This is a genomic window from Hafnia alvei (assembly GCF_900095695.1).
GTDB lineage: Bacteria > Pseudomonadota > Gammaproteobacteria > Enterobacterales > Enterobacteriaceae > Hafnia > Hafnia alvei_B.
Genome location: NZ_FMIQ01000055.1, coordinates 115,343 through 173,013 on the forward strand (window position 1 = coordinate 115,343; position 57,671 = coordinate 173,013).

Genomic DNA, 57,671 nt, shown 5'->3' on the forward strand with positions numbered 1-57,671 from the left:
GAAGCTTTCCCGTAGGCGTATTATCACATGGTGAAAATTCAGCCCCTGTCAGGCAGTTAGCTAAATCAAATAGGGTCAAATAGGTTATTTCTGATTCATGTGAACGTAGCGTCAGTTGGCTAATATGCTGAGTGTTAGGGTTATCCGGCGCACTGCTGGCAATGAGCAAATTTCGTTCTGAAGGTTGTTCTGTCATTAACTGAGACATTATTTGAGTATAGATAGCTACCGTTGAGCTGGTTGTCCTTGCTAATGTTTTTTGCATACCGGTACCCGGTTTTATCCAGATTGGGTTTATATGACATAACATCTTTTCATTTTGCACATCATCGTGTTGCTCGGGAGCTGGCAGGCTGCCATTGATCATCCAGTTTAAATCAGCGCATTGTCTACGTGGGTTTTTAATTGTTGAAATATCAATAACAAGGTTATCGATAAGCATCACTCGACGTCTAAAGCTAACCTGCTGGTAAGCCTGTTCATCCCAATTGATAATGTAAAAACTATCGGGCTTGTCAGCCTTTTTTGCCCAATCCGCCATCACGTCAATATAGTGATACATATTCGTCTTTAGACAGGAATTAACTACCGGACTCACCGGTGGCTGGTTAGCCAGATTGATCGTAAGCGTGCTATGTGAAGCGGTTTTCTTATAATAATCGCGGTGTAAACTGGTGCTATAACCGGTCGTCCCTAAGTCTTTCACCAGTTCTTTGCCTTGATGAAAAATAATAATGCCAAGGCTATCGCTGTGATCGTGTTCTCCACCGTAGGGCAGATGTTTTATCAGTATTGTGCTTTGTGTCTCTGGCCGTTGAAATAACGTTAAGCCAGGCGGGATTTCGTTAGGGGTACTTTGGCTAGGGAGGTTTTTTTCCCGTGGTGTACGATCGTTGCCATACAATATAAAATCGGTGTTGATATCACTTTTTCGGCTGTAAATAATATCTAATGCTTCTAAATAGCACGGGTCGGCATAATAGCCGTAGGCAAATTCATACAGATCGGAATGGATAAGTTTCTCCTGACCAAATACGCAATCGTTGAGGCGAGGGAAACAGCCATTTGGCATCAGCAATGACAATGGTACACGGAGCATGCGAGGATAATAGGGGAGATCTAATAGGCTGTATTTGGTTCCTTTAGCAACTTTCTCGAAGGCAAAAATCCTTGTAATGCATACAGATGATAATGCAATGAGCCTTCAAACCATAGCTGACCATTAATTAACGAATGCTCTAGCTGATAGCGCAATCCATAGCGTGTATTTAAGGCAAAATTTAGATAAGGCTCTTTTTCTAGAATGAGTCCAATGACGGCAATCGCACTGTTAATTTTCACCTCATGATTATGAATTTGGTCGTGTCGCTGTTGCATCAAGAATTCAGCGCCGGGCTGTAATAATTGTTGCCGGATAACGTTTTTTTCGTCAGTGGATAAATTATCGCAAATCAAGTCGTAGCCGCGTGCGAAATCAAGCAGGCAATTGGCTTCACACAATGCCTGCGCATTCATTTTTCCGTTAGCGTTATAAGGGATACCGCCATGCTCCTGATAGTCTGGATAATAGGCGGCATAAGTCAGCAATAGATCGCGAACGCGCTGGAAATACTCCTTGTTTGCGGTAACTTGCCATAATAAACCAACCTCGTAGCAGGCTTTGGCATTCAAGCCATTCATCCAGCGCCACCATGCGCCATCGTAGGGTTCACCGCTAAAAATTTTATTATCTACTGGGCAGCGATGCTGGTGTTCATGATGATAATCCCAATTGAGCCGCACCCCGTGATCGGGGCAATAATAGTAATGGTTCCAAGTTGCAATTCCAGACGTGGGCACTTTTAACGGATGATTTAACACCGTAGCGTTATCGGCAATGAGTGTGTCAATCCACTCAGGCCAGCGCTGTGCGCGCTGGCGAATAATGGCGATTTCACGGGGATTGAATTGTTTCATTCTTACCGCTTCCTTTTAGGGTACCAGTGACGCACTTACGGTGAGTAAATTGATATTTTTCGGATCTCTCTTTTCGAGATAAGCCGCTTTTTCTTTGAAGATTGCGTCAGGGTAGGCTCTTTCAGCGGCTAAAATATTGCCTACGGCCTCGTTTTCATCGAATTTTAATTCAGGGAACGGCCACGGTGCAGGATTGTCGATTTGTTGAGCCACGACGAGTAATGCTTGTTTAAGATTGTGATCGTCTAAATCGAAATGCCACATATCTATACCCGTTAGTTCGCCATAGCGCGCTAGGCGCATAAAAGCCGAAAGAGAGAAATTGGTGTAGTGCCATGAACGCGTTCTCTCTATTTCTTCGGTGAGCAATCCTTTGTTATCTATTTGAGCCGCTAAATGACGCAGTTGGGCAATTTTTAATTGGCGGCGAGCGACTTCAGGCTGATCGGTAAATAACGAAAAAGCAACGACCTGAGTATCAAAAAATGTGCCGTGGTTATTGTGCCAGTTGCTTTCTTCAAATCCATTTTCACTGGTCAATAACCATTGGTTAAACTGCTTATACCAGTGCTTAATGGCTCGATAATTTTTCTCGCTCAGCGTATTTGCTGGACGAATCAGCTCAATACTGTCCATGACGTCGATTAAGGCTCGGCTATCGATAATACCTATTCCACGTCCATCAACAATTCCCGGAATCGCCTGAGCATAAGCCAAACTCGGGTTCATCTTTGTTTTAGGTGTCACAAACCACGCGCTGGCGAGCTCTGCTGCCTTTTGGGCATAAACAGCTTTGCCCGTGAAGTAATAAGCCAGCCCTAGCCTTTTCATATCTTTGGCGAAATGCGCCATGCGTTCACTGTCTGTAGCGTCAGTTTTGGTATCTGGATTGGTTTTTCCATCTTGGCGAATATAGGGGAGGTGATTGGGTGTATTGGGATTTGGCCACCAATAAGTACCAAAACTATAGTAGTCATGTTTATTATTCGATGCGGGAGAAAGGCTTTTATCGACCACGCTGTAATTGGCGTGTTTAAGCGCGATGTTTGCCTCGGTGATGAGTTGCTCGAAAGCCGGCTGCAACGCAGATGCTGGCTGTGTCAGTTGTTGTTTACTCGCGGCTAATGCTTCTGGCGAGTAAGTAAAATAGCGAGACTCGGCCGCATGGCTTAATGCTATAGAGCTGAATAACACGCATGAAATAACGCTGACGAGTAATTTAATCTTCATCATTTTTCCTATTCAAATTTGTTTTTTGGGTTACAAGGTAAATGTCATGCCAATACGATAGCGTGATTCAGGAATATTTCCTTCGCCGTCGTAATATCCTTGTTTATCTAAATAATCATATTCGATGTATGGGCTAAACCAATCGTTCCACTTATAGCGCAGTGTGAAAGCATTTTCCGTAGACCAGGTTTTCCCATTTTTATATTCATACTGATCGCTCGCATGTTTATAGACCGTGCCTTGATATAATACGCTCCACTGTTTATTTATTTTATAACCAAGATATAAATCTAAGCGATTAACGCTATCGCGATGATATTCGCCATTATCATTTGTCGTTTCATAATCATTGTAATCATAACGATAGCGTAGGCTGGTGCTTAGTTGGGGTGTTATTTTATAGTTGATCCTGAAATAAGGCCGAATCTGTGTGCCTTTACTGCTCCAGTGTAAAATGCCACCGGGCTGAAGACTCCATTTATCGGTTAATGTGTAGGTATAGTTGGTCTCGATTTCGTTATAGTCCGAAGTAATGTCTCCCAACGAATGGGCACTATCGCTTTGATCGGCGCCGTTAGGCCCTTTACCATTGTTTTTGTTGTTCTTATTATCGGTCTCCATACTGGCCCACCAGCCATTTTTCCAGCTTTCGCTGACTTTAAAGCGGGACTCATAGCTGTGGCTTCCTGCTCGATATCCGCCACGTACGTCGAAGGTAAGCGCATGAGAGATGAGGGGGGTCGCTGCAATCAGTAAACTGATTACAGAAATAATCTGTTTTTTCATGTTATTCCCTTATATGAAAGCAGTTTGCTGCGTGGTGTTATGCGTTTTTTTCTCTTTGACCAAGGTCCATAAGAAGGCGGCACCAATAAGATCAAAGAACCCTAAGCCGACAAAGAAGAAGTTGTAACCAATCACGGCGACGGACGCGCCTAAGAACATTGAGAAAAGAAAGTTTCCCGTTCCCCCGCTGAGCGCGGCGAAACCGGTCGCCGTTGCCACTTCGGATTTATTAAATAAATCTGACGACATGGTGATAACGGTAATAGAGAGACATTGATGTGCAAAACCAGCAATGCAAAATAGTGCGACAGCCAAATAGATATTTTCGACGTGGCAGATAAACGCCATGCTGACCATGAGACAGGCCGCAAAGGTGTAGGTAATACGGCGTGAATTAATAATGGTGATGCCGCGATTATTTAAATAGCGCGCCATTATTCCTGAGAAAATACAGCCTAAATCTGAGGTTAAAAAAGGGAGCCAGGTAAACATAGCCACATGAGCCATATCGAGATGACGTTCGGTGACTAAATAAAGAGGCATCCAATAATGCAACGTTCCCCATGCGGGATCGGCCATAAAACGCGGCAGGGAAATGCCCCATAAATTGCGATTAGTGAGCATATCCTTGAGTTTAACTCGCTGGACGTTCTCCGTAGATTTCACCTGCCCATCGGCGATCAAAATACGCTCTTCATCTGATAACGCCGGATTTTTTTCTGGTGACTGATAAAAAAATAGCCATAGAACCACCCAGATGAGACCAACCGCACCGGTGATAATAAAGGACATTTCCCAGTTATATTCGAGTATTGCCCAAACTACCAAGGGAGGCGCCAGCATTGCGCCGAGGGACGTTCCCATACTGTAGATCCCGCAGGCCAAGCCGCGCTCTTTAGCGGGAAACCATTCAGCCACTACTTTCATACCGGCAGGATTTGCCGAAGATTCAGTAACGCCCATGGTACCTCGCCAAAATGCGAGAGACTGCCAGCCGCCAGCCGTGCCATGCGCCATATTGGCAACAGACCAACCGATAGCAAAAATGGCAATTCCCCTCTTAACACCGATGATATCGATGACGTATCCCACCACCGGCGCAGCCAGCGCGTAGGTTGCTTGAAATGCACTGACGACGTATGAATATTGTTGCTGTGTGATGCCAAGTTCTTTAATTAAGGTTGGCGCGGCAATTCCTAATGCGCTGCGAGATAAATAGTTGGTGATTGTCCCTACGGTAACGAGCGCAATTATCCACCAACGTAATCCTTTAACTTTCATCCGTTATCCACCTTTTCTATTTTGTGAAACGATGTTTTATTAAAACAGATTTAATGTTTTGTTTATTGTGATCGATGATCAATATATTGATATTGTTGCATTTTTTTCATGAATGATTTTTTGGGACATATTATTGCTATCGATCATTTAATTTTATAATCGTGAGAAGAAGTATTTTTGTTTGAAATAAACGGGAAGGAACTCAATAGATTGGTGTTTTTTAGCCGGAGCTAATAAATAAGTTATTACTACAAATAGCGGCTTATTTAATTTGTGGCGAATGGAAAACGTCGCGGAGAGTGGGGAACGCCACCCAAAAAGTCGCGGATGGCGTTAAATAAGAAGAGGATAAATTCAGCGGCTATTTCTCATGCCGTTGGCGTAAATTATTAATCACCGCGCTGAGGTCCAGATCTTGATCCTGTAGCAATACCATCAGGTGATACATCAGGTCTGAGGCTTCATTCACCAGTTCGTCGCGGTCGTGCACCGTGGCGGCTAGCGCGGTTTCCACGCCTTCTTCTCCCACTTTCTGCGCGATACGCTTGGTGCCGCTGGCGTATAGGCTCGCGGTATAAGAGCTTTTCGGATCGGCATTTTTACGCTCTGCCAGCAACTGTTCTAACTGGAACAAAAATGCCCAGTCGGAGGCGGCAGGAGAGAAACAGCTGCTAGTCCCTTTGTGGCAGGTTGGGCCCTGAGGCTCCGCCAGAACCAGCAACGTATCGTTATCGCAGTCAGGCGTGATGCTGACAACGCTGAGGAAGTGGCCTGAGCTTTCGCCTTTGGTCCACAGGCGCTGCTTAGTACGCGAGTAAAACGTTACGTGGCGGCTACGATTGGTTTCATCGAGTGCTTCAGGTGTCATATAGCCCAGCATGAGCACTTCGCCGGATACCGCATGTTGAACGATCGCAGGCATCAGGTTATCGACTTTGTTCCAATCTAATTGTTCTTTCTGCTGTTCAGATAAAAAGGATTCTTTTAACACAAGCGGATCTCCACACCTTGTTGCGACAGATAACGTTTCAAATTGCCAATATTGATAATTTGTTTGTGGAACACCGAGGCCGCCAGCGCGCCATCAACGTCGGCGTCGCGGAATGCTTTAAGAAAGTGCTCTGGTGTACCGGCACCGCCGGAGGCGATTAGCGGAACATGGCATACGTCGCGGATCAGTTTTAGCTGGCGCAGATCGTAGCCGTTGCGCACGCCGTCTTGGTTCATCATGTTTAACACGATCTCACCGGCACCACGCTTTTGCACTTCTTTAACCCAATCAACCGTTTGCCACGTGGTGGCTTTGGTACGCTGCTCGTCACCGGTGAATTGATACACCTGATAGCTGTCGCTTTCGGCATCAAACCATGTGTCGATCCCCACCACGATGCACTGCACGCCGAATCGGTCGGCGAGGCGAGAAATGAGATCAGGATCCGCCAGCGCAGGGGAGTTGATGGAAATTTTATCGGCGCCAAAGGTTAATATTTGTGAAGCATCTTCAATGCTTTTGATCCCGCCAGCGACGCAGAAGGGAATATCAATCACTTCCGCCACGCGTGATACCCAACTTTTATCCACCACGCGTCCATCGGATGACGCGGTGATGTCATAAAACACCAACTCATCGGCACCTTCCTGCGCATAACGTTGAGCCAGCGGTACGATATCGCCGATAATTTCGTGATTACGAAACTGAACGCCTTTGACCACTTGGCCATCGCGTACATCCAGACAAGGAATTATGCGTTTTGCCAGCATGCGATAGCCTCCTTCACGGTGAATTTTCCTTCGAGCAGGGCGCGCCCCACAATAACGCCTTGAACGCCGCTGCCGCGTAGGGCGGCAATATCGTCTAGGCTACCAATGCCGCCGGATGACTGAAACGCCACCTGCGGATAACGCGCGCACACTTCTTGATACAGCGCCACGTTGGAGCCGCTGAGCGTGCCATCGCGCGAAATATCGGTGCAGAGCACATGCTTGAGGCCATAAGGCAGAAACTGATCTACGATTTGTTCAAGCGTGACGCCGGAATCTTCCTGCCAGCCGCTAACCGCAATATTTTTGCTGCCGTCAGCCGCGATGCGCACGTCGAGCGCCAGAACCAGCGCATCGGCACCAAAACGGGTAAACCACTGTTTCACGACATCAGGCTGGCGTACCGCGGTTGAACCGATGACAACGCGTGCAGCGCCCGCTTCAAGCAGAGCCGCTACGTCTTCTTCACTGCGAATGCCACCACCGACCTGCACGGGAACGGAAACACCGGCCAGTAGTTTGCGCAGCAATGGGATCTGGCGCGCGGCCGGATCTTTGGCTCCGGTTAAATCAACCAAATGCAGAACTTCACCGCCTTGTTGCTGATAATCTTGCAGACGCGGTAACGGGTCATTGCCATAATCGCGTTGCTGACCGTAATCGCCCTGATGCAGACGCACTACTTTTCCGTCGATAAGATCTAATGCGGGAATAATCATTGGCGTGCTGCTCCTTAAAGTGACAATTCCAGAAAGTTTTTTAATAGCTGAGCACCGGCTGCGCCGGAGCGCTCAGGGTGGAACTGCACACCGAAGAAATTGTCTTTTTGCACCGCAGCGCTAAAGGGCGCGCCGTAGTTCGCTTGTGCGATGGTGTTTTCGCACACGGGATAGGCATAACCGTGCACAAAATAGAAATAGGCACCGTCTTCCAGCCCTTGGAAAAGGCGATGACCGGCGAGGGCGGACACTTGGTTCCAGCCCATGTGCGGTAATGGCAGCCCATAATCTTTCATGGTTTCGACGGGAGTATCGATAATGCCTAATGTATCGGTATTACCTTCATCGCTGCGGCTAGCCAGCAGTTGCATGCCGAGGCAGATCCCCAAAACGGGCTGAGTACAGGCTTTAATCAGCTCAATCAGATTACGCTCGCGCAACTGTTGCATCGCGGCTTGTGACGTTCCCACACCGGGAAGGAATAACTTATCAGCAGTGAGGACCACATCGGGTTCACGGCTGATTTTTGGCTCATAGCCCAACCGCTGAATCGCATATTTCACCGAGGATAAGTTGGCACAGCCGGTATCCAGAATCACAACGTTAGTGTCGGCCATCATAAAACCCCTTTCGAGCTTGGCAGAGTATCGCCCTCAACGCGAATGGCCTGACGCAGCGTGCGGCCAAAGACCTTAAATAAGCTCTCTACGCGGTGGTGATCGTTTTTCCCTTTGGTTTTCAAGTGCAAGGTGATCCCCATGGCATAGGCCAGAGATTGGAAAAAGTGCTCAACCATTTCGGTGCTGAGATCGCCCACCCGCTGGTGGGTAAACTCGGCCTTATAAACCAGATAAGGGCGGCCAGAGATATCCAACGCGCAGCGCGCCAAGCATTCATCCATCGGCAGCACAAAGCCAAAACGAGAAATGCCGCGTTTATCGCCCAGCGCTTTTTTCAACGCTTCGCCCAATGCCAGCGCGGTATCTTCCACGGTGTGGTGATCGTCGATATACAGATCGCCCTTAACCTCGATGTTCATGCGGAAACCGCCGTGGGTGGCAATTTGATCGAGCATGTGATCAAAGAAGCCGACGCCGGTGCGAATGTGGCTTTCACCTTCACGGTCGAGCCACACGTCAACGTTGATTGCGGTTTCACGCGTAACGCGGTTCACCTGCGCGTGGCGGTCGCGTTTAGTCAGCTCTTCGGCGATGTGTGCCCAACCGCGATTTTCGGCGTTGTAGCGAATGCCGGCGATGCCCATGTTTTCTGCCAGCTGAACGTCTGTTTCACGGTCACCGATGACGCGTGAGGCGGCATAGTCCATCACTTCAGGGTTCAGGTATGCCTGCACCAGCTCGGTTTTTGGCTTACGGCAGGTGCAGTTGTCGGCGGGCAGGTGCGGACAGATCAGCACGTCATCGAAGACCACGCCTTGCGACGTAAAAATCTGCATCATCAAGTTATGCGGGCCGTCAAAATCGGTCTGCGGAAAGCTGGCTGTGCCTAAGCCGTCTTGATTGGTGATCATCACCAGACGATAACCCGCCTGCTGTAGCTTCAGCAGCGCAGGGATAACGGCAGGTTCAAACGCCAATTTGTCCAAGCGGTCGACCTGAAAATCAACCGGTGGTTCGCTAATTAGGGTTCCATCACGGTCGATAAAAAGAAACTTCTGGCTCACACGGCCTCCTTGCTGAATTCTTTAGCGGCTACGGCATTAGGGAACGCGCGCAGGGCTGCAATCACTTGGTTGTTTTCTGCCTGTGTGCCTATGGTGATCCTTAAGCAGTTCGACAGACTGGGTTGTTTGCTTTGATCTCGTAAGATAATGCCTTGATCCCAGAGCGATTTAAACACCGCAGCGGCGGCTGAACAGCGGAAGACTAAATAGTTGCCTTCGCCGGGATAAACGGCCTCTACGCAGTCACATTCGGTTAAGGCTTTCACCAACAGCGCGCGGTTTTCTAGAATGGTTTGCACGCGTTGGCGCATCGCTGCCACACCGTCTGGCGAGAGCGCCTGTGCGGCGATATCGGCAACCGGCGTTGAAAGTGGATAAGGTGCAATGACTTTCAATAGCAAAGTGATCATTTCAGGACTGCCGAGCGTGAAGCCACAGCGCAAACCTGCCAAAGCGAATGCTTTAGACAGGGTACGCAATACGACCATGTGCGGAAACTCAGCCAGCCAAGGCACCAGCGTAGCGTGCGGTGCGAACTCGATATAGGCCTCATCAACGGCCACGATGGCTTTTCCTGCGGTCAGCTCTAACAGCTGGCGTAAATCAGTTGGGCTAAGCAAGTTGCCGGTTGGGTTATTAGGGCTACAGACGTAAATCAGCTTCACGCCAGCCAGATTTTGTTCAATGGCCGGTAAATCCAACTGCCAGTCTTCACGTAATGCTACCGTGCGGCGTTCAACGCCAAAGGTTTCAGCGCTTACGCCGTACATACCGTATGTCGGTGGGCAATACAGCACCGCATCTTGGCCCGGCTCACAGAATGCGCGGATCAGAAGCTCAATGCCTTCATCGGCGCCACGGCTGACTAAAACCTGGTCGGCGTTGACGCCCGCGTAGGACGCATAGTTATTAATTACGGCCTGTGGCTGACATTCTGGATAACGGTTAAAAGTATCGGCGCTGAGTTGATAGGCCGTGCCAATCGGATATTCGTTGGCGTTTAACCACACGTCGCCCTTACCGCCCAGACGGCGAGCAGATTGATAAGGGACTAATTTGCGCACGTTGGCGCGGGCCAATTCTTCAATGCTGGAGCTCATTAGTTTTTCTCCTTCTGCTGAGACTGGAGCGCAGCAACGCGCAGGGTGACGGCATTTTTGTGGGCGGTCAGCAGCTCTGCCGCCGCCATCGCTTCAATCACCGGCGCTAAGCCGAGTAGGCCATCGGCGCTAATTTGTTGAACGGTCATGCGTTTTTGAAAATCCGCTAAACCGAGGCTGGAGTGGGTTGCGGTGTAGCCGTAGGTTGGCAGCACGTGGTTAGTGCCAGACGCGTAGTCGCCCGCAGATTCGGGCGACCAGTCGCCAAGAAACACCGAACCTGCGCTAGTGATTTTGTCAATCCATTGGCGTGGTTCGCGGGTCTGGATAATCAGGTGCTCAGGACCATAACGGTTGCTGATATCGATGCACTCCGCTAATGACGAAGTGACAATCAAACGGCTTGAGTCCAGCGCCTGACGGGCGATGTCGGCACGTGACAGGGTTGCGAGCTGTGCTTCCACTTCAACGGCGACGCGTTTGGCTATTTCGGCATCGGGCGTGAGCAAAATGACCTGTGAATCAGGACCGTGTTCGGCCTGAGAGAGCAAATCGGCGGCGATAAATGCCGGCGTGGCTTTTTCATCGGCAATCACCAGAACTTCAGACGGGCCAGCAGGCATGTCGATGGCTGCGCCGTCGATGCTTTGGCTTACCTGACGTTTGGCTTCGGTGACGTAAGCATTGCCCGGCCCAAAAATTTTATCCACTTTAGGGATCGATTCACTGCCAAAGGCAAGTGCCGCAATAGCCTGTGCACCGCCGACCTGAAACACCTCTGTGATGCCACACAGCGAGGCGGCATAGAGGATTTCGTTGGCAATCGGCGGGGGCGAACACAACACGACTCGCTGACAGCCAGCGACGCGCGCCGGAATACCGAGCATTAATACGGTGGATAGCAGCGGCGCAGTACCGCCGGGAATGTATAAACCGACCGATGCAAGTGGGCGGGTAACCTGCTGGCAACGTACGCCGGGCTGGGTTTCGATATCCACCACAGGCAAAATCTGGGCGACGTGGAATTTTTCGATATTTTGGGCGGCCTGCTGCATAGCCGCTTTGATTTCTGCGTCTAAGCGAGAGGCTGCCTGATCGATGTCGCTCACGCTGACGCGCAAAGTAGCAATATCGACTTTATCGAATTTGGCGCTCAGCTCGCGCAGTGCCGCATCGCCGCCGGATTTAACCTGCCGTAAAATATCTGCCACGCTGGCGCTTATGGAGTCAGACGCGGCGACTGCAGGACGTTGCAACAGCGCTTGTTGCTGCTGCGCATCGCATTCGTTCCAGAAAGTGATGTTGTTAAAGCTCGTTTTCTTATCAGCAGCAATCATCGCCATTACTCCATCATTTTTTCGATTGGCAGAACCAGAATCGAGCTAGCACCCAGAGACTTCAGTTTTTCCATGGTTTCCCAGAACAGGGTTTCGCTGCTCACCATGTGCATGGCGACACGGTTTTGGTCGCCGGCCAGCGGCAGTAATGTTGGACGTTCAGCCCCCGGCAACAGCTGAATAATTTGTTCTAGCTTGTCGCTTGGCGCGTGCAGCATGATGTATTTGGATTCGCGAGCTTGAATCACGCCTTGAATACGGGTCATCAGCTTGTCGATCAGCTCTTGCTTAGCCGCTGGCATTTCGCCATCGCGCTGGATCAGACAGGCTTTGGAGCGATAAATCACCTCAACTTCACGCAGGCCGTTAGCTTCTAACGTTGCGCCGGTAGACACCAAATCGCAGATCGCATCGGAAAGGCCCGCGCGTGGCGCAACTTCCACCGAGCCGTTCAGCAGGCACGATTTAAAGCGGATATTTTGTTTATCGAGGTATTGCTTTAGCAGGTGTGGGTAGGAGGTCGCGATGCGGGAATCTTGCAAACACTGCGGGCCGTCGTAAGGAACGTCTAGCGGCATCGCCAGTGATAAACGACAGCTGCCGAAATCCAAGCGGCGCAGGGTGAAGTAGCGCGGATCTTCGCCCTGAGCGCGACGGCTCAGCAGCTCTTCTTCCAAAACGTTCTCGCCAATGATGCCTAAATCGACAACGCCATCCATCACCAATCCGGGGATATCGTCATCGCGAACGCGCAGAATATCGATAGGCATGTTTTCAGCGAAGGCGATCAAGCGTTGCTGCTGTAGATTAATTTTAATACCGCAGCGTGCCAGAAGCTCCTGAGAGTCTTCGCTCAGGCGACCGGATTTTTGCATGGCGATACGTAAACGAGTTTTGTCTAACATGTGGCTTCCCTTAATATTTTTTAAATTCTGTGGTGTCATTTAGCGATCTTTGGGCAACAAAAAAGCCCTCGGAAGATAATCTTCCGAGGGCTCTCTTTTGCGTTCTGCGCCACTGGAAGATTGTTAACCGTCTTCCAGCACTCATCGGCCTGTCAGACTAGTCAGGATGATGGTGATGATGGTGGCTGAACTGAACGCGAGTAAGCATTTTTGTAATCCAATAATTTGGCAGACACTATTGTCTGCGTTAACTGTAAATTAACCTAAACCAAATACAGGGGGGATGGCAACCCCTTTTTTGTGGTCATTTTTTATTTTATCTATTGCCGCATCATGGCGAGAAAAGTTTAATATTTCGTTTTTGTTTCATTTACCCAGCATGATTGATTATTACTGACAATACTTTACTGCACGATATAGCGTGGAAATTGTATAAACAGAGAGAGTGGCGTAGCCTGATTTATATGAATAAATTGTTTTCCATGCATAATTCATTGAAATAAATAGTGCGACTAGGTCGCAGGTCATGCGTATTGAGAGGGCCGCAATGAAAAAAATATCAATAGTAGGACTTGGTTGGGTTGGTATGCCGTTGGCCCTATCTCTGCTGGGGCATGGCTATCAGGTGGTTGGCAGTAAAACCACCTCCGACGGCGTTGAAGCTGCACGTATGAGCGGGATCGAATGTTATCCGTTGGTGATGACGCCCGAGCTCGAGTGTGAGCAAGACGATCTAGAGCAGCTGCTTGATGCCGATGCTTTAGTGATTACGCTGCCAGCCAGCCGCAAGCCAGAAGAGGGCGAGCGCTATTTGCATGCGGTTCAGCTTTTGGTGGATAGCGCTTTGGCGCACAACGTTCCACGGATTATCTTCCTAAGCTCTACCTCGGTTTATGGCGACGCCGTTGGCACCGTCAATGAGCGCTCTGAGCTGCAGCCTAATACCAGTGCTGGCCGCACCTTAGCTGAGTTAGAAACGTGGCTGCACGATTTGCCAAATACCTCGGTTGATATTTTGCGCTTGGCAGGATTGGTTGGCGCAGGGCGTAATCCGGGACGTTTTCTCGCGGGAAAAACAGGTATTTCTGGTGCCAACAGCGGCGTGAATCTGGTGCATCAGGACGACGTGATTGCGGCTATTCAGATGCTGCTCAAACTGCCGCAGGGTGGGCATGTGTATAACCTGTGTGCGCCGATCCATCCGACTAAAGCCGATTTTTATCCGCCTCTAGCGCGGGCTTTAGGACTGGAGCCACCGCAGTTTGCCGATGAAGATAAGCCTTCGCAGGGAAAACTGGTGGATGGTAGCTTAATCAGCAAAGAATTAGGCTTCGAGTATCAGTATTCGAATCCGACGTTGATGCCATTGAATTGATATGCGGTTAACGTAAAAAGCCAGTCATTCGACTAATGCTGGCCACTTAAGCGTGATTTTAGGGGAAGTACACCGATGGGGTCGTAGCAGCTTTAGCTGCCGGAGCGCCCCGCGGTGTGCTAGCCCCGTGTATCTCGATCTCTTAAACGATCAGCATCAGTCATCTAACAGGCTTTTTGTTGCAGAAATCAGCGCCGCTTTTAGGCGCTAACGCTGCCCCACATATCGTATTCATCAACGTTTTCGATGGTGACGTTAACCACGTCGCCAATCTTCAGCGCGGTTGCGCCGTTGAGATAAACTGCGCCGTCGATTTCAGGTGCATCAGCCATGCTGCGGCCAATAGCGCCTTCTTCATCCACTTCATCAATGATAACGGGAAGTGTCAGGCCAATTTTGTCTTTCAGACGCTGGGCTGAAATTTGCTGCTGCAGCTGCATAAAGCGGTGGAAACGTTCTTCCTTCACCTCTTCCGGCACTTGGTCAGCCAACTCATTGGCGGTGGCACCTTCAACCGGGCTGAATTTGAAACAGCCAACGCGGTCGAGTTTCGCTTCACTCAGAAAATCGAGCAACATCTGGAAGTCTTCTTCGGTCTCGCCAGGGAATCCAACGATGAACGTCGAGCGCAACGTGAGCTGCGGGCAGATTTCGCGCCAGCGCTTGATGCGCTCAAGGGTGCGTTCAACTGCGCCAGGGCGCTTCATCAGTTTAAGGATTTTTGGACTGGCGTGCTGAAGCGGAATATCCAGATACGGCAATACTTTGCCTTCCGCCATCAATGGAATGACGTCATCCACGTGCGGATAGGGGTAAACGTAATGCAGGCGGATCCAAACACCCAGTGAGGAGAGCTGTTCACACAGGCCGATCATGCTGGTTTTCACCGGCTGACCGTTCCAGAATCCGGTGCGGTGTTTGACGTCAACGCCGTAGGCCGAGGTATCCTGCGAAATAACCAGCAGCTCTTTTACGCCCGCATCAACCAAACGTTTTGCCTCATCCAATACGGAACCAATCGGGCGGCTATCCAGATCGCCACGCATGGATGGAATGATGCAGAACGTACAGCGATGATTACAGCCTTCGGATATCTTCAGGTAAGCGTAATGTTTGGGCGTGAGTTTGACACCCTGTTCCGGCACCAAGCTGGTAAACGGATTATGCGTTGGTTTCGGCACATACTGGTGTACGTGCTCGAGTACGGCTTCGTAGCTGTGTGGCCCAGTGATTTCCAAAACTTTAGGGTGAACCTCGCGGATCTGGTTCTCTTTTGCCCCTAAACAGCCGGTAACAATCACTTTTCCATTTTCGTTGAGCGCTTCACCGATAGCCTCTAACGATTCTTGCACGGCGCTGTCGATAAAACCGCAGGTGTTCACGATAACGAGTTCGGCGTCGTCGTAGCGGGGGACTACATCATAACCTTCGGTGCGCAGTTCGGTCAGAATACGTTCGGAGTCCACTAGGTTTTTCGGGCAACCCAAAGACACAAAACCAATACGCGGTTGGTGCATATATTACGCTCACAAAATGTTCAAAGAATAAAAACGGCTGCGATTTTACACGGGAATTTATTCCGCCTCTAGTTTTTATCATGGCGGGTGCCTAGGCTAGGTCAATTCGTAGTGATATTGTCAGAAATATGGCTGCGGAGTGAACGATTTTTAAGGATGCATAGGTGGTGATACTAGAAACTCAAAGACTAATCATGCGGCAAATAAATGAATCAGACTGGGCATTTTTCAGCGATCTTTACCGTGATGAGCAAGCTATGGCGCTGATTGCCGATACGCAAACAGAGCAGCAAATTTTGGCTGCTTTCGATTGCCGCTTACCTGAATGGCGTAAAGAACTGCCCCAATGGTTGTGCTTAGTCATGATTGATAGAGACTCTGGCCAGCGAGTGGGATTGACCGGTTTTGTTTCTGAATGGCTGCCACATCGTATGGCGGAAGTTGGTTTCATCATTCCCCCTAAATTTCAACGCAAAGGCTATGGCAAAGAATCTCTCGCTGCGCTGATTGATTTTGCGTTTTCACAATGTGGCTATCACAAGCTAAAGGCGGTGGTGACTTCAGGCAATGAGGCATCGCGGGGATTATTATTGCACGGCGGTTTTCAGCAGGAAGGTTGCTTGCGGCAGAATTATTTTCTACAGGGAAAATGGCATGATGACTGGGTTTTCGGCTTGTTGGCCGAAGAATATAGCAGGGGCGAACCCCTGCTATGATTCGATTTATTATTCAGCTAATTTCCTCTTCACAAAGAGCTGAGCACAAAGAAGAAGCACCAATACTCCGGCGATAACCAGTAAATGCTCGATGCGAAAATGATCGGCAAGTGGGCCGAATAGCACCATACCCAGCGGCAAAGCACAGCAGTTGGCGACCTGTACCAAGCTGAAAATTCTACCGTGCATTTCCGGTATCACTTTCTCCTGCAGAAGAGAAGTCACCGGTGCGTTAAAGCACGGCATGGTGATCCCTATCAGGAAATTAAAAACCAGATAAATGCTGAATAGGGGCGCGCAGCCAAGTGCAATCATGAAAAAGCCATAGGCTCCGCCAGCGAATAAGGTCGTGCGTAGGCGGCTGGTAAATCCTCCCCACATCGCAATCAATATTCCGCCTGCAATGGCCCCGCTGCTAAAGGCCATTTCATTGATGGCTAAACGCCATGCCTCTGGGCCAAACGAACGACTGACCATCAGGGGCGTCATAAATGCCGCAGGGCTTATTAAGATCATCATGGCAATCAAGAACATAATCAGATAGCGGATAAACGGATTTTGTCGAAGGTAGTGGAAGCCTTCACCGATAGCCTTGATAGTCGATTTACCGTCAAGATTGCCGTTTGTGAGTTTGGTGATCTTTAACATCGACATAAACACTAAGCCAATCGCGGCGGTAATGACGTCGGCGAAGAAGATTTTCTCGATGGAGAAATAAGCATACAGAACGCCGCTGGCCGCCGGAGCAATCAGCATATTTAGCGAACTTAATGTGCTGTTGATTCCATTTATCTTTATCAAATGATCTTTCGGCACCAGTTGAGGAATGATCGCATTCACCGTTGGTGTTTGAATCCCCGAGCCAAAAGAACGAACGGCTAACACGGCAAAGATCAACCATAGCGGCTTGTATCCTAAGATAAATGCAATAGCCAATAGCAGCGTCACCAGCGCGATAGCCGCGTCCGAAATCATACTGACATACTTGCGGTTATAGCGATCTACCCATACACCGGCAAACAGCGAAATAACGAGCTGAGGCAAAAAACCGCACAGCGTCGAAATGGTGATCATCAACCCTGAAGACGTCGTCAGCGTGATGTACCAAATAATGGCGTATTGCACGATGGATGAACCAAGCAGGGTCACTGTTTGGGCTGAGAGGAAAAGGGCGATGTCCTTTTTCCAATGAAGTTGTTGCGTCATGGTATTGATACTCAAGTTTTTTCAATAAAAAAGCCGGTTCGCACTGCTGGCGGCCCGGCTTAAAGATTGTCTATTTCAACAATCCGTCACGGATGTTTTGCAACATCAAGGCCACAGATAAAGCGTGGCGAGAGACTCAAACCCGTCATACTTCAAGCTGCTTACGCGTTGGCTACTCCCGCTCACCCCAGTCACTTACTTGAGTAAGCTCCTGAGGATTCACGGGCTTGCCGCCTTCAAGCAACTTGAATTATTTTGGGTACAACCCTTAATTTCAGCTAGCCGAAAACGACGTAATTAAACGACCGATAACGAGCTGGCTGATGAAGAGTTTAAGCAGCGGGTGGCTGCTGATTAGGCTCCGAACAACGCTTCATCTTTCGATTGCGCGGAGCTGCGTCTGGTGACGGATTTTTTGAAATAGCTGCAAACCATGAAATACACTCGATACCAAGAGATAAATTCTCTTTAGATTAGGTGCGGATTATATCTGTGGGATATGAATTGGGCAAATCGTGATCTTTTGATAGCTACTCTAGATTAAGAATATCGCCGGTATTAAACGGCTGAGCATTTAACCATAAGCGACCCCAACTTCCGGTACAGTGGCAACCGTAAATAAGATTGATATTTTGCTGTTGGAAATAGCGTCGGGTGCGGAGCATCTCTGGCAGACCTGCGCTACGCAAATGCAGACCGCCGATAACGGCGCTGACTTTATCTATTCCAGTGATCTGTTTGGCGTAGTCAATAATATCGCAGATGCCTGAATGCGAGCAGCCAACAATGACCACTAAGCCTTGGTTCCCACGCCAGATCAAACAGCTATCGTCTCTGACGTAGTCAGTTTCATAGCCCATATTATTTTCAATTAAGCCGAAGCGTTTATTGGGATTGCTGCGGGGGATTTCTCCGGCAAAAATAAAGCGCTTACCGATGTTCACCGGTTGGCGTGAAAGCTGAAAAGGGAAATGGGTTTGTAACTGAGCTTTGTTATTTTCAGGGGATATTTTTTTAATTTTAATGGCGCGCGAGCCAATAAATCCCCCCGCGTAGCGTGTGAGAAACACATCGGGGTGACAAATGACCTCAGGCTTGTGCGGCGTGTAAGGAATCAGATAGGGAAGTCCACCAAAGTGATCGTAATGCCCGTGTGAAAGCACCACGCAAGAGATGGTGCTTAAATCTATTCCTAAGCGTTGAGCATTATGACAAAAGCGCTGATCCTGCCCCGTATCAAATAAAATCCGCTGTTCGCCATCATCCAGCCATAAACTTAATCCTACACCGCTGTTTAAATCAGCGTGACGGGTATCATTTTCTAGCAGAACCGTAATCTTAAGCGACATTTGTTATTTGTCCGAACAGTTGATAATGACTAGCCAAACTAGATATGAATCAGACAGCCATTTTCTTCAAGCTGAGCTAGCTGTGCCGGATATTGGCTAAATGAATTCCAACGCAGATCGAGCCGTTTAAGATTCTTGAGGGTGTAGATACTGTCTGGCAATGAAGTGAGGTTATTTGCCCGCAAATCCAGCGTTTGTAACCCAGTCAGTGCGGCGATGCTTTCTGGTAATTCAGACAGATTATTGAATCTAAAATTAAGATCCTGCAGGTGGCTTAATTGCGTTAAGGCATCGGGTATCGATTTAATGCGATTACCCGATATATCTAGCACGCGCAGCAGAGTTAGCTGATTGATTTCGGCCGGGAACTGGCTGAGATGATTATTCATTAAATGCAGCTCTTTGAGGTTTTTAAGCTCACCAATCTTTTCAGCAAACGACGATATCTTATTATTGTATAAGCGCAGCTCTTCTAAGCCGCGCATGGCAAAAACGGTTTCAGGGATGTTTGTAAGATGGTTATCCGTAATATTCAGATAACGCAGCTTATGTAACGCTGACAACGTTGATGGAATATCGCTGAGCTGGTTATTGCTCAAATAGAGATAGACCAATTCAGTTAGCTGACCAAGCGTGTTGGGTAATTCGGATAATTTATTATGCCCAAGATCGAGCATTTCCAGCGCGCGAAGCTGCCCAATAGAATCGGGAATATGTGCGATCTGATTACAGGAAATATTGAGCACCTGTAGCTTGGTTAAGCTATCAATCTGCTCGGGATAGTCGCTAAGTTGGTTGTTATAAGCGCTAAACCCAGTCAGCCCTTCATCCAGTTTAATGTTATCAAGATGCTCCAACTGTTGATTATCAAGATTTAGAAACGGTGCATTATGCTGTTCTGTTGATGTTATTGAGCGTTGGTGTAATAGCATAGGGATGAATCCAGTGAGTGAGGCTGACAGCGAGGAGATCACTTTAGCCAGTTTGCCTAGAGATGGGAAGAAAAGGGGAGCAAAACTGAGGGCTCACAAGGATAAAATAAATCCTATGGCGTGTTGTTTATAAACAGTGAGTTGGCGCACGTTGTTACGCTAAATAGCTTCTCATAATGCCCCTAACCATCATGTTACTAACGTTGACGAACTCGGGAAGAATAATGGAACCATTACATGCGGTTTGGGTGACCGTTGGGCTGTTTGTGCTCACCTTTTTTAATCCGGGGGCGAACCTCTTTGTGGTGGTTCAAACTAGCTTATCTTCCGGGCGCCGCGCCGGTGTGCATACGGGATTAGGCGTGGCGCTAGGCGATGCGATTTATTCCGGTCTTGGCCTATTCGGTATGGTGGCCTTGATGACCCAGTTTGAAAGCCTGTTCTCAATCATCAAAATCGCAGGCGGTCTCTATTTGCTTTGGTACGCCTACGGCGTAGTGAAAAATCAAAATGATATACAAATTGGCGCGTTGCATACGCTGGTGCCCGGTGAAGGTGCGGTTTTTTTCCGTCGTGGACTGATTACCGATCTCTCTAATCCGCAAACCGTACTGTTTTTTATCAGTATTTTTTCGGTGACGCTGAGTGCTGATACGCCGACTTGGGCCAAATTATTGACATGGTTTGGCATTGTGATGAGTTCAGTTATTTGGCGCATTTTCCTGAGTCAGGCTTTTTCCCTATCAGTAGTACGCCGTGGTTATTCGCGTATTCAACGCGTAATCAGTAAGGTGATCGGTGCCGTGGTAGGAGCATTTGCGTTACGGCTCATTTACGAAGGTAGCCGCGAGCTCAGCCGCTGACCCACATCGTAGGGATAAGCCGCAGCACTAATCGATATTTCAACTATGCTGTTATGGGGTGAAAAACAGATGTGTTGCGGTCTTATAAGTATGATTAATTCAATCTGGGCCTGAGAGCGTTGCTTGTTCATATCGGTAGCATTTTAGCCAACAAGGACGATCGTTTTTTTGAGTTGTATGCAAAATTGTTAGATTTATGGTGGATTATTTAACCAAATAATCAACATTTTGTGCGATCCGTCACACTTACTCAGTCACAATAGTCTATCGCTCGTTTTCCTCCCTAATCAGTAAGTTACCCGTAACAATTCGGTTTATTCACGCCAAATCTGTCATTTCCAAACGTAGCGTAACGTAAGCAAATATTTCATAACAACACATTCAGCAAGGAAATGGTGTTAAATAACTGATAACATTTTGTAGATGGGCAATGTCATGGCAAAAGAAAAATCTGGAAGCTCAAGAAGAGATTTCCTTCTAAAAACAATAACATTAGTACCCGCAGTGGCTATCGGTGGAACAGGTATTGGTTCACTGGCTGCTCCAATAGTTGCTCATGCAACTGAACCTAAAGCGCCAGAAAAGCATACGGCGCGTGATTACAACCCTACCTTTTTTACTCCTGAAGAATATGCGTTTGTGCAAGCGGCCGCTGCACGCTTGATCCCGAATGACGATCGTGGTCCTGGCGCGTTAGAAGCGGGCGTACCCGAGTTCATCGATCGCCAAATGAATACCCCGTATGCCACAGGTTCACAGTGGTATATGCAAGGGCCATTTAATCCTGATGCAGAACATGATTTTGGCTATCAGCTGCCGTTAACGCCGCAGCAGATTTATCGTTTAGGCGTGGCCGAAGCCAATGACTACGCAAAAAAGCAGGCAGGCAAAATCTTTGCTGAATTACCGCAGGACAAGCAGGACGATCTGTTAAGCCAAATGGAAGGCGGGAAAGCGGAGTTTACTCAGGTACCGGCCAAGGTCTTCTTCTCTTTCTTACTGCAAAACACCCGTGAAGGTTTCTTTAGCGATCCCATCCATGGTGGCAACCAAGGCATGGTGGGCTGGACGCTAATCAATTTCCCAGGCGCACGTGCAGATTTTATGGACTGGGTAGAGCGCGGTGAACGTTATCCGTTCCCTCCGGTGTCTATTCGCGGAGAAAGAGGATAAATCATGGCGAATACAATGAAGAAAGTTGATGCGGTTGTGGTGGGATTCGGTTGGGCGGGTTCCATTATGGCGAAAGAACTCACCGAAGCCGGTTTAAATGTGGTGGTGCTAGAGCGTGGTCCGCATCGCGATACCTATCCTGATGGTGCCTATCCGCAGGTGATTGATGAATTAACCTATAACACCCGACGTAAGCTGTTTCAGGACTTATCCAAAAGCACCGTGACTATCCGCCATAACGTCTCTCAAACCGCGCTGCCTTATCGTCAGCTAGCGGCATTTTTACCGGGAACCGGTACCGGTGGCGCAGGCTTGCACTGGTCTGGGGTGCATTTCCGTATCGACCCGATGGAGTTGCGCATGCGCAGCCATTATGAAGAACGCTATGGCAAAAATTTTATTCCTGAAGGGATGACGATTCAGGATTTCGGCGTGACCTATGAAGAGCTTGAGCCGTATTTTGATAAGGCTGAGAAAGTCTTTGGTACTTCAGGGACTCCGTGGAGCGTGAAGGGGAAAGTGATTGGTCAGGGCAAAGGGGGAAATCCGTTTGCGCCAGATCGTTCTGACAATTTCCCGTTACCGGCTCAGAAACGCACCTTCTCTGCACAGATGTTTGCTCAAGCAGCGGAGTCTGTGGGCTATCATCCTTATGATTTACCTTCGGCAAACACCTCAGGCCCGTACACTAATACCTATGGTGCTCAGATGGGGCCATGTAACTTCTGCGGATTCTGCAGTGGTTACGCCTGCTATATGTATTCTAAAGCCTCGCCAAACGTTAACGTGTGGCCAGCTTTACGCCAAGAGCCTAAATTCGAGCTGCGTACCAACTCACATGTACTGCGCGTTAATCTGACCGATGATAAAAAGCGCGCCACCGGTGTGACCTATGTGGATGCGCAGGGGCGTCAGGTTGAGCAACCTGCTGATTTAGTTATTTTGGCCGCATTCCAATTCCATAACGTGCATCTGATGCTGTTGTCTGGCATTGGCCAGCCTTACAACCCGATAACGAATGAAGGGGTGGTCGGGCGTAACTTTGCTTACCAGAACATTTCGACGATTAAGGCCTTCTTCAATAAAGATATCTTCACTAATACCTTCATTGGTGCCGGTGGTGCTGGTGTGGGCGTGGATGACTTTAACGCTGATAACTTTGATCACGCCAAATATGGCTTCGTCGGTGGATCGCCGTTCTGGGTGAACCAAGCGGGGACTAAACCAATTTCTGGTTTACCAACGCGCCCAGGAACTCCAGCGTGGGGAAGCAAGTGGAAGGCCGAAGTGGCTGATGTTTATCCGCATCATGTCTCTATGGATGCGCACGGTGCGCACCAGTCTTATCGTGCCAACTATCTGGACTTAGACCCTAATTATAAAGATGTTTATGGTCAGCCATTGCTGCGCATGACGTTCGACTGGCAGGAAAATGACATCAAAATGTCGCAGTTTATGCATGGGCGTATGCATAAAATCGCCGAGGCGATGAACCCAACGGTGATTAGCGGTTCGCCTAAAAGTGAAGGGACGCATTTCGATACCACCGTCTACCAAACCACGCATATGAACGGCGGGGCGATTATGGGCGACGATCCGAAAACCAGCGCCATCAATCGCTATCTACAAAGCTGGGATGTGCCAAACGTGTTTGTACCGGGAGCATCAGCATTCCCGCAGGGCTTGGGCTACAATCCGACTGGAACCTTGGCGGCTCTGACTTACTGGTCTGCTCGTGCAATTCGCGAACAGTATTTGAAAAATCCAGGACCGTTGGTGCAGGCTTAAGGAAACCAGAACATGAAAAAAATACTCTCAGTGCTGGTATTTGGCGCGTTTAGCATGAGCGCACTGGCTCAGGAAACGAGCGGCGTAGATTTGATCAAGCGCGGCGAATATCTGGCCCGTGCCGGAGACTGCGTGGCCTGTCATACCAGTAAAGGTGGAACCCCATTCGCGGGTGGATTACCGATGGCAACGCCAATCGGCACTATTTACAGTACCAATATCACGCCTGATAAGAAGCACGGCATTGGCGAATACTCTTTTGAGGATTTTGATCAAGCGGTGCGACACGGCGTGGCTAAGAACGGCAGTACGCTATATCCCGCGATGCCATATCCTTCCTATGCCGTTGTAACCGAACCGGATATGCGCGCGCTTTATGCCTATTTCATGCAGGGCGTAAAACCGGTCGATCAGGCAAATAAAGACAGTGATATTCCTTGGCCGTTGTCGATGCGTTGGCCGTTGTCTATCTGGCGCGGGATGTTTGCGCCGGACGTGCAGGATTTCAAACCCACACAGGGTGAAGACCCGGTGCTGGCACGTGGCCGCTATCTGGTGGAAGGTTTAGGGCACTGCGGTGCTTGCCATACACCGCGCAGTATTACCATGCAGGAAAAAGCGCTGAATAATGCGCAAGGTGATGTTTACCTTTCCGGCAGCGCGCCAATTGATGGCTGGATTGCTTCAAATCTGCGCGGTGATAACAAAGACGGTTTAGGTAGTTGGAGTGAAAAAGATCTGACTGAGTTCCTGCGAACGGGGCGAAACGATCGTACTGCCGTGTTTGGTGGCATGACCGATGTGGTTGAGCATAGTTTGCAGTACTTAACGCCAGAGGATGCCACGGCAATTGCGCGGTATCTGAAGTCACTGCCGGCAAAAGATAAAGATCAGCAGGCCTTTAAAGAAGATAAAACCGTCGCTAATGCGCTGTGGAAGGGCGATGACAGCAAGAAAGGCGCAGCGGTATACGTTGATAACTGTGCGGCTTGTCACCGAACTGACGGTAGTGGTTACACGCGTTTCTTCCCTGAACTGCGTGGTAATCCGGTGGTGATGACCGATGATGCTACTTCGCTTATCCATGTAGTATTAACCGGGAATACGCTACCGGGCGTGAAAGGGGCTCCATCCTCGATCACCATGCCTGCATTTGGCTGGCGCTTGAACGATCAGCAGGTAGCTGATGTAGTTAACTTTATTCGCACTAGCTGGGGGAACAAAGCCCCAGAAATTACGGCGAAAGACGTTGCCAAAGTGCGCGAGAATAAGGACATTATTCCCGATCCGAAATTGTTAGGCAGTCCTGAAATTGAAAAATTACAGGCCACACAGCAATAGCACAAATCTGCATGCCGTTCGTTTAAGCGAGCGGCATGTTCTCTAAAGCCGAATGAGATGTTCTTGTGGAGCCTGCCGTTGATGCAAGACGGCGGCAATCACTAAACGTTCATCGCTGATGATGTAATAAATCACATGGCTCTTGTAGGGGAAATAGAATGACTCTCCGGCCATGTTGTTACAACGGATGCCCATCCGTGGCGTTCTAGCCAGAAGCTGTAGCTGCTTCCTGAGCCCGGAGAGATAATTATCCGCCTGCTCGATACCCCAATGTTCAACGCTGAAGGCTCGGATCGTGAGCAGATGCTGCTTTGCCGCCAGCGATAAATAATAAGCCATCATTTCTTATCGTGTTTACCTGCAAGAAGATCCTGCATAAAAACTTCGCCATCAATGGTTTGCCCGTTAACGATATCGCTTTGTGCCTGTTCAAAACAGTGCTGCAGATGGGCTGCTTTAATCTCTTCCACGGCCAGATAGTTTTCATAAGACATGACTACGGCTACGGTTTTGCCGTTTTTGCTGATTTGAATCGGTTCTGCCTGAACGCTCATTAATAACTCTCCAAACTGGGTTTTTGCTTGGTTGGCGGTATAGGTTTTCATGGCTTCGCTTCGGTGGTGAGAATGTATGCAAAAAATAACACGAATCGAACGATTTGCGCGATACGCTTTGGCTTAAAATTGTTTTGCATAAACCAATATAAAAATGCCCACGGGCGTTGCCGTGGGCAGTATCAATAAAATCGATAGGGACTGCTGAGGTTTTTAGCTGTCTGATGCAGAATTTGCGAGCGATTTCATCCCTATGGCTGTATTTACCCGGGTTTGCAAATCGCAAACTGTATAGTCGTTCGCATTATTTTTTACGCATCAACTAAAGGGCTTAGACGCTGGAATAGGGGATCAAGATATTGGTTCGCCTGACGGTAAACCTGCTGATTTAACGCGTTATACAGGTTATGGTTTTTTGGGTTAGGCATAAATGTATCGCCCATTCGCACCATTTTCTGTGTCGCTTGTTCATAGTTATCAAAAGCGCCCACGGCCATGCCTGCGTTAATGGCGCACCCAATGGCGGCCGATCCTTTCATGATGTTTCGGCTAGTGGGAATACCAAATATATCGGCGAATATCTGCATGAAGACATCGCTGTTAGCACCGCCGCCAGAGATGATTAGGCTTTTGAACGGGGTCTTTAGCTCGGTCGCCATCTTATCCATATGATTTTTCATGGTGAATGCGATGCCTTCCAGCACGGAGCGATACATGTGGCCACGGGTGTGGCGGCCATCAAAGCCAATCATTGCCCCTTTTCGGAATTCAGCCTCTGATGGGGGAGCCCAGTCATGAATGGTGAGTAACCCTTCACATCCCGCCGGTATTTTTTCAGCTTCACGATTGAGCAATTCCTCAATACTTTCACCTTGGTCACATGCTTCTGCTAAAGCCGCTGCGCCAAACTGATCGCGAAACCAGCTGATAGTCCACATTCCGCGGCGAACACCCATGCATTCATAGAGATAATGATTTGGAATTGACGCTTGGAATGGCCAGAAATTTTTAGCCTCTTTGACATTTTCGTGCCCGTGAACCATCGCGCCAATGTAAGTGCCCAACGAAATCAGAGCAACGCCCTCGTCGAGAGAGCCTGCGCCCAAGGCTTCAACGGCTTTATCATGAGCGGTAGCAATAACCGGAATACCGGCGGGAATGCCAAGTTTTTTTGCCACGCTATCGGTAATTTGGCCCAGAATTTCTCCCGGACGCACAACATCAAACACCTGCTCGCGAGTGAGATTACAGCTCTGCCAGGTAGTGGGATCGGTGCTCCAATCCAACGTATCGTTGTCCATTGGCCACCAGCCAATGTAATTTGCGCAGGTATCTTTAAACTCCCCCGTCAGCCGATGGGTAATATAACCGGAAGTTGTCGTGACATAGCGAACGCCTTGGTAGGCGTCTATATATTCATAAGGTTTATTTAAACGCTTATCCATCCAGTTAATCACGGGGTAAGCCAGTTCTCCATTGGCTTTGAGCAGCACACGGCAACAGCGAATGATACACACGCCCATAGCCAGAATATCGTCTGCACGGCGCCCTTGCTGATGGAATTTTTGCATTGCAGCGCGGAAGGCAATTTGTAGGGCATCCCACAGATCGTCATCAGGATGTTCGGCCAAGAGCGGCGCGGGAATATCCATTTTCCGTAATGCTTGTTTCCCTTCACAAATAACTTGCCCATCCACGTCAAAAATAACCACTTTTGCACTTTGGGTACCCACATCCACACCCATAAGATATTGATTTTTCATCTGTAAGGCCTCGCTCTAGAACTTAGGATTAATGATTGGTTTGTGATTCGGCGGATGACTGAACCGTATCTCAGTTACGATGCGTTGCTCGTCGCATGTTTTGAGCCAGCAGGTAGGTAAACACGATAACCAGGCCGGTTGCGGCAAGCCCCATTAGCCACATATTTCGATAGGCCTGCGCCGCAGGCAACGTGTCTTGCCAATGACCGATAATGGGATAGACAAAGACATCAGGGAGAAAGCCAATCACCGAGCAAATACCAACGGTGGTTCCCATTATGTAGGCGGGGGTTCGTGCCTCGCCAATGCAGGCAAAATAGAGTCCACGAGAGGCGTAACACACAAAGGCAAGCAACAGGATTAAACCTATCCCGATCGCAACAGAGCGTGGATTTTGGTTAGTAATGAGCAGCGCAACTAATGTGATAACGCTGATGACGGCTAAAAACTGTATGACGCGGGTGGGGGATTTGAAACGACTATAGGTCGTGATTAAACCGCCCAAAGGCCCACACATGGCACGGAAGATCTTGTTGATCACGATCCCCATGTAGCTGGCCGCAACGAGATCCATGGCATACATTTCGGTGAGATAATTAGTCGAGTAGCTGAGAATGGCGTAGATGGTATACACGCCAAAAATAATCATGCTGCAATACCAAGTGGTACTAATTTTGAGTACAGAGAGGATATCGCTGAGGTGGAATGCTGGAGAGGTTGTTTCGCCGCGTTGGCTGAAGCCGTCTTTAACAAAAAACCAGCAAAGAATACCTAGCAGAATGTAGACACCGCTATAAATCAAAATAACAGCTTTTAAGCTATTGGGATCGTTGGGAGAGAATAGTGAGAACACCCACATGGTGAATACGGCGAGGGCCATAACGCCAACGCCGCGTAAGCCTTCCATCCAGCCCATGATTTTTCCCTGTTCATCATGTGAGCCCAACAACGAAGCGGCTTTAATTGAAACAGACCAGAGCAAAAGGATCGTGGTAATAGCAAATGCAACCTGAATGAAGATCATGACCCAAAAAGGCGGATAAATCATCATCAGCAGACCAAGGAGTCCGGTGGCAATCATAGAAAATGACATCATTTTCTTATGTGAAAACTTATCGGCAATAACGCCGCTTGGGGCATAAAGAATAATAGCCGTAATACCAAAAGTACTCATAATGAGCCCAATTTCGGTATTTGAAAAACCCATGAACTTTGCCATGGGGATTTGATAAATATAGCGTAGGTAGGCAAGGTCAAAACTCACGCCACCACTAATGCTTATTATTGCAAGTGTTACCCAACGACGGAAATTATCTTTATCCATAATAGTTTCTCAGTAAGCACATGGCAAAAAAAAAAGAGAAAAGTAAACTCCCCGCAAGGGAAGTTACTTTTCTCTTAGTCTCCAGTAACGACTGAGATTAATAGCATGCTGGTTGAATTAATTTCGTGAGAATTGTCACAATTCTAATTTTGGTTAATAAACAATAGCTAAATATAAAGTCCTTTAAATAAGATAGTTAATAGTTTTATGCAGAAAAATAAAGTCATGTTTTTTATAAGGGGATTTTTAATCTGTCTTAGTTATATTTATGTGATTGTGGTCACGGAAGTTGCCAAGGTAATCATGATACTAATCTTATCAGTTACTCGAGATAAAGAGAAAAGTAACTTCCTGCTAAGCGGGGAGTTTGCTTTTCTCTTTTTTTTTGCTCTTTTATTATGAACAAAGGATATATCATGTCATTAAGCGCATTAAATGAATTTAATCTCGACTTTTTCTCGTTAAAAGGAAAAAACGCGATCGTCACCGGTGGGAATAGCGGGCTAGGGCAGGCTTTTGCGGTGGCTTTAGCCAAAGCAGGCGCAAATCTATTTATTCCCAGCTTCATTATGGATAAGGGTGAAACCCGCGAACTTATTGAACAGCAAGGTGTACAGGTTGAGTTTTTACAGATTGATATCACCGAAAAAGGTGCGCCGGCCAAGGTTATTGCTCAGTGCGTAGAGCGGTTTGGCTCTGTGGATATTTTAGTTAACAATGCCGGCATCTGTAAGCTTAATAAAGTGCTCGATTTTGGCCGTAAAGATTGGGACCCGATGATTGATATCAATCTTACTGCGGCATTTGAACTTAGCTATGAAGCAGCAAAATTTATGATCCCACAGAAAAGTGGGAAAATAATTAATATATGCTCGTTATTCTCTTATTTGGGTGGGCAATGGTCACCGGCTTATTCTGCAACAAAACACGCGCTGGCTGGATTTACCAAGGCCTACTGTGATGAGTTGGGGCAATATAATATTCAGGTTAATGGTATTGCACCTGGATACTATGCAACCGAAATTACGACAGAGACACGTAAAAACCCAGAAACTAATCAACGTGTATTAGACCATATTCCCGCCAATCGTTGGGGTGAGACTCAGGATTTAATGGGGGCAATGGTTTATTTAGCGAGTAGAGCGTCAAATTATGTTAACGGTCACTTGTTGGTTGTCGATGGGGGTTATTTAGTGAGATAGGTAAATATAAAATAAATCTTCAATCATAAAGGGTGGTTCCTTTTTTATTTTATGTTGTTTTAGCACGGGTTTATTTGCTGAAAGCTAAATTTTAATTATCAAAAATGATAAGGATTGACTATGCCGTTAACACGAGAAGAAATTGTTGAAAATTTGAAAGAAATTGTTGGCCCAGCTCGCGTGATTACCGACAAAGCTGTATTACAGAAAAATAGTATCGATCGCTTCAGAAAATATGCCGATATTCATGGCGTATTTACGTTACCGCTGCCAGCTGCAGTCGTGATGTTAGAAAATACCCAGCAGGTTTCAGATGTTCTAGCATTTTTAAATAAACACAAAGTTAATTGTGTGCCGCGTACTGGCGCATCAGCGACCGAAGGTGGTCTGGAAACCGTGGTTGAAAACTCGGTGGTGTTAGATGGCTCGGGATTAAATAAAGTTATCAAGATTGATATTGAAAACATGCAGGCAACGGCACAGTGTGGTGTCCCATTAGAAGTGCTAGAAAACCAACTGCGTAGCAAAGGTTATACCACTGGTCATTCGCCACAGTCTAAGCCTCTTGCGCAGATGGGGGGATTGGTGGCAACGCGCAGCATTGGCCAATTTTCAACGCTGTATGGCGCCATTGAAGATATGGTCGTGGGGTTAGAAGCTGTTTTCCCGAATGGCACTATCACCCGAATTAAAAACGTACCGCGCAGAGCCGCTGGGCCTGATATTCGCCACGTGATTATCGGTAACGAAGGCGCGTTGTGCTATATCACTGAAGTTACAGTTAAAATCTTTAAATATCAGCCAGAGAATAATCTGTTCTATGGCTATATCCTCGATAATATGCAGACCGGGTTTAAGGTTTTGCGTGATGTCATGGTGGAAGGATATCGTCCTTCGATTGCTCGCCTTTATGATGCGGAAGATGGCACTCAGCACTTTACCCATTTTGCCGATGGAAAATGTGTGCTGATTTTCATGGCGGAAGGAAGCCAAAAAATGGCACAGGCGATTGGCTCTGGCATTGAAGAAATCGTTGCTCACTATCCTGAATGTCGCCGTGTTGATAGCAAACTGATCGAAACATGGTTTAACCATCTGAACTGGGGGCCAGATAAAGTGGCCGCTGAGCGTGTTCAGATAATGAAAACTAACAATATGGGCTTCACTACGGAAGTATCGGGAGACTGGGGAAGCATTAATAAAATATATGAAAATGTTATTCACCGTATTCGCAATGAATTTCCACACGCCGACGATATCACCATGCTGGGAGGTCATTCGTCGCATAGCTATATCAACGGTACCAATATGTATTTCGTCTATGACTATAACGTTGTGGACTGCAAGCCAGAGGAAGAAATCAACAAGTACCATAACCCGCTGAATAAAATCATAGTGGAAGAAACGATTAAGCAGGGCGGCTCAATGGTGCATCACCACGGCATTGGTAAACACCGCGTGCACTGGACAAAAGACGAGCATGGTTCGGCTTATTATATCCTCAAAGCGTTAAAAGACGTGTATGACCCCAACGGCATCATGAATATGGGAACCATTTATCCGATTGAAAAATAGAAACTATTTTTTAGCGGTAGGGTTTCTGTTTAAAAGCACGATGAAGCATACTCAGGTCTATTGATCTGAGTATGCGCATTGAGACAAGTGACTGCGCATGAGGATCAGAATGTTACAACAACGCCCTCAGCAGGTACGGATGGATGATATTCCGTTAAGCCGTTTTCATTTTCGTATTGCGGGTTTAACGTTTGGCGCGCATCTAACGGATGGTTATGTGCTTGGCGTGATTGGTTTCGCGCTAGTGCAGATTAAGCCACAAATGGGGCTTTCTCCCGCTTGGGAAGGGCTGATTGGCAGTTCTGCATTATTCGGCCTATTTATTGGCAGCCTGACATTAGGCTGGCTATCCGACCATATTGGCCGACAAAAGATTTTCACCCTGAGTTTTGTGCTTATCACGCTGGCCTCTTTTTTACAGTTTTTTGTCACCTCTCCCGAACAGCTCTTTTGGCTACGGGTTTTGGTTGGCATTGGGCTCGGTGGAGACTATGCGGTTGGTCACACCATGCTGGCTGAATTTGCCCCCCGCAAGTACCGAGGCGTACTGCTCGGTGCTTTCAGCGTGATTTGGACGATTGGCTACGTGCTCGCCAGCCTGATGGGGCATTGGTTTACAGATTCAGGGCCGGATACATGGCGTTGGCTGCTCGGGTCGGCCTCGATACCGGCGTTATGCATTATGTTACTGCGATGGGGAACGCCAGAATCGCCGCGTTGGCTGATGCGGAAGGGGCGAATTGAGGAAGCGCATCAGGTAGTTCGTTTATATCTGGGGCGAAATGTGATCCTTAATGATGAAATACCGGTTGAAACCTCCCACCACATTCGCACTTTATTTTCAGCACGTTATTGGCGTAGAACGGCATTTAATAGCCTGTTTTTTGTCTGTTTGGTTATCCCGTATTTTGCTATTTACACCTATCTGCCCTCCATGCTGATCCTGCTAAACATCGATGCTGGTTTTGCGACAGATATGCTGCTGCATGGGCTGCTGATCGTCGGCGCATTATTGGGTTTGGTCTTAACCCAATATTGCTCACGGCGACGGTTTTTAATTGGCTCATTTATCGTGCTGGTTTTTTGCCTCGTGGTCCTTGCATTCACGCCATATCAGCAAGTTAGCGTGATGTTAGGGCTGTTTGGCATGTTCACATTGACTATCTCGGCGGTGAGCAATTTGGTTGGGGTATTTCCGGCAGAAAGTTTTCCCACAGACATTCGCTCGCTCGGGGTGGGGTTTGTTACTTCGATGAGTCGGTTGGGGTCGGCAATGGGGACGGGATTGCTGCCGCTGTCGGTGTTAGAGCTGGGGATACGCACAACCACGTTAATTCTGGCTTTAGTGCTTCTACTGGGCGCGTGGGTTTCCCTGCTATGGGCGCCAGAAACCAAGGGGGCGACCTTGGTTGGCGCATCTCAGGTAAGGAAAAAAGATCCCCATACGGTACTGACGCCTTCTGAACCTCTGTAAGGAGCAATCTTCGTGAAAGCATTACTTACGTTTAAGCCTCTTCCCGATCTCAGCATGTTATCCGAGCATGACTGGATCCCTAATGAGCAGCGACAGCTAAATATCGACCACGTGCGTTCAACGCTGAGCTGTTTTGATGAAACCGCCGCTGAACTTTTATTAAGAGCTCAGGCGGCAGATAAAAGCCTGAAGCTAGAAGCCTTAGCCTTTAATGACAGCATGGTTGAATATCACCTTAAGTTGCTGTTGGCACTTGGTTTTGAGCGGGCATCACGGCTGATGGCTCCCGCCGGCGAGCTCTCCTTTAATCCATTGGCTAATGCGACAATATTGGCGAACTATCTGCAGCACGAACACTATTCTTTGGTCGTGCTTGGGATGCAGTTTGGTGATGCTGACGATGGGCAAACGGCGGCGATGCTGGCTGAAATACTGGGATGGCCACATTTGAATCAGGTAAGTGATTTCACATTATTGCCAACGGCTAATTCGATTCGAGTTAGTCGAACGATGGAGACGGAAGTTCAGCACTTCACGATAACATTGCCAGCCGTTTTGGCCGTGGGTAACTCAACTCAGGCAGCAGCGCTTCGAATACCTACGCTAAAGCAAAAGTTGGCGGCCAGCAGAGCAAATATCGCAGCAGTAGCACCTGAGTTTTGCCCGGTAGAACAGGTTAGTTCACCGATTTTAGAAAGCCTAACCTCTATTGGCAAACAGAGAAAAACGCAGTGGCTTGAAGGAAAAACGCCGCAAGAGAAAGCGCTCAAACTCTATGATTTGTATCTACGAGAGAGAATAAATGTATGAAAATTGCGTTAATTTTTGATACCAATTCGCCTGCATTTTTGCGCCATGCCAGTGAGATGTGGCGGTTTTTACAAGATAGCCAAATCGAGAATGCTACTTTCACTTTTTGGCTGTTTTATCATCAAAATAAGCCGAGTGAGCTTCCGTTGCTCGGTTTATCACCCTCTGAAATTATAGGGTTTTCGGTGCCTGAGCCGATACAGGTTGAAGCCTGCTTATCTAGGCTCGAAGCAGCCTACGCCGAGTATCAGCCTGACGCCATACTGTGCAGTAGTGGGCAGTGGGGAAACGAGCTGGCTGCTCGACTAGGGATGCGGCTACATGGAAGTGCAATAGCTTCTGCGCGATCCGTTTTGCTCTCTTCATCAAGCTGCACGGCCTATAAAGCCGTTTATGAACAACATCTGCTGGCTCAGTTTTCGCTGCCTATACCGCCGTACTGTATATCTGTAGCGCAGAGTGGCGGAGGGACGATCGACGTTGCATCCGCTGCTCGGGTTACACAAATAGACATTCTGGAGCCAGCGCCTCAGTGTGAATGGCTACTTTCGGCGGAGGTTGAACGTAATGAGAATATTTTCCCGCTCAATGAGGCACGCAGTGTCTTGGCGGTGGGGTACGGCGTGGGCAGTGGTGCAGGCTTCCAGAAAATGCAAGATATCGCGCAACAGCTGGGGGCAAAACTTGGCGCAAGTCGCCCTGTTGTGATGAATGCGTGGAGCGATATGTCGAGCTTGGTGGGCATCTCTGGCGCGATTGTTGCGCCTGATATTTGCATTGCGGCAGGCGTGTCTGGAGCAGCGGCGTTTTCTGCAGGTATATGCCACAGCCAATTTATTGTGGCAATAAACAACGATCCTCAGGCGGCTATTTTTGCTCACGCTGATGTCGCCATCGTTGATGATATGTATCCGGTGCTGGAAGCATTAGTGGTTTGCGTGCAACAGAACACTTAGCCACAGAACACTTAGCCACAGGACCGCTGAAGATGTCCTGTGGTTAATTAGATTTCGTTATTGGTCAAAGGAGAGTTTCCACACGCCGGTATTGGTGGTGGAAATGGCGGTGGCTCCTGCATCGAGTGCATTATTAGCATCTTCAGCGTCGCACACGAGGCCACCGGCAATAATCGGCAGATCAATTTTCTCCGTTACCCACTTCAGCACTTTTGGCATACAGCCGGGCAGAATTTCAATACAGTCCGGATTCGACTGCGCAACCTGCTTATCAATACTGTGAAATGAAATGGAGTCGAGTAAAAAGAGTCGGTGTATGCCGTAAAACCCTTGGGCTCGGGCGGCCTTAATCATAGACGCTTTGGTACTGATGATGCCGTCGGCGGCGGTAACGATTTTAAGGAAGTTAATCACGATTTCTTTATTCGAGGTGCCATCAAGCAGATCAACATGGATAAAGGCGTATTTATCTGCGTTTTTAATGCGCTGGACAATCGCACCGATGTTGCAAATATTGCCGTATAGCACCGAAATAATCTTGCAGTCTGACTGCAATGCAACATTTAAACTTTCAGTATCTTTCACCGCGGCGATAACGGGATGGTGGCGTAGAAGTTGCAAAATTGACACGGGCGCTCTCCAGCATGATGTTAATGAAAGATTCTGAACATAACATATCACTCCGCCGCACAACGTATGCGGAGATACTTCACAGCACGCCATTATCCATATCTGAATAAGATCCCAGCGCCTGCGGGAGGATATTGCCACCGCGAAAAAACCGCGCTGTCGCATAAAATTCGACAGGTGCCGCACTCTAAACAGCCTAGGTGATCGAATATCAGATTGCCTTGGGCGTCTAATTGATAAAGCCCGGCAGGGCAGCCATGAATCAATACTTGAGCCGTTTGCGGATCGATATCCGCAGATAAAACGATATGCGCGGGTATATCAGGTGAAGACTGAAAGTGGTTTTTCGCCAGCCTGTCGTGAGTATTCATAAACTTTTCCCCCCTCGCACAAGGTCTTTGAGCAATTGAGTGAGCCCGCTGCGTTTAGCATATTTCCACAGCAACGTTCTTAGCGGCGGTGGCGGAGTTTCATTGATGGAAAAAAGATCCTGCATGAAATTGGCCGCTAGTTGCGGGTAGTGCTCGAACAAACGGGGCATCTTGAGTTGCATTTCTGGTACATGGCGATAGCGATGCATCAGAGACAATAACGAGGTTTCTTTGAGTGCGGCGTGATATTCGCTTAGCGATGATGGGCTAAAATCTTGCTTTTGCCATGCGGAAATTATCGTTTTGGCTGCGGCCTGAGCGGAGAGAATGGCCAAATCCATTCCTCGTACGATATAGCCGGTATTAACGCAGTAGCCAGCGGTATCGCCTACTAGCAAGTAGCCTGCGCCATAAACTGAGCGTGGCTTGTGGGTAATCTCTTCGGGAATGAGGTGCGCGCTATATTCGAGCCGTTCACTATTTTTGATTATCGGCGCGATGACCGGATGCTGGCGAAAACTCTCCATAAGCTGTGGCAGGCTCTGTTTTGCATCGTTGAGCGCCGAGAGGTTGCAGACCACGCCAAGCGATAGCGAGCTGCGGTTGGTATAGATGAATCCTCCTCCAACTTTTCCTTGGGTACAAGCGCCCGCAAACATCCAAGCGCAGCCTTGTTGAGGGAGCAGCGTGAAGCGGTCTTCTACTGTTTCTGCTGGCAAAGCGAGAATTTCTTTTACGCCAACGGCCATCGTATGAGGTAACGGTTTTGCAACCAGTTGATGCTTCTCTGCCAGCAGGGTGTTTGCGCCTTCAGCAACGATCACCCAATGTGCATAGAGCGATTCCTCACCTATTTTTACGCCGCAAATGCTACCTGACCGATCAATAAGGGCGTCTACGTTTACGCCAAGTAAGCATTGAGCACCTGCGGCCTCAGCCTGTGCCAATAGCCAAGGGTCAAAACGGGAGCGAAGCACTGAATAGGAGGCTGTTTGTGATGCCTCAGGCGGGTGGCGATAGTCTAGTGTGACGGCGCTTGTATTGCTGAGTAATGATATTCGCTCTTGAGTTATTAGGCGTTCTAGCGGGGCGCTGGAGGCAAAATCGGGGATCAAGCGGCTAAGGCTATAGCTATACAGTCGTCCACCGGACATGTTTTTCCCGCCGGCCTGCGACGAGCGCTCTAATAGAAGAACGTTCATTCCTGCTCTGGCAAGTAGCAATGCGCAACTACTTCCCGCGATCCCAGCACCAATAATGATGACATCAAATTTTTCATCTAAAGGCTTGTTACTCATCGATGTCAATCCTCCTTCAATGGAAGGAAACAGCATATCACCCCACACTGCTGCAAACTTGACCCAGCACAGCACAATGATTAAGCAAAAAATTGATTAGCGAGTTTGTGAGGTTGGATTATATTTAAAGGGTTAATAATCTAGGGTTTATTCTTTAAGTTAAAGCCGTTATGGTTCCAAGCAGGGTGTACACGCCCTTTGCGAAGGTAAAGATTAATTTTTATTTATCTGAATGGATACGCTGGCATCATCATGAAGAAAATCGCACTCACTACGTTAATCAAAAAAATCACTCTCGGGGCTGGCCTGACGTTAATGGCAATCCCGATGACCTATGCTGATGAGGCTGCTCCGGCGGCCCCACAAATCAATGCCAAAGCCTATGTGCTGATGGATTACGACAGCGGGAAAATCCTCACCGAGGCCAATGCCGATGAGCGCTTGGACCCCGCCAGCCTGACGAAGATCATGGCGAGCTATGTGATCGGTCAGTCAATTAAGGCCGGTAAAATCACACCTAACGATATGGTCGTGGTCGGTAAAGATGCTTGGGCGACGGGTAACCCCGTTTTGCGCGGTTCGTCGCTGATGTTCCTTAAACCTGGCGATCGGGTTCCGGTTTCTGAGCTAAATAAAGGCGTGGTTATTCAATCGGGTAACGACGCGAGTATCGCGCTTGCCGATTATGTTGCAGGCAGTCAGGATGCGTTCGTCAGCCTGATGAACAAATACGTTGAAGCTTGGGGACTGAAAAACACCTCATTCAAAACGGTTCACGGATTAGATTCTGAAGGGCAATACAGCTCGGCGCGCGATATGGCGTTGATCAGCCAGCGTCTGATTGCTGATGTACCTGATGAGTATGCGTTACACAAAGAGAAGGAATTCACCTTTAATAAAATCCGTCAGATTAACCGCAACCGTCTGCTGTGGGATAGCAGCCTGAACGTGGATGGGATTAAAACCGGGTTTACCTCAGGTGCAGGCCATAACTTAGTCTCCTCGGCGACCGATGGTCCAATGCGTTTGATCTCGGTTGTGCTGGGCGCGCCAACGGATCGAATTCGTTTCGAAGAGAGTAAAAAGCTGCTGACGTGGGGCTTCCGCTTCTATGAAACCGTTACGCCAATTAAAGTTGGACAGGCATTTACCACTGAAAAAGTGTGGTTTGGTGATAAGAGCGAAGTGGAACTGGGCGTCGACAAAAACGCCGGTGTCACCATCCCGCGCGGGCAGCTGAAAAACCTGAAGGCCAGCTTTACCCTCAACCAGCCTCAGTTGGAAGCACCATTGGCCAAAGGGCAAGTGGTCGGGACGATAGATTTTCAATTGAACGGCAAAACTATTGAGCAGCGTCCGCTGGTGGTGCTCAACGAAGTGAAAGAGGCCGGCTTCTTTGGTCGTATCATCGACTTTGTGATGATGAAAATTCATCAGCTGTTCGGTTCGTGGTTTGGCTAATACTTCCAACAATCAGCGTGCAACATGCACGCTGATTCATGCTTTATGCAATTCTCTTCGCAAGTCTTCATCGCAGTATGAAATACCGCTTTTCTCGCTGAAAAATCACCGTTAGCTTGGCTGCGGGTGCTTAGGGCTGTCTGCTTTATACCCTTCATATTTCAAACTGCATTTTTGTTGGCCGCTTTCGTTCACCCGAATCACTTACTTGAGTAAGCTCATCGGGATTCACTCATTTGCCGCCTCAATGCCGCTCGAACTATTTTGGGTATATGCATTAGCTGAAAGCAGATAGAAAAAAGCCCCACCCGACTATAAATCGAAGTGAGGCTCAATCTTATGCAAGACAACATGAGGTTAGTCTCTTACCCGCCGCAAGGCAAGGAAAAGGAGGCCGGAGATGCCGCAAAAAACGGTGATTTATTGTGTATTGATCGTCTGCTTAACGCTACTGGCGTTTATCAGAATCACTCACGGGTATCTTTGTGAGATACATATAAAAAACGGTGATAAAGAAGTGGCGGCTGTTTTGGCCTACGCATCCAAACGGTAAGCTGACTCAACGGCGGGGAGGTGACTCCCCGCTTGTTGAGACACTCTGGCTCAATCTTGTGGTGTTAGCATCAGTCACTAAGCACCCATACTAAGCACTTATTAACCGCAGGTCAGAACCTTGAGTGCCAAACCACCGCGTGAAGTTTCACGGTATTTGGCATTCATATCTTTGCCTGTTTCGTACATGGTTTCGATCACTTTATCTAGGCAAACGCGTGGGTCGCTGGTACGGCGCATTGCCATACGAGAAGCGTTGACCGCTTTCACGGCGGCGATAGCGTTACGTTCGATACAAGGAACCTGAACCTGGCCTGCAACTGGATCACAAGTTAAACCAAGGTTGTGTTCCATGGCGATTTCAGCGGCCATACAAACCTGCGCAGGGCTTCCGCCCATCAGCTCAGTCAGACCCGCTGCGGCCATTGAACAGGCAACCCCAACTTCACCTTGGCACCCAACTTCAGCACCGGAGATCGACGCATTCATTTTGTACAGTGCGCCAATAACCCCAGAGGCTAAGAAGTAGCGAGAGTACGAGTTAGTATTAACTTCACGAATGAATTTATCGTAGTAGGCCAATACCGCAGGGATAATCCCGCATGCGCCGTTGGTTGGTGCGGTGACCACTCGACCACCGGCCGCATTCTCTTCGTTCACGGCAAAGGCGTACATGTTGATCCAGTCAACCACGGCCATTGGGTCAACGCTCATTTTATCGTGGGTCACCAGCATGCGACGCAGCGCTGATGCACGACGTGGAACGCGCAACGGCCCCGGCAAAATGCCTTCGGTATTCATTCCGCGCTCGATGCCGCTACGCATGACATCCCAAACGCGCGTGAAGTGGGCTTCGATCTCTTCTTTGCTATGCAAAGCGAGTTCGTTTTGCATCACCAACCCAGACAGAGATAGCCCAGATGCTTTGCAATGTTCCTGCAAATCTGCGGCGCTCTTGAATGGATAAGGCACCTGCACTGCGTTTTCAGACTGTTTGCCAAAGTTTTCTTCGTCAACGATAAAGCCGCCGCCGATAGAGTAATAGGTTTTGCTATGAACGACGGTGTCGCCAGCCAGCGCAGTAATACGCATGCCGTTCTCGTGCAGCGACAGGTTGTCTTGGTGGAAGTTCATGCTGGTTTCCAGCGGGAAATCCACTTCGTGCTGGCCTTTGGCCAACAACAGGCGTCCACGCTGTTCCACGTCTTTAATAAAACCGGGGATCATATCGATATCAACGCTGTCAGGCATGTTGCCCGCCAGACCCATAATGATAGCGAGATCGGTGTGGTGGCCTTTACCGGTCAGTGAGAGCGAACCGTAAACGTCAACAACGACGCGGGTGACATCGCTCAGGATGCCTTTTTCAATTAAATCGTCAGAGAATTCTTTACCGGCTTTCATTGGGCCCACGGTGTGGGAGCTGGATGGGCCAATGCCAATTTTATAAATATCAAATACGCTAATCATGTCGCCTCCGTACGTTAAACAGGGCTATATCCTTCGTACTTGAAGCTGCTACCGTGCTGCAATTCCAATTACTGTGGATATAAAGAATGGTGCTGCCAGAGAAGGGGGGTGATACGGCCAGCGCAAGAGAAGAGTGCGCTGGCCGGTAGAGCATTAACTCTTACAGCGATTAACCAAACAGGGTGTACAGAATTGCAGAGATTGCAATCAGACCCATGATGACTACGAATGCGTTGCTGATGTGGCCGCTGTATTTGCGCATCGCTGGAACTTTATGGATGGCGTACATTGGCATCAGGAACAGGATCATCGCGATAACTGGGCCACCCAAGGTTTCGATCATACCCAGAATGCTTGGGTTCAGCGTTGCAACAGCCCAAGTGGTCAGCAGCATGAACAGCGCAGTAATTTTGTTCAGTTTGCTGGTTTCAATAGTTTTGCCTTTGCCACGCAGAGACTTGATAACCATACCGTTGAAGCCTTCACGAGCACCCAGATAGTGACCCAAGAAGGATTTAGTGATCGCGATGAAGGCAATAACTGGCGCCATGTATGCGATAACTGGAGTATTAAAGTGGTTAGCCAAGTAAGACAGAATAGAGATGTTCTGTGCTTTAGCTTCAGCCAGATCCGCTGGAGACAGGCTCAATACGCAGCTGAACACGAAGAACATAACGGTCAGAACCATCATGATGTGTGCATAAGCTAGGATCTTAGAACACTTCTTCTCAGCGTCTACACCGTACTCTTCACGTTTCGCAACGGCGAACGCAGAGATGATTGGTGAGTGGTTGAAAGAGAACACCATAACTGGAATTACCAGCCACAGAGTCATCCACAGGCCGCTGCCGCTCATTGACTGAGTCATTGCTGAAGTTTCGAAGATAGCACTGTTCCAGTTAGGGATCAGGTACAGAGCCAGAATCATCAGTACTGCAACAAACGGGAATACCAAGATGCTCATTGCTTTAACGATGAACTGTTCACCCAGGCGAACGATAGTCATCAGACCCAGAATCAGGATCAGAGACAGAATGGCGCGTGGAGGTGAAGACATACCCAGCTGGTGAGTAATGAAGCTATCAACGGTGTTGGTGATAGCAACGCTGTATACCAACAAAATCGGGTAAATAGCGAAGAAGTACAGCAGGGTGATCAGTTTACCTGCGCCAACGCCAAAGTGTTCTTCTACAACTTCAGTGATGTCTTCGCCTGGATTTTTACCAGACAGCACGAAACGGGTCAGGCCGCGGTGCGCAAAGAAAGTCATAGGGAAAGCGATGATTGCCATGATGATCAGTGGAATTAAACCACCGACGCCGGCATTGATTGGCAGGAACAGTACGCCTGCACCAATCGCTGTGCCGTACAGGCCCAGCATCCACATGGTATCTGACTTGCGCCAGGCCGTTGCGGAACCAGAAGTAGAAGTAATAGTACTAGTCTGAGTAGTGTCCATAGGGTCTCCGAAGTGAACACGTTTAAAACAGTTTCTTATCAAAACAATTCTTTGTTCAGTCGTGATGTACTACGAAAGAACTTTATTCAATTCAACGTACTGCGTGTGTTGCTAATTACCTGGTTATAAAAATGGATTCATTCCATTAAATAAAGCGGCTGCACTATACAACAGTGTATAAAACCAACAGTGTATAAAAGGAACGCATTAAGCTTACTTTTTCATGGAGCTTGCTTTTGTCCTGCTCAGCCAAAATAAAAAAAGCGAACAAATAATAGTCCGTTCATAAAATGCTCTTTTTAATTGTTGGTGAGTTGCAGCTGTTTTCGGCGGCAAAGATATATTTTTACAGTTAAAACGTCCGTGATCCGGCTCTCAATTGCGATATTCACTCGATTTTATCGCGTTTTTTCTGATTTTTAGGCTAAAATAAACACACAAAATTAACAAGGAAATTCATGCTAATTAACAGCATTAGGAAAATTAGTAAAAATTCGTTTCTTATGTGAAATAAAAAACACGATTTAACTGAATTCAAAAAAACAAAGATTCTTATCACTTTGGTTATAGTCAACATGTGTATTATAAGTGATGATATTTTAACTAACTGTTTTATATGAACTTATTTATGTTGGTTTATTGTTTTTTGTATGACGAAAATATATGTGTTTTAACCGAAAAATTAGATTGAAACTGATTATTCCTTGAGCGTAACTAATAAACAATATTGACTTCGAAGAGTGGAATTGGCAATTAAGTATGATTAATTAACTTATTGGTGAGAAAGGAAATGGTGAATAGGGAAGAAAGGATTGGTAAATAAACAAACGACTATAATGGTGAAATGACTACAGCTCCAATTATCTTGAAACTGTAGTTTATAAATAGATTTATCAAAGTGATAATGATTATTAAATAGCGATTAGCACAAAAGTTGTACGTTTTTTAAGATCAAGAACTGACAAATTTCCGTTCTTGGTGCCTGATCGGTGATTAGCATGGAAAACTCGGAAAGTGGCGCAATCCAAGCGGGTTTGACCTCACCAAATTTGCTGGCATCAGCGATGAGCGCCGTGCACGCTGAATCGCTTTTTGTTTAAGTGCTATCTCGTCAAGATTAAAGCAGGTCGCGCCCTGTTTGGGGGTGATGCCTGCAGCAGAAATAAAGGCCAGCGTGGGGCAAAGATTATCCAACTCGCTGCAGAGCCCGTTGGCAACGAAAATGGCGCTGTCTGGATTAAATGACCCACCGCACAAGATTACGCGGCAGTTTGGTTTGGTTCGCAATGCCATGAAGGTATTTAATGAGTAACAGACGCCGGTAAAGCTGAGAGATTCATCAAGAGCATCAATGATGAAAGGAACCGTGGTACCGCAGTCAAAAAAGACCACGTCATCTTCTTGCACCAGTTGCGCGGCCAGCGTGCCGATGTGGCGTTTTTCTTTGACACGTTTTTCCTGCTGGTCGGTCACGAAGTAACGAGCGCTTTGATGGATTTTAGGATCTAGCACCACGTAACCACCCAGCAAAACCACATCGCTACTTTGTGAGGCTAAATCGCGGCGCACCGTCATTTCTGAGACATTAAGTAACTCGGCAGCATCTTTAAGATGTAGTTTATCTGTTCGTTTGAGCGCCTGTGACAAGCGGTTAATACGATCGTAACGCCGGGTTTCCATAATTTCTCTCAGTAAAGTGGCCGGTACTTAAGCCGGGCAAGAATAATCGGGATGCCTTTTCCCATGAGATTCCGGAGAAGGAACAACGTTCCAACGTGGTGTTGGATGAGATAAATGCGACTACTTTCAACGAATTCAGTCGTTCGCGAGGCCTTTCATCTTACCTCTGTGCCCGCTGAGGCGCAAATTGGTGATTGAGTGACTGTAGTCTAGCAAATACAAAAAAGCCCGCAAAAACGGGCTGATTATCTCATTGGGCTTATTGTCTCACCCATCCTCGTCGAATCGGCAGCGCAAAACTGAAGGCGTAAATCTGGTGTAAGCGACTCACGATGCTTTGGCCAATCATGCCCCAAAGCAGCTGCGTTACCGCACAGCTCATGAGTCCTACGAGCAGCCCGCCAACCATATCTAACGGCCAATGCACGCCAAGATAGACGCGTGACCAAGCAATGCAAATGCCCAATGCTAATAAAATCACACCGAATAACAGATGGCGATACCAGAACAAAAATGCCAAGGCGAAGGTAAAGATGCCGGTACCATGATCGCTAGGGAAAGAGTTGTCGGGCGCATGCGGGATAAATTGATAGCCGATGCCATCTACAAACGGTCGAGCATGGGGGAATATCATGCCAATGACGCGCGAGGCGAGCAGGGCGAAAATGAGTGCGAAGGTGGCTTTGGTTGCAAGAGTGCGATTCTCGGCCATGGCTTTACGTGGTCCCCATAGCCAAAAACTCACGATCAGTATCGGCACAATGGCGATCAAATCGTTGGCAAAAAACTTAGCTAATGCAATGAGCCAAGCCGGAGAATTTGGTGTGGCGTTCACAAGTATAAAGAACGCTTGGTTAAACTGTTCCATATAACGTCTTACTCTTCTAACAAACCCAAAATAGGCATCTCAATGAAATAACAGCTATTTTATCGAATGACACCCAAACAAAGCCGAGCAGAAAGACCACATTGGCCCACATCAGTAACGGCAAAAGAGCGCATACAATAAAAGTCAGCATCGCGGGAGTAAAGGCCAGTAATCTGAAAATTAGCAAAAAGTGTGGTATTCAGAATTTGAAGCAAATAGGGTGCCTCACCCCATGTCATTACCTTAACAATCACAGCTTAAGGGAACATTAAGGGGTGATGCACCATTCGGTTTATGAATGATTTTTTGAATGATTAGTAAGCTCTTGCTGGCGTAGTCGGGAACATTAGCCCGATAGCCATGGCGCTAAGTGCAGGGAATAACGCCATCACAAACCAAGGTAGGCCCGCGAGCGTCAGACTATGACGAGTGGCCTCCATCAGTTCCCCGATGATTGGGCTGCCAACTAAAACCGCAAAGCCACCGCTCAGCGCCAGTGCCTGATAATACGGCGCTGTATCATTGCCATTTGCAAAATAGCTCACAAGGCGCTTGGCCGTTGGCACAATCAGAATCTGCCCACAGTTGATGAGGAATACAAACATCAACAGCGGCAAATAGCCGTGCCAGCCGGTGGTCTGGTGGCGTATCGCGATAAATGCCATATAGATGAAGGCGAGCGACAGGGTTGAAAATCCCATCACTAATAGCTGGCTCTCTTTTCTGTTAGTAAAACTGCGTAGACCTTTTTGGACCAGCGCTGAAATCAGCACGGAAAACGCAAACAACAGGCCAATATACTCACTCTCGCCGCCCAAATGACGCAGCGTCAGAGGAAGAGCTAAAAATAGCTGGCTGTAGCTGAGCAAATAGCTGCTGTAGGCTAATACAAACACTAAGAAGCGGCGATTTTGTAACACGTTTTGCCAGCTGCCTTTTTGCTTGGGCAACTCTGGGTAATAGAAACTGGCAGGCAGTTTTTGCGCTAACCAAATCATTGCAGCAACAAACACCAAAACGCCGCCCCATGCTAAGGTATGAAAACCTAGGTCGACTAACCAAAAACCCAGTAAAGGCCCAACAATAGCGCCTAGTTCGCCCGCTATGGCCACTGAATTCCCAAGTTCCAAAACCTTGCCAGATTTCAGCTTATGATCGCCTTCGCCCGCTTCATTCAGCAGCAGGCTTTTGGCCGGCGCAAATAACGCGCCACCAATCCCAGTGAGTAATACTCCAGCGATGAGCAGGTTGGGCTGACTCGCGAATGCTAAACACAAAAAACCACTCGCCTGCGTCATACACCCAAGTAGCAAAAGATTTTTCCCACCAATAGAGTGAGCAAGTTGGTCACTCTTCATATACATCATTTGCTGAGCAAAAAAGCGCAGCCCAACGGCGAACCCGATGATCTCTCCAGATAACCGCAGTGAGTCATGCATAAATAGCACAAGGAAAGGGATAACAAGATAAAACGCACCGCTAAATAGCGACTGGCCCATGATCAGGTCGCGGGAGTTTGCATACAGAGGGATTGAGATAATTTTATTTTGAGTCTTCATAGCATTACCAATAATGAGTGAAAGTCCATTAGGCACCACCTTGATAGAAGATGGCCTCAATCCGACTCATCATGAGAACGGCTTTAAAATTACTGTGGGTTCAAATCTGCCTCGATGCAAAAAAGCAACCAGCTTGGCGATCTGAATGACAGAACAGGCTTAGGGTATAGCGAGTTGCTTAAGGCAACATTAAGGGCGAGGGGAGTTATTGAATGAAATTCGCCATCAAGTATAAATACCAGTGATGGTTTAACTATTTGATTTAATATGGGTATTTATTTCAGGCAATAAAAACCCGGTTATGAGACTGAGTCTTTAAAATCAGTAAGTTACTACCATCCGAACATCTTCAAACTGGCGTTCACAGATATGCTCTGCATCCTGCTCAACAATAACGATAGGGTTCTGCAGTTTTTCAGGAAGAAAAGACTATCGAATAGATAAAAGCCATCTTCCTGTAACTTCCCATTTATGAGTTTTGATTTTGGAAGTGTAGAAACATCAATGTCACCCACGTCTTGCTCTGGGCCTGCACCAAATGCGATCCAGCGTAGATACATTCCTGTTTCTAGCGCGCACTGAATTACCCAATCTGAAGGGAAAGAGTCACGCATATAGCGCGTTGCTAATGTGCTTTTAGACACACCAAGCGATCGCAAAGTTGTTGCCGAGTCTTGAAACCATACGCCTGAACCATTCGTTCAATTGTGCCACGCCCGCCATTCGTTAAATCCATAAGTCACACCGTGTGAGCTTTTTCGTTGAAGATTGTCTTGGGTGATCGTAAGTATCTGGCTGCACTGGCTAATGAGAAGGAAAGAAAATAGGTCCCGTATAGGCGGTATTGGCAAACTCTGAATTATAAGAAAATCTGAACATTCACTCATTTTTGGTATGGTTTAACTGGTATATTATTCCAATTGTTAATCAATTAGAAATGGTGGTTCAGTGACTCAATATGACGTAATTCGATTCTTTGCTATCGACGGAGCAAAAACTAAGAATGGTGGTCGAGTTGTTGCTAACCGATGTGCAATGAAATATCACGAACACAGCATGGCAATCGAAGGCGATGAGGTGGTTTATCCTGATGCGCCTACAGCTCATATAGAGCGTGATGAAAGCACCATGATGGAAAGTATTGTTGAGGGTGTTAAATACACTGTGGCGGCTAGTGGGACTCGCGTAAGCAACGGTGATGAAATCATTGATGCTGGTCAACAAATGTCAGCAATGATAAGGCTAGTCAATGGGGAGATCACATGTGGTTATTTCGATCCTGAAGAGATCGAATTACTAAAGGCCATTGGGAAAATCTAATTTTCAGTTCAAGAGAGAAGGTTTCACATGAGTCAGAAAGGATATTTTATCCGCGTAGGTGATAAGACAAGCTGCGGCGGTACGGTTAGAGGTGGAAATCCTAATTACAATTTGCACGGCAAAGCTGCGTCGAGGCATGGCGATCTCGTCACATGCGGCAAGGATGGTAAGGTATACCGGATCATCGGTGGCATTCCTAGCATGCTGGATAATAATGTACAACTAGCCGGTACGCTCGATAGTATTAGCGGTTGCCCTTGTAAGGCTAAGCTTCTCTCGTCTCTCTCGAGTGCGACATATGAGAAAACTAGCCGTGCAGAAGCAAGAATGGCGGCTGCGCCACAATCGGAGGCGCCAACACAATACGCCCAAGCGGCTAAAAGTCATTCCCAACCTTTGATTGCTCCTGAAGCATCATCTCGTGAACCTGTCGATGCTGGTTTCTGTGTTTTGCCATTACCGAGCTCGGTGAATAGTTATGAGCAGTTTTTATTTATATCTCCCCCTGAAGGGACTAAGGAGCTATATCGCTCACTAAATGGGAGTGGCGATGTAAAAACTGGGTCTATCTTGCTTTTAGTAGACCCTCTTAAACAAGATCCTGAACAAATAGCACATCTAAAAGCGGCTAAAGATCGAGTTGATGCTGCCTTGGCTCCATTGACAAATGAAGAAGCAAATTTCTTACATAAACACTATGCAACTATTGCGAATTTTTCTAGTTTCGCTGATAAGGGAATTGGGCTTGCTGCTGATCCTGTCGGTAAATATTTCGAAAATATAGAGAAGATTCTTAAAGAAATACAAGATACATATAAAAATACATACTTAACCCGTGGCGCACTTATCGGTGATCAGTTTTATGTAAAACGAAGCCAACTATTTAAACAGCTTGATAGTGTACTTAAAGTAGGTTTTTTAAATAAAGGGATGAAGCTTGGTGAATACACAAAGATAAAAAGTGCTCTAGGTCTTTCAACAAGCTCAATCACACATAAATGGAATACATCAGGTGTTAGTGATATAGACGGATATGCAACACATATAGAACGTGCTGCCAAGTATGTAAAGCTTATGAAATATACAGGCTATGTTGGGATAGGGTTTAGCGCGTTGCATTCGATCAATGAAGTAAATGAGGCTTGCTCTACTGGGCGTGAGAGCGAATGTACAAAGAAACGTTTCACAGAAACTGGTAGTTTTGCTGGAGGTACCTTCGGTGGTTTGGCGGGTGGTGCAATAGGTGCAGGTGTATGTTCCATTGTTTTAGGTACAGCAACTATAGCAGCAGGAGGCAGTGGTGCTCTAGTCTGTGCGGTTGTATTAGGCTCGACTGGGGGGTATATTGCAGGTGAGAAAGGTAGTTCATTTGGTGAGTGGGTCGGAGAAAAAATATATGAGGTGATTGGTGAGTAAAATGGATTTTATTACTATGATATTAGGAGTTATATCCTTCTTGTTTTTTTTTGCTACCATTATTTATTCAGTCATTAATAACAAAAAACATAAAGTCTTATGCTCCTTATTTATTAATGAGTTTGGTTTTTTACCTGGGGGAATTATACTCGCTCAAGCGGGTGGCGTTTTCCTAACCTTTCAAAAAGATCTTTTCTTTTTATTCCCACTAATAGTTTCTGAAGGTAATTTTATAGTTAGAGACATGAAGTCTGAACACTACAACTTCATTAGAACGCTACCTAGTGAAATAACTCTATGGATAAAAATAAAATATATATTATTCTCTGTTAGCATAATATTAATGCTAATTTCATATATTTCCTACAGCTTATTAACAATAAGCTGAGTAGCGTCAGAGACCTAACTTAGAGAGTTATACTAGAGTGCAGGCATGTTGGTGGAGAAGCAGACTCTTATCTAGGAGACGGCTTTGGAGAGTCTATATATGAATCAAGAGGTGAGTAATTGAAATTATTAATTATGTTTTCATCACTTTTCAGTTTTGCTGTCATAGTGATAGCCTTCATTTATTCAGAATTAAAAAATAATAAACACAAGGAACTATGTAATGAGTTCCTTGAACAGTATCACTACATACCCGCAGATGTCTTGGCCTATCAAAGTTCTGGTATCCTATTTACATTCCAAAAGGATATTTTTTTCCTTATGGCCGAAATATTCAATGATGATAGCTTTTTTGTTAGGAATTTAGATAAAAACATATATTCTTTTATAAAAAAACAACCATCCAAAAAAATATTTTGGATTAAAGCTAAGTTTTTAATTTTGATATTTGGATTTATATCACTTATTGTTAACTATCTCGCTTTTACTATCTTCATAAAATAAAAGTATTTATGTGATGAGACTATTGGCATAGGCGTTGTTAAGCATGTAGGTCATGAACTTGGTAGTTCTGGTGATGCATTGTTGGGTGATAAGGTATATGAAACTTATGGTGAATAATATTTTTAGTACTACTGAAGAACTCATTATGGCCGTGCTTACGGTAATTGCTGTGCTATCGACATTACTATGCTTTATCCAATATTTTTCATCAAAAAGGGATTTTCAAGAAACATGTACGTTGTTTATGGACAAATTCAATAAACTCCCTACTCAAGTATTGATCTATAGAGATGGCGGGTTCTTTTTTTCTTTTATGCGGGACTCATTTTACATAGTTGCGTTACTGGCAAGAGAAAATGGGTTCTACACGCGTGACATGGATGTAAATGAGGTACGATTTATAAAATCCCTCCCAAGAGAGCAAACAAAATGGATAAAACATAAAGTAATTGTAACTATAATTAGCTTTATCGCATATATATCATCACTTGCTTTCTATTTGGTGGTAATTAAAAAATGAATATTCTACGCAAGTGTAAACGGTGAAGAGTGATCTTCTGTTGGTGGGAGACTATGTGATGTTAGTTTTCTCATCATGTGTTAAGCAGCTAGTTATGCATGGATCTGCACGAAAGAAAAAGGATCTAGATCGTAAAGTATCGAGATCGACGCCTCGGCGCATGTATTTTGCCAGCGTAGGCTCTAGCGTGAGTGTGCCACCGAGTCGGTTTCTACGCTTTTCCAGATAGGCGTTGCCGAACACCAGATAATCTAGCGCAAAGCGGCTGAATGCCTGCTGGCTAAGCAACCTATGCGGAATGAAGGTGCTGGTCAGAATATTACGTTTTACGTAAATGGCCGAGCTGTGATGTGTTGCTGCACGGAACGTGCACGCCAGCCCATCCAGACTAATCGGCGGTTCATACCACTGTTCGACGCGGGAGCATTCCAGATAATCCAATAGTTCGCGGCGGTCCAGTTCACTTTTCGGGCGGTTTTTTTATATCTGGGGAGTAGTGATTATTCTCTGCTGCCACTTTGATGCCATCGGTCTAAAAAGTCACTTTTAAGATATTGTTTTATATAGACTTAAATTTCAGGCAATAAAAAACCCGGTAGTCTTGAACCTAAGAAGGCGGGACTATCGGGCTCCTCAATATGGGGAACATCAAAGAAAAGCAGTGGCACTAATTAAGACTTTGTCGCGGCTAGAAAGTTTCAGACAAAGTGAAAAAAATCACAGCTTTTTCCTTTTTGTTTGAATTATAAGGTTTTATTATCCGCCGACGCCTGGCCATATGATGACAATAAGTGTCCCCGCGAGCGTGAGCAGTACGTTGGCTATGGCATAAGTGCCCGCATAGCCTAGTGCAGGGATGTTGCTGCGTGAGGCATCGCTGATGATTTCCATCGCGGGAGCACAGGTTCTGGCCCCCATAATGGCGCCAAATAGCAGGGCGCGGTTCATGCGCAGCACGTAGGCACCGAACAGGAAGCAAATGACAACGGGCAGCAAGCTGACGACCAAGCCGGAGAGCAACATTTGCCCACCGATTTGTCCTAGGCCGTGGTTCATACCCGCACCTGCGCTTAGGCCAACACCGGCCATAAACACCATCAAGCCAAACTCTTTCACCATGTTCAGCGCCCCTTGCGGGATATAGCCGAAAGTAGGGTGGTTGGCACGCAGGAACCCAAGCATGATGCCGGAGAACAGTAATCCAGCTGCGTTGCCGATACCAAAGGAGAAATTACTGAACTTGAAGGTAATCAAGCCAATCATCAAGCCAACGATAAAGAAGGCGCAGAAGGCTAAAAGGTCAGTGACCTGACTGTGGATTGAAATAAATCCAATGCGTTCTGCCACACTTTTAACGCGGCGTGCATCGCCACTCACCTGAAGTACGTCGCCTTTGTTGAGCACGATGTTGTCATCAATAGGCATTTCAATCTGGCTGCGTATCACACGGTTTAGGAAGCAACCGTGGTCAGTCAGTTTGATTTGGCTGAGGCGTTTACCCACTGCATTGTTGTTTTTGACCACAATCTCTTCGGTCACGATGCGCATATCCAGCAAATCGCGGTCGAAAACTTCTTTCCCATTACGGAAGCTTGGGTCTAAGCGGGCATGGGCATCAGGGTAGCCCACCAGCGAAATCTCATCGCCGACCTGTAAAACCGCATCACCGTCTGGCGTGGCCAAGATGCCGTTACGGCGGATACGTTCGATGTAACAACCGGTTTGGCGATAAATACCCAGCTCGCGTAGGTTTTTGCCATCAGCCCAAGAAACCAGCTCGGGGCCAACGCGGTAAGCGCGAATAACCGGCAGAAAAACTTTGCGCTGCACTTCATTATCTAAGCCACGTTCACGAGCAATCTGCTGCGCTGATGTTGGCAAATCTTGGTGTTGGAGTTTAGGTAAATAACGCGCGCCAAAAATCAGGCTGACTAAACCAATGAGATAGGTCAGAGCATAGCCAAGGCTTAGGTTGTCTTGCAGATGGGCGAGATTAGGATTGTTAGTCATGGTTTGACGCAGCGTATCGCCCGCACCTACCAGCACCGGCGTGGAGGTCATTGAGCCTGCCAACATCCCAGCGGTTAAGCCGATATCCCAATGGAAAAGTTTACCAAAGCCCAAAGCCATCACTAACGCACTGCCAACCATCACAAGGGCCAGCATGAGATAGTTTTTCCCATCGCGGAAAAAGATAGAGAAGAAATTGGGACCGGCCTCTACGCCCACACAGAATATAAACAGCATAAAGCCGAGATTCAGTGCTTCCGTGTTGATGGCAAAATGCTGTTGTCCGAGTAGAAGAGAGACAACCAAAACGCCAATGGAGTTACCGAGCTGAACGGAACCCAGACGTAATTTACCGAGGCATAGCCCCAGCGCCAAGACAACGAACAACAGCAGGATGTAATTTCCTGTTAACAAACTTGCGACATCAATGTTCACGGCGAATAACTTATCGTTAACTAGCTTGCGCTTGATATGATTGACTATTGGAGATACATTCAACCATACAAAATAATAAATTTCATCTTTAACTCGGAGATCCGCAGTAATAGATGAAACCCCAATACGAACGATGTATTGGCAGCTATTTTAGACGCGACTTGTGTGTTCGGCCAACAAAAAGCCGAAACATGTGGGAATGCGTCTTTTGCACGTTATCGCGCTAGGGAATGCGTGGGCTCACAGGGCTATCTGTTTCGCCAAGGGCGGTGAAAATAGCAGGTTACTGTGGGTGTATTGAATATCGCTTCTAAGGAAAGAGGGATTTTTGATGACAATGTATCGGCGTTGGTTGGGCGCGATTGTTGCTTTTATCTTGGTCAGCTTGCTCTTCATGGCATTAAAACCGTGGGATCACGCAGACGGCCCCAATATTGTAATGAAAGGTGAAATCAGCCTGCTGTGGTTTGTTATTCCAGGATTTATCGCGAGCTATGCTTCTGTGAGCGGCCGCATTTTTTATCCTTTTCTTGGCACCCTTTGTGCCGTGCTGGCTTCAACATTGATTCACCTGTTTTATGGAACAGAACTCCGTAACGGATTACAGATGTTTGCGTATGGAACCAGTGCGCTTTTCTGGTCGACGTCAGGCGCGTTTCTTTTTTGGTTTGTCGCGCTCACTTGGCAGAAGAAGCGCTCTCTTGGCGTTGAGCGCTATCGCTAAAAACTCATGACATTCGGATAGATAAAATAAAAGGGCATCCAAATGGATGCCCTTTTTTCGAAGCAGAAAACGATTACTGGAACAGAGCCAGATTTTCTTTGGCATAGGCTTCAAAGTCAGTGCATCCGCCAATGTGTTTCTGATCGATGAAAATCTGTGGAACGGTTTCAACCGGTTTACCGACGGTTTTTTCCAGATCGGCTTTAGTGATACCTTCTGCGTGGATATCAATATAACGGAAGTTGAAATCATCGCGTTCTTCGGTCAGTTTCTCAGCCAACTCTTTAGCACGGACACAATACGGGCAGCCCGGACGCCCAAAAATTACTGCAAACATGAGAACTCCTTGATTGATTTGAGCTTATTCACTAAATCTTGATAATGTTTAGCGCCGACTCACTTTAACTGCGTTTACTATGCCTGCTACGGCAGTTAAAAAAAAGTAGGATTTGCCTGTTACTTTGATAAATTTTACCTATTTAGGGAGTCCGCATGAAGGCTTTAGGGGATTTGCCTAGACCTGTTTTAATCTGTGAAGCGCTGGGAATGGTACTGCTGGTGGTAGCCTATCTCAGCATTCACGATTATATTCATCTACCCGATCTGCTTGCGACACCGCTTGCGGCGGTCATGATGATTTTTGCCGGTGTTGCATTGATGATACCGGCTGCCGTGGCGCTGATTTGGAGTTTGACGCACAGCAAAACACCGCTGTTTAGCTTAACGCCAAAGCAAGATGCGTCGGCGGCAAAACCTGAAACAAAATCTGAGGAGCATAAAAATGACGCCAACCATTGATCTTCTGTGTTCACATCGATCTGTCCGTGCGTTTACGCCACAGCCTATCGGTGACGCAGAGCGGGAGGCAATTTTTGCTGCGGCACGTGCAACGTCGAGCTCAAGCTTCTTGCAGTGCAGCTCTATTATTCGTATTACCGATCCTTCACTACGTGAGCAACTGGTTGAGTTAACCGGAGGCCAACAGCATGTGGCCGATGCTGCAGAGTTCTGGGTTTTCTGCGCTGATTTCAATCGTCATAAAGAAATTTTTCCTGAAGCTCAATTAGGTCTGGCCGAGCAACTGCTGTTGGGTACCGTTGATACTTCGCTGATGGCGCAGAACGCTTTTACTGCGGCTGAATCGTTGGGACTAGGCGGTGTCTATATTGGCGGGCTACGTAATAATATTGAGGAAGTCACCCAGTTATTAAAGCTGCCACAAAATGTGCTGCCGCTGATGGGATTGTGCCTTGGATATCCGGCGACCAACCCTGCGCAAAAACCGCGTTTACCTCAGGCGATGGTGGTACATGAAAATTACTATCAGCCGCTCGATCGCGAACTTCTCGCGCAATACGACGCCCATATTTGCGCCTACTATCAAAGCCGTGGAAGCAATACACGTAGCGATACTTGGAGCGAGCAGATTAAGCGCACGCTGGCGAAAGAGAGCCGCCCGTTTATGCTGGAATATCTGCATAAACAAGGTTGGATCCTGAGATAGTTTGCCTACTGGCTTAAGAGGTTGGCTGTGAATATCGTCATACTTTCCCGTGATGGCTCCCTTTATTCATGTAAACGCTTGAAAGAGGCGGCGCTGCGACGTGGTCACCACATTGATATTGTTGATCCGCTTTCATGTTATATGAACATCAACTGCGCGGCCCCCAGCGTGCATGAAAAAGGGCGCCAGTTAGAGCGCTATGACGCCGTTATCCCACGCATTGGATCGGCGATCACCTTTTACGGCACGGCGGTTTTGCGGCAGTTTGAAATGTTGGGTAGTTTTCCGCTGAACAACGCCGCTTCGATAGCCAAAGCCCGTGACAAGTTGCACTCCTTACAGCTATTGGCTCAACAGGGCATCGATTTGCCTATCACGGGATTCGCGCACCGTCCTGACGATACTAGCGATTTGATTGAAATGGTCGGCGGTGCTCCGCTGGTGGTTAAGCTGGTTGAAGGGACGCAGGGGATCGGCGTGGTTCTTGCTGAAACGCGCCAGGCTGCGGAAAGTGTTATTGATGCTTTTCGTGGTTTGAATGCGCACATTCTGGTGCAGGAATACATCAAAGAGGCTCAGGGCGCGGATATACGTTGTCTCGTGATCGGCAAACGCGTGGTAGCGGCTATCGAACGGCAGGCTAAACCGGGTGAGTTTCGTTCTAACCTGCATCGCGGTGGTACCGCCAAACGGGTGGTTATCACCGAGCAAGAACGCGAGGTGGCGCTGAAAGCCGTTGCCACGCTCGGCTTGTGCGTGGCAGGCGTTGATATCCTACGTTCCGAACGAGGCCCGTTGGTGATGGAGGTCAACGCTTCGCCGGGGTTGGAAGGCATTGAAACTACCACCGGGAAAGATATCGCAGATATGATGATCGACTACATTGAGCGCACGATTGCGCGCAAAAAGCACTAAACCTGCACAAACTGATTGGTTGCAGGCTGGTAGTGATATCCCGCCTGCGCCAATCGTTCCTGTAATCCGCTGATTGAAATATCATAACGGCGGGTCAAATCTTCTAGCGATGGGCACTCGTCGCGGAGTTTCATGTTGACGATGCTCATCAGCATCAATGGGTCCATGGTGGCATAGCGCGTCAGCGACATTGTGTACTCCTCTTTCCGCCAAGATTGATGAATTAATTGTCTTTGAGCATAGATAAAACGGGCAATTTTCCGTAAGCTATGCCCCTTTTCTACGTCTGTGCTTATTATCTCCTGTTTTATCATTTTTGTAAGGTAGGCCACTATGGATTCGCTAATCGTCCCGGATCTGGATCTTTTACGACGCTGGCTGGATCAACTGGGCATCACCTTTTTTGAGTGTGACTCCTGCCAAGCGCTACATCTGCCACATATGCAGAATTTTGACGGTGTATTTGATGCCAAAGTCGATATGATCGATAAAACGATTTTGTTCAGCGCACTGGCTGAAATACGCCCAACCTCGCTGATTCCGTTGGTTGCCGATCTCAGTCAAATGAACGCCAGCACGTTGGCAGTGAAAGTCTTTGTTGATATTCAGGATGACAATTTACCGAAGCTGATTGCCTGTCTTTCATTGAACGGCAGCGTTGGCGTGACGCTTGAGCAGTTTGCTGAGTTTATGAAACAGGGCGAAGAACAGCTTTCGATGATCATGATGGAGACGCGCGCCAATGGCATGTTGTTTCTCGGCGAAGGTGAAGAAAGCGACGCCGATTATGACCCAGACGCCATGAGCGGACCTCTGCTGCATTAGTGATAACACCACTGACAGTCACTGCGCTGACATGGTTCAACGGCACCGTTATGGTGCCGTTAGTTTTTGTATAAAAACCTCATAAATATTCTGCAAACTAATCAATCTCCCCGATATCTGACGCCATTAGAGGCATGAATGGCGCACGACATAGATGCAATTGCATAGAAAATCGATAATTGACGTTTTTTCCACCGCTCGGTGGCTGGATAGGCTATCTGCAGTTATGCTTGATTTGCAGCGTACAGCTCAGATTTTCCTCATATTATTACCCAACATTTAAATGAAGAAATAACCGTTTTTTCTGATTTTATATGCATAACGATCTGCTGTCGCATGCCATCACTGCTGGTAAACGGGCTAGTGCGCGCCGTTTCTACATTATTTGGAGGGATTGATGATGATCAACGGGAATAAAAAGTGGCTGGTAGGTGCCATTTCAGGGGCTTTAATGGCTGCCGGGGCAACGGCAGCCGATCAGAAAACGCTGCATATTTACAACTGGTCTGACTATATCGCGCCAGACACCTTGGCGAATTTCACCAAAGAAACCGGCATCAAGGTGGTTTACGACGTTTTCGATTCTAATGAAGTGCTGGAAGGCAAACTGATGGCCGGCAGTACCGGTTTTGATTTGGTTGTGCCTTCCGCCAGTTTCCTCGAGCGTCAGGTCGGTGCGGGCGTATTTAAACCCTTAGATAAAAGCCAGCTGAGTAATTATAAAAACCTCGATCCTGAGCTGTTACAGCTGGTGGCTAAGCACGATCCAGACAATAAATATGCGATTCCATACACCTTTGCGACCACGGGGATTGGTTACAACGTCGAGAAAGTGAAAGCGGCATTGGGTAAAGATGCACCGGTGAATAGCTGGGATCTGGTGTTGAAACCTGAGAATCTGGAGAAATTGAAAAGCTGCGGCGTGTCATTCCTTGATGCACCCGCTGAAATTTATGCCACCGTACTTAATTACATTGGTAAAGACCCTAACAGCTCTGATGCCAACGACTACAACGGCGCGGCGAACGATCTGCTGTTAAAACTTCGTCCAAATATTCGTTATTTCCATTCCTCTCAGTACATCAA

At 47.4% G+C, this 57,671-nt stretch carries 53 protein-coding genes, 3 pseudogenes and 1 other annotated feature (2 of these 57 running past the window's edge); of the genes and pseudogenes, 21 read left to right on the forward strand and 35 right to left on the reverse strand.

Translation table 11 applies throughout. From position 1 onward, the window contains the following. From BN1044_RS14270 to hisL, 14 genes are all read right to left on the reverse strand, one after another. Positions 1–1,084, reverse strand: the 5' portion of a protein-coding gene (locus BN1044_RS14270; protein WP_168780211.1) for a heparinase II/III domain-containing protein. 98 nt of this gene lie to the left of the window's left edge; 1,084 of the gene's 1,182 nt are visible here — the first part of the coding sequence; the start codon lies at positions 1,082–1,084; its stop codon lies beyond the left edge, outside the window. A gap of 35 nt (positions 1,085–1,119) precedes the next feature. Further along, positions 1,120–1,956, reverse strand: coding sequence for a hypothetical protein (locus BN1044_RS14275; protein ID WP_072309268.1), 837 nt, complete (start codon positions 1,954–1,956; stop codon positions 1,120–1,122). A gap of 15 nt (positions 1,957–1,971) precedes the next feature. Continuing rightward, positions 1,972–3,186, reverse strand: a complete 1,215-nt coding sequence (locus BN1044_RS14280; RefSeq protein WP_072309269.1) for an alginate lyase family protein — start codon at positions 3,184–3,186, stop codon at positions 1,972–1,974. A 30-nt stretch (positions 3,187–3,216) separates the two neighbouring features. Beyond that, a complete protein-coding gene (locus tag BN1044_RS14285; RefSeq protein WP_072309270.1) occupies positions 3,217–3,972 on the reverse strand; it encodes an oligogalacturonate-specific porin KdgM family protein in 756 nt (251 codons plus the stop codon). A 9-nt stretch (positions 3,973–3,981) separates the two neighbouring features. Then, positions 3,982–5,253 carry an MFS transporter gene (locus BN1044_RS14290; RefSeq protein WP_072309271.1) on the reverse strand — a complete coding sequence of 424 codons (1,272 nt, stop codon included), beginning with the start codon at positions 5,251–5,253 and terminating at the stop codon, positions 3,982–3,984. Positions 5,254–5,614: 361 nt separating this feature from the next. After that, on the reverse strand, positions 5,615–6,244 hold the full coding sequence (hisIE, locus tag BN1044_RS14295) for a bifunctional phosphoribosyl-AMP cyclohydrolase/phosphoribosyl-ATP diphosphatase HisIE (RefSeq protein ID WP_040045836.1): 630 nt from the start codon (positions 6,242–6,244) through the stop codon (positions 5,615–5,617). Further along, positions 6,238–7,014: an imidazole glycerol phosphate synthase subunit HisF gene (gene hisF, locus BN1044_RS14300; RefSeq protein ID WP_072309272.1), complete on the reverse strand. Its 777-nt coding sequence runs from the start codon at positions 7,012–7,014 to the stop codon at positions 6,238–6,240. Before hisF ends, hisIE begins: the two co-directional genes overlap by 7 nt. After that, positions 6,996–7,733: a 1-(5-phosphoribosyl)-5-[(5-phosphoribosylamino)methylideneamino]imidazole-4-carboxamide isomerase gene (gene hisA, locus BN1044_RS14305; protein WP_072309273.1), complete on the reverse strand. Its 738-nt coding sequence runs from the start codon at positions 7,731–7,733 to the stop codon at positions 6,996–6,998. The genes hisF and hisA overlap by 19 nt, the downstream gene beginning before the upstream one ends. Positions 7,734–7,747: 14 nt before the next feature. After that, positions 7,748–8,350: an imidazole glycerol phosphate synthase subunit HisH gene (gene hisH / locus BN1044_RS14310; protein ID WP_096386968.1), complete on the reverse strand. Its 603-nt coding sequence runs from the start codon at positions 8,348–8,350 to the stop codon at positions 7,748–7,750. Further along, positions 8,350–9,417 (reverse strand): bifunctional histidinol-phosphatase/imidazoleglycerol-phosphate dehydratase HisB, encoded by a 1,068-nt coding sequence (gene hisB / locus BN1044_RS14315; RefSeq protein WP_072309274.1) that lies wholly within the window; start codon positions 9,415–9,417, stop codon positions 8,350–8,352. The genes hisH and hisB overlap by 1 nt, the downstream gene beginning before the upstream one ends. Further along, complete coding sequence (gene hisC, locus BN1044_RS14320; protein WP_072309275.1) at positions 9,414–10,517, reverse strand: histidinol-phosphate transaminase; 1,104 nt, start codon at positions 10,515–10,517, stop codon at positions 9,414–9,416. The genes hisB and hisC overlap by 4 nt, the downstream gene beginning before the upstream one ends. After that, positions 10,517–11,854 (reverse strand): histidinol dehydrogenase, encoded by a 1,338-nt coding sequence (gene hisD / locus BN1044_RS14325; RefSeq protein ID WP_072309331.1) that lies wholly within the window; start codon positions 11,852–11,854, stop codon positions 10,517–10,519. The genes hisC and hisD overlap by 1 nt, the downstream gene beginning before the upstream one ends. 5 nt (positions 11,855–11,859) lie before the next feature. Continuing rightward, the gene (hisG, locus tag BN1044_RS14330) at positions 11,860–12,759 is read right to left on the reverse strand and encodes an ATP phosphoribosyltransferase (RefSeq protein WP_004095958.1); all 900 of its coding nucleotides are present in this window, start codon (positions 12,757–12,759) and stop codon (positions 11,860–11,862) included. A 56-nt stretch (positions 12,760–12,815) separates the two neighbouring features. After that, positions 12,816–12,941, reverse strand: a sequence feature (His leader region). Continuing rightward, on the reverse strand, positions 12,917–12,967 hold the full coding sequence (gene hisL / locus BN1044_RS23400; protein ID WP_102961614.1) for a his operon leader peptide: 51 nt from the start codon (positions 12,965–12,967) through the stop codon (positions 12,917–12,919). (Overlaps the previous feature by 25 nt.) A 339-nt stretch (positions 12,968–13,306) precedes the next feature. Between hisL and BN1044_RS14335 the strand changes: the two genes are divergently transcribed. Further along, on the forward strand, positions 13,307–14,134 hold the full coding sequence (locus tag BN1044_RS14335) for an SDR family oxidoreductase (RefSeq protein ID WP_072309276.1): 828 nt from the start codon (positions 13,307–13,309) through the stop codon (positions 14,132–14,134). A gap of 200 nt (positions 14,135–14,334) precedes the next feature. On the opposite strand, the gene rimO is transcribed toward BN1044_RS14335, so the two are convergent. Continuing rightward, complete coding sequence (rimO, locus tag BN1044_RS14340) at positions 14,335–15,651, reverse strand: 30S ribosomal protein S12 methylthiotransferase RimO (protein ID WP_072309277.1); 1,317 nt, start codon at positions 15,649–15,651, stop codon at positions 14,335–14,337. A gap of 194 nt (positions 15,652–15,845) precedes the next feature. Between rimO and BN1044_RS14345 the strand changes: the two genes are divergently transcribed. After that, positions 15,846–16,367, forward strand: coding sequence for a GNAT family N-acetyltransferase (locus BN1044_RS14345; protein WP_211095604.1), 522 nt, complete (start codon positions 15,846–15,848; stop codon positions 16,365–16,367). Positions 16,368–16,376: 9 nt separating this feature from the next. Here the strand turns inward: BN1044_RS14345 and BN1044_RS14350 are convergent, their stop codons facing one another. The 3 genes from BN1044_RS14350 to BN1044_RS14360 form a co-directional block, all read right to left on the reverse strand. Further along, positions 16,377–17,573: an MFS transporter gene (locus BN1044_RS14350; protein WP_072309278.1), complete on the reverse strand. Its 1,197-nt coding sequence runs from the start codon at positions 17,571–17,573 to the stop codon at positions 16,377–16,379. Between the two features lie 530 nt (positions 17,574–18,103). Continuing rightward, entirely contained in the window at positions 18,104–18,922 is an 819-nt protein-coding gene (locus BN1044_RS14355) for an MBL fold metallo-hydrolase (protein WP_072309279.1), read from the reverse strand. 38 nt (positions 18,923–18,960) lie between these two features. Then, positions 18,961–19,854 carry a leucine-rich repeat domain-containing protein gene (locus tag BN1044_RS14360; protein WP_072309280.1) on the reverse strand — a complete coding sequence of 298 codons (894 nt, stop codon included), beginning with the start codon at positions 19,852–19,854 and terminating at the stop codon, positions 18,961–18,963. Positions 19,855–20,078: 224 nt separating this feature from the next. Between BN1044_RS14360 and BN1044_RS14365 the strand changes: the two genes are divergently transcribed. The 4 genes from BN1044_RS14365 (at position 20,079) to BN1044_RS14380 (ending at position 25,019) form a co-directional block, all read left to right on the forward strand. Further along, the gene (locus BN1044_RS14365; RefSeq protein ID WP_072309281.1) at positions 20,079–20,717 is read left to right on the forward strand and encodes a homoserine/threonine efflux transporter; all 639 of its coding nucleotides are present in this window, start codon (positions 20,079–20,081) and stop codon (positions 20,715–20,717) included. 435 nt (positions 20,718–21,152) lie between these two features. Then, positions 21,153–21,890: a gluconate 2-dehydrogenase subunit 3 family protein gene (locus BN1044_RS14370; RefSeq protein WP_072309333.1), complete on the forward strand. Its 738-nt coding sequence runs from the start codon at positions 21,153–21,155 to the stop codon at positions 21,888–21,890. Positions 21,891–21,893: 3 nt separating this feature from the next. Then, on the forward strand, positions 21,894–23,678 hold the full coding sequence (locus tag BN1044_RS14375) for a GMC family oxidoreductase (protein WP_025800878.1): 1,785 nt from the start codon (positions 21,894–21,896) through the stop codon (positions 23,676–23,678). 12 nt (positions 23,679–23,690) lie between these two features. Continuing rightward, positions 23,691–25,019 carry a c-type cytochrome gene (locus tag BN1044_RS14380; RefSeq protein ID WP_072309282.1) on the forward strand — a complete coding sequence of 443 codons (1,329 nt, stop codon included), beginning with the start codon at positions 23,691–23,693 and terminating at the stop codon, positions 25,017–25,019. 42 nt (positions 25,020–25,061) lie between these two features. On the opposite strand, the gene BN1044_RS14385 is transcribed toward BN1044_RS14380, so the two are convergent. The 4 genes from BN1044_RS14385 to BN1044_RS14400 all read right to left on the reverse strand — a co-directional run bounded on the left by BN1044_RS14385 (position 25,062) and on the right by BN1044_RS14400 (position 28,660). Then, positions 25,062–25,361 carry a type II toxin-antitoxin system RelE/ParE family toxin gene (locus tag BN1044_RS14385; protein ID WP_072309283.1) on the reverse strand — a complete coding sequence of 100 codons (300 nt, stop codon included), beginning with the start codon at positions 25,359–25,361 and terminating at the stop codon, positions 25,062–25,064. Next, a complete protein-coding gene (locus BN1044_RS14390) occupies positions 25,358–25,624 on the reverse strand; it encodes a type II toxin-antitoxin system Phd/YefM family antitoxin (RefSeq protein WP_072309284.1) in 267 nt (88 codons plus the stop codon). Before BN1044_RS14390 ends, BN1044_RS14385 begins: the two co-directional genes overlap by 4 nt. A 260-nt stretch (positions 25,625–25,884) precedes the next feature. After that, the gene (locus BN1044_RS14395) at positions 25,885–27,336 is read right to left on the reverse strand and encodes an FGGY-family carbohydrate kinase (RefSeq protein ID WP_072309285.1); all 1,452 of its coding nucleotides are present in this window, start codon (positions 27,334–27,336) and stop codon (positions 25,885–25,887) included. A 70-nt stretch (positions 27,337–27,406) separates the two neighbouring features. Next, a complete protein-coding gene (locus tag BN1044_RS14400) occupies positions 27,407–28,660 on the reverse strand; it encodes an MFS transporter (protein ID WP_072309286.1) in 1,254 nt (417 codons plus the stop codon). 416 nt (positions 28,661–29,076) lie between these two features. On the opposite strand from BN1044_RS14400, the gene BN1044_RS14410 reads away from it, so the two are divergent. From BN1044_RS14410 to BN1044_RS14430, 5 genes are all read left to right on the forward strand, one after another. Further along, positions 29,077–29,862, forward strand: coding sequence for an SDR family oxidoreductase (locus BN1044_RS14410; protein ID WP_072309288.1), 786 nt, complete (start codon positions 29,077–29,079; stop codon positions 29,860–29,862). A 120-nt stretch (positions 29,863–29,982) separates the two neighbouring features. Then, complete coding sequence (locus BN1044_RS14415; RefSeq protein WP_072309289.1) at positions 29,983–31,437, forward strand: FAD-binding oxidoreductase; 1,455 nt, start codon at positions 29,983–29,985, stop codon at positions 31,435–31,437. Positions 31,438–31,546: 109 nt separating this feature from the next. Further along, the gene (locus BN1044_RS14420; RefSeq protein WP_072309290.1) at positions 31,547–32,911 is read left to right on the forward strand and encodes an MFS transporter; all 1,365 of its coding nucleotides are present in this window, start codon (positions 31,547–31,549) and stop codon (positions 32,909–32,911) included. 12 nt (positions 32,912–32,923) lie between these two features. Next, positions 32,924–33,721 carry an electron transfer flavoprotein subunit beta/FixA family protein gene (locus BN1044_RS14425; RefSeq protein ID WP_072309291.1) on the forward strand — a complete coding sequence of 266 codons (798 nt, stop codon included), beginning with the start codon at positions 32,924–32,926 and terminating at the stop codon, positions 33,719–33,721. Continuing rightward, entirely contained in the window at positions 33,718–34,677 is a 960-nt protein-coding gene (locus BN1044_RS14430) for an electron transfer flavoprotein subunit alpha/FixB family protein (RefSeq protein WP_072309292.1), read from the forward strand. Before BN1044_RS14425 ends, BN1044_RS14430 begins: the two co-directional genes overlap by 4 nt. A 57-nt stretch (positions 34,678–34,734) precedes the next feature. Here BN1044_RS14430 and BN1044_RS14435 read toward each other — a convergent pair whose 3' ends face one another. The 3 genes from BN1044_RS14435 to BN1044_RS14445 form a co-directional block, all read right to left on the reverse strand. Beyond that, positions 34,735–35,307, reverse strand: coding sequence for a glycerol-3-phosphate responsive antiterminator (locus tag BN1044_RS14435; RefSeq protein ID WP_072309293.1), 573 nt, complete (start codon positions 35,305–35,307; stop codon positions 34,735–34,737). A 92-nt stretch (positions 35,308–35,399) separates the two neighbouring features. Next, positions 35,400–35,678: a ferredoxin family protein gene (locus BN1044_RS14440; RefSeq protein ID WP_072309294.1), complete on the reverse strand. Its 279-nt coding sequence runs from the start codon at positions 35,676–35,678 to the stop codon at positions 35,400–35,402. Next, positions 35,675–36,976, reverse strand: coding sequence for an FAD-dependent oxidoreductase (locus tag BN1044_RS14445; RefSeq protein WP_072309295.1), 1,302 nt, complete (start codon positions 36,974–36,976; stop codon positions 35,675–35,677). The genes BN1044_RS14440 and BN1044_RS14445 overlap by 4 nt, the downstream gene beginning before the upstream one ends. Positions 36,977–37,228: 252 nt before the next feature. On the opposite strand from BN1044_RS14445, the gene BN1044_RS14450 reads away from it, so the two are divergent. Continuing rightward, complete coding sequence (locus BN1044_RS14450; RefSeq protein WP_040045852.1) at positions 37,229–38,437, forward strand: serine hydrolase; 1,209 nt, start codon at positions 37,229–37,231, stop codon at positions 38,435–38,437. Positions 38,438–38,837: 400 nt separating this feature from the next. Then, positions 38,838–38,990, forward strand: coding sequence for a Hok/Gef family protein (locus BN1044_RS14455; protein ID WP_025800893.1), 153 nt, complete (start codon positions 38,838–38,840; stop codon positions 38,988–38,990). A gap of 101 nt (positions 38,991–39,091) precedes the next feature. Here the strand turns inward: BN1044_RS14455 and BN1044_RS14460 are convergent, their stop codons facing one another. The 6 genes and pseudogenes from BN1044_RS14460 to BN1044_RS14485 form a co-directional block, all read right to left on the reverse strand. Then, positions 39,092–40,459, reverse strand: a complete 1,368-nt coding sequence (locus BN1044_RS14460; protein WP_072309296.1) for an L-serine ammonia-lyase — start codon at positions 40,457–40,459, stop codon at positions 39,092–39,094. Between the two features lie 169 nt (positions 40,460–40,628). Next, positions 40,629–41,918, reverse strand: coding sequence for an HAAAP family serine/threonine permease (locus BN1044_RS14465; RefSeq protein WP_072309297.1), 1,290 nt, complete (start codon positions 41,916–41,918; stop codon positions 40,629–40,631). 922 nt (positions 41,919–42,840) lie between these two features. Next, a pseudogene (gene deoR, locus BN1044_RS14470) lies at positions 42,841–43,598 on the reverse strand (DNA-binding transcriptional repressor DeoR). A 259-nt stretch (positions 43,599–43,857) separates the two neighbouring features. Further along, entirely contained in the window at positions 43,858–44,466 is a 609-nt protein-coding gene (gene ybjG / locus BN1044_RS14475) for an undecaprenyl-diphosphate phosphatase (RefSeq protein ID WP_072309298.1), read from the reverse strand. 314 nt (positions 44,467–44,780) lie between these two features. Continuing rightward, complete coding sequence (locus BN1044_RS14480; RefSeq protein WP_072309299.1) at positions 44,781–46,025, reverse strand: MFS transporter; 1,245 nt, start codon at positions 46,023–46,025, stop codon at positions 44,781–44,783. A gap of 332 nt (positions 46,026–46,357) precedes the next feature. After that, positions 46,358–46,761 (reverse strand): annotated as a pseudogene (locus tag BN1044_RS14485) (helix-turn-helix transcriptional regulator). A 212-nt stretch (positions 46,762–46,973) separates the two neighbouring features. Between BN1044_RS14485 and BN1044_RS14495 the strand changes: the two are divergent. After that, positions 46,974–47,345, forward strand: a complete 372-nt coding sequence (locus BN1044_RS14495) for a hypothetical protein (RefSeq protein ID WP_072309302.1) — start codon at positions 46,974–46,976, stop codon at positions 47,343–47,345. Between the two features lie 27 nt (positions 47,346–47,372). Further along, positions 47,373–48,761 (forward strand): PAAR domain-containing protein, encoded by a 1,389-nt coding sequence (locus BN1044_RS14500; protein ID WP_072309303.1) that lies wholly within the window; start codon positions 47,373–47,375, stop codon positions 48,759–48,761. A gap of 1,546 nt (positions 48,762–50,307) precedes the next feature. Here BN1044_RS14500 and BN1044_RS14520 read toward each other — a convergent pair. Together BN1044_RS14520 and BN1044_RS14525 are read right to left on the reverse strand one after the other, a co-directional pair. After that, positions 50,308–50,643: pseudogene (locus BN1044_RS14520) on the reverse strand (phage portal protein); the annotation flags it as partial. A gap of 285 nt (positions 50,644–50,928) precedes the next feature. Next, positions 50,929–52,617 carry an aspartate:alanine antiporter gene (locus tag BN1044_RS14525; protein ID WP_072309335.1) on the reverse strand — a complete coding sequence of 563 codons (1,689 nt, stop codon included), beginning with the start codon at positions 52,615–52,617 and terminating at the stop codon, positions 50,929–50,931. A gap of 331 nt (positions 52,618–52,948) precedes the next feature. On the opposite strand from BN1044_RS14525, the gene ybjM reads away from it, so the two are divergent. Beyond that, positions 52,949–53,341 (forward strand): inner membrane protein YbjM, encoded by a 393-nt coding sequence (gene ybjM, locus BN1044_RS14530; RefSeq protein ID WP_072309306.1) that lies wholly within the window; start codon positions 52,949–52,951, stop codon positions 53,339–53,341. Positions 53,342–53,414: 73 nt separating this feature from the next. On the opposite strand, the gene BN1044_RS14535 is transcribed toward ybjM, so the two are convergent. Beyond that, a complete protein-coding gene (locus BN1044_RS14535; RefSeq protein WP_004095905.1) occupies positions 53,415–53,678 on the reverse strand; it encodes a GrxA family glutaredoxin in 264 nt (87 codons plus the stop codon). Positions 53,679–53,833: 155 nt separating this feature from the next. On the opposite strand from BN1044_RS14535, the gene BN1044_RS14540 reads away from it, so the two are divergent. From BN1044_RS14540 to rimK, 3 genes are read left to right on the forward strand one after another with little or no spacing between them, the layout of a single operon-like run. Next, positions 53,834–54,139 carry a YbjC family protein gene (locus BN1044_RS14540; protein WP_072309307.1) on the forward strand — a complete coding sequence of 102 codons (306 nt, stop codon included), beginning with the start codon at positions 53,834–53,836 and terminating at the stop codon, positions 54,137–54,139. Then, positions 54,123–54,845, forward strand: coding sequence for an oxygen-insensitive NADPH nitroreductase (gene nfsA, locus BN1044_RS14545; protein ID WP_072309308.1), 723 nt, complete (start codon positions 54,123–54,125; stop codon positions 54,843–54,845). Before BN1044_RS14540 ends, nfsA begins: the two co-directional genes overlap by 17 nt. Before the next feature lie 27 nt (positions 54,846–54,872). Further along, a complete protein-coding gene (gene rimK / locus BN1044_RS14550; RefSeq protein WP_072309309.1) occupies positions 54,873–55,760 on the forward strand; it encodes a 30S ribosomal protein S6--L-glutamate ligase in 888 nt (295 codons plus the stop codon). On the opposite strand, the gene BN1044_RS23935 is transcribed toward rimK, so the two are convergent. Beyond that, a complete protein-coding gene (locus tag BN1044_RS23935; RefSeq protein WP_072309310.1) occupies positions 55,757–55,951 on the reverse strand; it encodes a DUF4250 domain-containing protein in 195 nt (64 codons plus the stop codon). The two genes, rimK and BN1044_RS23935, sit on opposite strands and share 4 nt — an antisense overlap. Before the next feature lie 142 nt (positions 55,952–56,093). Between BN1044_RS23935 and BN1044_RS14560 the strand changes: the two genes are divergently transcribed. Together BN1044_RS14560 and potF are read left to right on the forward strand one after the other, a co-directional pair. Next, the gene (locus BN1044_RS14560; RefSeq protein ID WP_072309311.1) at positions 56,094–56,585 is read left to right on the forward strand and encodes a type III secretion system chaperone family protein; all 492 of its coding nucleotides are present in this window, start codon (positions 56,094–56,096) and stop codon (positions 56,583–56,585) included. A gap of 400 nt (positions 56,586–56,985) precedes the next feature. Beyond that, positions 56,986–57,671, forward strand: partial view of a spermidine/putrescine ABC transporter substrate-binding protein PotF gene (potF, locus tag BN1044_RS14565; RefSeq protein ID WP_072309336.1) — the 5' portion only. It continues 421 nt past the right edge of the window; 686 of the gene's 1,107 nt are visible here — the first part of the coding sequence; its start codon is at positions 56,986–56,988; its stop codon lies off the right edge, out of view.

Coding starts and splice junctions, on each gene's coding strand:
- BN1044_RS14450 (WP_040045852.1), top strand. CDS start 37,229: ATGAAGAAAATCGCACTCACTACGTTAATCAAAAAAATCACTCTCGGG.
- BN1044_RS14480 (WP_072309299.1), bottom strand. CDS start 46,025: ATGAAGACTCAAAATAAAATTATCTCAATCCCTCTGTATGCAAACTCC.
- BN1044_RS14335 (WP_072309276.1), top strand. CDS start 13,307: ATGAAAAAAATATCAATAGTAGGACTTGGTTGGGTTGGTATGCCGTTG.
- BN1044_RS14430 (WP_072309292.1), top strand. CDS start 33,718: ATGAAAATTGCGTTAATTTTTGATACCAATTCGCCTGCATTTTTGCGC.
- BN1044_RS14560 (WP_072309311.1), top strand. CDS start 56,094: ATGGATTCGCTAATCGTCCCGGATCTGGATCTTTTACGACGCTGGCTG.
- BN1044_RS14375 (WP_025800878.1), top strand. CDS start 21,894: ATGGCGAATACAATGAAGAAAGTTGATGCGGTTGTGGTGGGATTCGGT.
- BN1044_RS14415 (WP_072309289.1), top strand. CDS start 29,983: ATGCCGTTAACACGAGAAGAAATTGTTGAAAATTTGAAAGAAATTGTT.
- BN1044_RS14540 (WP_072309307.1), top strand. CDS start 53,834: ATGAAGGCTTTAGGGGATTTGCCTAGACCTGTTTTAATCTGTGAAGCG.
- hisC (WP_072309275.1), bottom strand. CDS start 10,517: ATGAGCTCCAGCATTGAAGAATTGGCCCGCGCCAACGTGCGCAAATTA.
- BN1044_RS14420 (WP_072309290.1), top strand. CDS start 31,547: ATGTTACAACAACGCCCTCAGCAGGTACGGATGGATGATATTCCGTTA.
- ybjM (WP_072309306.1), top strand. CDS start 52,949: ATGACAATGTATCGGCGTTGGTTGGGCGCGATTGTTGCTTTTATCTTG.
- BN1044_RS14460 (WP_072309296.1), bottom strand. CDS start 40,459: ATGATTAGCGTATTTGATATTTATAAAATTGGCATTGGCCCATCCAGC.
- BN1044_RS14370 (WP_072309333.1), top strand. CDS start 21,153: ATGGCAAAAGAAAAATCTGGAAGCTCAAGAAGAGATTTCCTTCTAAAA.
- BN1044_RS14400 (WP_072309286.1), bottom strand. CDS start 28,660: ATGGATAAAGATAATTTCCGTCGTTGGGTAACACTTGCAATAATAAGC.
- BN1044_RS14350 (WP_072309278.1), bottom strand. CDS start 17,573: ATGACGCAACAACTTCATTGGAAAAAGGACATCGCCCTTTTCCTCTCA.
- BN1044_RS14390 (WP_072309284.1), bottom strand. CDS start 25,624: ATGAAAACCTATACCGCCAACCAAGCAAAAACCCAGTTTGGAGAGTTA.
- BN1044_RS14345 (WP_211095604.1), top strand. CDS start 15,846: ATGCGGCAAATAAATGAATCAGACTGGGCATTTTTCAGCGATCTTTAC.
- BN1044_RS14285 (WP_072309270.1), bottom strand. CDS start 3,972: ATGAAAAAACAGATTATTTCTGTAATCAGTTTACTGATTGCAGCGACC.
- hisF (WP_072309272.1), bottom strand. CDS start 7,014: ATGCTGGCAAAACGCATAATTCCTTGTCTGGATGTACGCGATGGCCAA.
- BN1044_RS14535 (WP_004095905.1), bottom strand. CDS start 53,678: ATGTTTGCAGTAATTTTTGGGCGTCCGGGCTGCCCGTATTGTGTCCGT.
- BN1044_RS14465 (WP_072309297.1), bottom strand. CDS start 41,918: ATGGACACTACTCAGACTAGTACTATTACTTCTACTTCTGGTTCCGCA.
- BN1044_RS14280 (WP_072309269.1), bottom strand. CDS start 3,186: ATGAAGATTAAATTACTCGTCAGCGTTATTTCATGCGTGTTATTCAGC.
- BN1044_RS14385 (WP_072309283.1), bottom strand. CDS start 25,361: ATGATGGCTTATTATTTATCGCTGGCGGCAAAGCAGCATCTGCTCACG.
- hisA (WP_072309273.1), bottom strand. CDS start 7,733: ATGATTATTCCCGCATTAGATCTTATCGACGGAAAAGTAGTGCGTCTG.
- BN1044_RS14380 (WP_072309282.1), top strand. CDS start 23,691: ATGAAAAAAATACTCTCAGTGCTGGTATTTGGCGCGTTTAGCATGAGC.
- BN1044_RS14365 (WP_072309281.1), top strand. CDS start 20,079: ATGGAACCATTACATGCGGTTTGGGTGACCGTTGGGCTGTTTGTGCTC.
- BN1044_RS14290 (WP_072309271.1), bottom strand. CDS start 5,253: ATGAAAGTTAAAGGATTACGTTGGTGGATAATTGCGCTCGTTACCGTA.
- BN1044_RS14355 (WP_072309279.1), bottom strand. CDS start 18,922: ATGTCGCTTAAGATTACGGTTCTGCTAGAAAATGATACCCGTCACGCT.
- BN1044_RS14440 (WP_072309294.1), bottom strand. CDS start 35,678: ATGAATACTCACGACAGGCTGGCGAAAAACCACTTTCAGTCTTCACCT.
- BN1044_RS14410 (WP_072309288.1), top strand. CDS start 29,077: ATGTCATTAAGCGCATTAAATGAATTTAATCTCGACTTTTTCTCGTTA.
- BN1044_RS23935 (WP_072309310.1), bottom strand. CDS start 55,951: ATGTCGCTGACGCGCTATGCCACCATGGACCCATTGATGCTGATGAGC.
- rimO (WP_072309277.1), bottom strand. CDS start 15,651: ATGCACCAACCGCGTATTGGTTTTGTGTCTTTGGGTTGCCCGAAAAAC.
- hisH (WP_096386968.1), bottom strand. CDS start 8,350: ATGGCCGACACTAACGTTGTGATTCTGGATACCGGCTGTGCCAACTTA.
- hisD (WP_072309331.1), bottom strand. CDS start 11,854: ATGATTGCTGCTGATAAGAAAACGAGCTTTAACAACATCACTTTCTGG.
- BN1044_RS14445 (WP_072309295.1), bottom strand. CDS start 36,976: ATGAGTAACAAGCCTTTAGATGAAAAATTTGATGTCATCATTATTGGT.
- BN1044_RS14455 (WP_025800893.1), top strand. CDS start 38,838: ATGCCGCAAAAAACGGTGATTTATTGTGTATTGATCGTCTGCTTAACG.
- hisG (WP_004095958.1), bottom strand. CDS start 12,759: ATGTTAGACAAAACTCGTTTACGTATCGCCATGCAAAAATCCGGTCGC.
- BN1044_RS14360 (WP_072309280.1), bottom strand. CDS start 19,854: ATGCTATTACACCAACGCTCAATAACATCAACAGAACAGCATAATGCA.
- ybjG (WP_072309298.1), bottom strand. CDS start 44,466: ATGGAACAGTTTAACCAAGCGTTCTTTATACTTGTGAACGCCACACCA.
- BN1044_RS14275 (WP_072309268.1), bottom strand. CDS start 1,956: ATGAAACAATTCAATCCCCGTGAAATCGCCATTATTCGCCAGCGCGCA.
- BN1044_RS14500 (WP_072309303.1), top strand. CDS start 47,373: ATGAGTCAGAAAGGATATTTTATCCGCGTAGGTGATAAGACAAGCTGC.
- BN1044_RS14395 (WP_072309285.1), bottom strand. CDS start 27,336: ATGAAAAATCAATATCTTATGGGTGTGGATGTGGGTACCCAAAGTGCA.
- nfsA (WP_072309308.1), top strand. CDS start 54,123: ATGACGCCAACCATTGATCTTCTGTGTTCACATCGATCTGTCCGTGCG.